The sequence below is a fragment of the Petrotoga sp. 9PWA.NaAc.5.4 genome (genome assembly GCF_002895485.1).
Classification (GTDB): domain Bacteria; phylum Thermotogota; class Thermotogae; order Petrotogales; family Petrotogaceae; genus AZRK01.
On the sequence record NZ_AZRK01000045.1, the window covers coordinates 1 to 43241 of the forward strand.

Sequence of the window (43241 nt, forward strand, 5' to 3'; positions counted from 1 at the left end):
CCATCATTTTCTCCTTTTGTTGTAGGATTTGAGTTTATATCTAATTAAATTATACCATAATAGCGAAAGTTTTGACTGTAAAATAAAAATCCCTCTTGTTTCATCTTCTGGATAAGGAAACAAAAAGGAAATGATAAAAGTAAGATTTCTTTATTTATTCTCCAATAACAGGGAATCAGGCCGGACTTTTACATTTATAAATTTGAATGAAAATTTTTGCGGGCAAGAATTAATCGAATTTTATAATAATTTACTTGTCTCAACCATTATGCACTTTATTAAAGAATAATCGACATCTTTTAAACCTTCAAGATAATTTTCAATTTCTTCTGATTCTGCTCCTGGTTGAAACCAAAATTTTCTGAATCCTACTTCATATGCTTCTTTAAGGATTTTTATTCCAAGTTGGGGTGGAATAACAAAAACCATCAAATCAATTTTTTCTTTAGGAAGATCTTTTATTGATTTGTAAGTTTTTATTCCTTCAATTTCATCATGATTGGGGTTTACTAAATAGACTGTGTATCCTTTTTTTGTTAGATCTTTAAATATTTTATATCCAAATTTTTCTTTATTTGGCGAGGCACCAATTAATGCGATGTTTTTTATATTTTTTAAATCTATTATCATAATTTTTCACTCCTGTTATGGTAGCTTTTAAGCGCTTCTTCAAAGGTATGCCATGCTAAAGTAAAACATTTTGTTCTCATTGGAAAGTTTGATATATCAGAAAAAATTCCCACTCCATCGATTAATTCTTTATTAAAATCATTGCCTTGAGACATATTTATAACCTCTTCAAATATTTGCGTTGCCTCTTGCAATGTTTTTCCTTCTAATATTTCACACATCATTGCAGCCGAAGCTTGACTTATGATACAACCATGGCCAAGAAAAGAAATTTCTTCTATAACATCATCTTTTACTTTTACAAATAAAGTAATTTCATCGCCACAAGACATGTTCTTTCCTTCGGATTTACTCGCAGAAGATATTTCTTTTTTGTACTTACTATTTTTTGCGTAATCCAAAATTATATCTGAGTATAAATCTTCTAATCCTATTTTAACCACTCCCAAACTTTTTTTAATCCTAATATAAGTTTGTCAATGTCTTCTTTTTCATTATATATGTAAAAACTTATTCTGCAGGTCGATTTTACTCCCAACTCTTCCATTATCGGCTGAGCACAATGATGCCCGCTTCTTATGGCTATTCCGTATAAATCATTCAAGAGCTGGGATACATCATGTGGATGAATTCCTTTCACATTGAAAGATACGATGGAACATTGGCTTTCGTTTTTTGGACCGTAAATTTCCAAAAAATTCAATAACTTTAATTGTTCTATTGCATAATCAGTCAATATTTTATCGTGTTCTTTAATATTCTGCATTCCTATATCTTCTAATATTTCTATTGCTTTAGCTAAACCTACCGCACCATCAACGTTAGGTGTTCCAGCTTCAAATTTATAGGGTAAGATATTAAAAGATGTATCTTTTGTAGTAACTTTATCTATCATTTCACCGCCAAATAAAAAAGGGTTTATCTTATTTAAATACTCTTTTTTACCAAATAAAACCCCAACTCCTGTGGGGCCAAGCATTTTATGGCCTGAAAATACCAAAAAATCTGCGTCCATTTTTTTTACGTTTGTTGGAAGATGTGGAACAGATTGAGCTCCATCAACGACAATTATTATATCTTTTCTGATTTGTCTAACTTTACTTATTAATTCTTCTATCGGAATTACTTGTCCTGTAACATTTGAAACCGCGGTTATACTTATTACCCTTGTTTTATGAGAAATATATGTTAAATAATCGTCAAAATTAAAAATCCCATTTTTTGCTTGGTAGTATTTTACTCTTATATTAAAAATTTTGCCTATCTGCTGCCATGGAACAAAGTTAGCATGATGTTCCAAAGTTGTTATAAGGATTTCTTCTTCAGGTTGAATAATCTTAGATGTAGCCAGTGAATACGCAATTAAGTTTATTGATTCGGTCGCACCTTTTGTAAAAATTATTTCTTCATTTTCTGCGTCTATAAAATTTGCAACTCTCTCTCTTGCATCTTCGTACATCTTGGTAGCCTCAGCAGCTAAAGTATGAGAAGATCTATGAACATTAGCATGATGATTTAAACTATACTCACATACAGCGTCCATAACTTCTTTAGATCTTAAAGTAGTCGCTGCATTATCAAGGTAAATTAAATCATGTCCATTTATCTTTCTTTTTAAGGCAGGAAATAACTCTTTATATTCTTTGGAAGACAGCATCTTTTACCTCCTGACTTATGTCTTCCACAAAAGTTTTCACTGTTTCTATAGCCGGCTCGAATATACCGTAAGCTATGAGTCTTTTTGCTTCTTCTAAAGAAAATCCACGTGTCATAAGATAATATAATTTTTCTTTTTCTATAGTTCCTACACTTGCAGCATGGGCAGCGTTTACTTCGTTTTCATCTACTATTAGGCTCGGGATGGCCTCCGCTTTAGCTTTTTCTGAAAGAGTAAGCGTATATTCTGATTCCGACGCACTCGCTTCCTTTGCCCCTCTTTTCAAATCGAGGAATCCTCTAAATATGGCTTTTGATTCGTCTTTTATAACTCCTTTCCCGTTTATAATACCTACTGTTTCAGGAGCATAGAACCTCAATAAATAAAGCATATCTATTACATTTTTACGGCTTCCAAGAAAATAAGGGTAAAGTGAAGCATTAGCTCCTTTTTCTGATAATCTAAAAACTATATGAGGTGCTGAAATTTTACCTCCAACCTGTATATCTGTGACTTTTACATGAGCATTTTCTTTTACTTCTAACAAAATATTGTCAATATTGATATCGTTATCACCATTTAGATTAATGTTTATCAATTCAAAAGAAGCATTTTCATGGATAATAATCCTATTAGAGGTAGTCTTAAACCCTTCTTCAAAGTTCTTAGATCTTACAATTCTTATAACAGTTGCTCGAGAGTTCGGCTTTATATTGTAAACAGAGGTTTCATATATAGGAAATTTCCAATCATAATTAATTATAACGGGATCTAAACTTTCTCCTTCCTCAGTTTTTAAATAAAATCCTGTATTAGAAAAGGCTTCCGCCATTAAAAGAAATTTCCTGTGGGCACCCTCAAAATCATATTTTGCAAGTATTTCTATGCCTTCTTCATCGATTCCGTTTATTCCTTTTATTTTTCCTTTAACACTCACAGGAACAACAGAAACATATTTTAAAGGCTCATACCCATTTAGATTTGATCTTTTCCATTTAGGAAAGCCCCAATTTTTATATGCTTCATATCTATAACTCTTATATGTTTTTAATAAATCGCTTGATATATGCTCCAATGAAGATTGAAATTCAAATTCTCCATAATCTCTTTTAGGTTTTATTTGAGGCACTTGCCATTCAACTGCTTTTAAGTTGTTATGTCTCATATCTATTGCTTTTTCAAATATTGTATCCAATGATATTCACTCCTCACCCTATTGATGATTCTATTTCCAAATTCAAAAGTCTGTTTAATTCTATAGCGTATTCAAGAGGCAATTCTTTTGCGAATGGTTCCACAAAACCTCTAACAATCATAGCCTTGGCTTCTGCTTCACTAAGCCCTCTACTCATTAAGTAATATATTTGTTCTTCTTTTATTCTTCCAATACGTGCTTCGTGCCCAACATCTGCATCATCTGTATATACCTCAATGAGAGGAACTGTATCACTTTTTGAAATGTTATCAAGCATAAGAGCTTGACAAGCAACAGAAGCTTTAGCGCCTTTAGCATTTTCACCTATTTTCAACCAACCTCTATAAAAAGCCCAACCTCCACCTATGCTTATACTCCTTGCATCAACGTTAGCGCTTGTATAGGGTGCAAACATGAATACTTTTGATCCAGAGTCCATATGTTGATTTGGACCAGCATAAGTAATAGCTTTAGTTTCGGTCTTGGCACCTTTTCCTTTAAGTATAGAAGAAGGATAAATCATTGTTTTATGACTTCCAAGCGATCCTGAAACCCATTCCATAATTCCATCTTCTTCTACTATAGCTCTTTTTGTATTTAAATTGTATGTATTTTTGCTCCAATTTTGTATTGTAGCATATTTCACCCTTGCACCTTTTTTAACGTATATTTCAACCATTCCTGCATGCAAGTTAGTTACTTCATAATAAGGAGCCGAACATCCCTCAATAAAAACTACCTCGCTACCTTCATCAGCAATGATTATAGTATGTTCCATCTGGCCCATTCCTGCATTGTTCATTCTGAAGTACGCTTGAAGAGGTAACGGCACTTTAACACCTTTTGGAACATATAAAAAGGTCCCACCGCTCCACACAGCACCATGTAAAGCCGCATATTTATGGTTAGTAGGAGCAACTGCTTTCATAAAATATTCTTTTACCAAGTCAGGATACTTTTTTACAGCACTCTCCATATCCAAAAAAATAATGCCCAAATTTTCTAACTCTTTTTTAATATTCTGATAAACGACTTCAGAATCATATTGAGCTCCTACTCCAGCTAAAGCCTTTTTCTCAGCTTCAGGTATTCCAAGTCTATCAAATGTCTCTCTTATTTCAGAAGGCAACTCTTCCCAATACGAAGACCTTTTTGCATTCGGACGTATATATGCTACTATCTTACTTACATCCAAATCTGTTACATCAACACCAAACCTTGGATCTCTCCATGTATCAAAGATATGAAGAGAATTCAGCCTAAGATCTCTCATCCATTTTGGCTCTTGCTTTTGTTCCGATATTTCTTGAACAACCTTTTCGTTTAAACCCGGAATTGTCTTATAAGCATACTTTTCCGGATTTCTGAAATCGAACTTGCTTTGATCTATCAATAAATCTTCCAAATTTATCTCTTTGTCTTTAGCCATAATTTCACTCCTCAGATTCGGAAATTGTTATACCTAATTCTTTTTCCACTATTGAATAACCATTATTCTCAATTTCTTGCGCCAAATCTTCATTCCCAGTCATTACTATTCTTCCATCAATATAAACATGAACAAAATCTGGAACTATATAATTCAGAATTCTTTGATAATGAGTGATCAACAATATACTCATATCATCAGTTTTAAATTTGTTTATATTTTCAGCAACGATTCTCAAAGCATCTATATCTAAGCCCGAATCTATTTCATCTAATATACATAGTTTAGGATGTAAAAGTCCCATTTGCAGTATTTCACTTTTTTTCTTTTCACCACCAGAAAATCCTACATTTATATATCTTTCTAAAAAATCAGTGTTAAGATCAAGCCCTTTGGCAAGTTCTGAAATCTTTTTATTTAAATTCAAAACCGTAACTTTATCATCTGGATTAACATTTCTAAAAGAGCTTATCAAAAACTGCCTCATTTTAATTCCTTCAACTTCTTCAGGTATTTGAAAAGAAAGAAAAATTCCTAATTTTGCTCTCTCATCAGGTGATAACCCTAAAATAGATTGGCCTTCAAATAATATATCTCCAGATGTAACTTTATACCTTGGATTTCCCATAATAACATGAGATAACGTCGATTTACCCGAACCATTTGGCCCCATAATAGCATGAATTTCGCCTTTATTAATAACTAAGTTTACCCCTTTTAATATATCAATGTCTTCCTCCGCTACTTTCGCTTTTAAATCTCTAATTTCTAACAAAGCTGACATCCCTTTTCCTCCTCAAAAATTTTATTATATTCACTTTAGAAATTCCAAAATCCTTATTATATGTATATTTTAGCGTTGATTTTTTTACAAAATACCTCCCCGCTTCTAATCCTTACTAATTCCTAATTTCTTTACCTTTTTCGGTACTTGTAGTCAAGGAAGGGGAGAGGGCTCCGCCCTGGACCCAGTTTAAATTCAAATGCTTATTTTCTGAAAATTATCATTTCTAAACTTCTTAAGTTTTATGTTTTTATACAGTTTTTCTTTAATTACTGTTTTGATTAAATTCTACCATATTTGTCAACTTTAAGTCAACAATAAAATCACTTAAAATGTATATCTTAAACGCCACTTAATGTACATAAAATTATTTAAACAGTGATGTAACTTTTATAGAAATAAGAATTTTTTAAAGTTTTATTTCAAAAGATATTTTTTTGAAAGATTATAATACTCTTTTGCAGAATTTTTAAGTTTTTCTATTTCTTCTTCAGTTAAGTTCCTAACTATCCTGCCAGGTACTCCTATAACCAAACTATACGGTGGTATAATTTTATTTTCAGTTATCAAAGTTCCAGCACCTATTAAACAACTTTCACCAATTTTTGCACCATTAAGAATTATTGCACCCATACCAATAAGACAATTATCAGCAATTTCACATCCATGAATTATGGCGTTGTGCCCTACGGTTACACGATTCCCGATAATTACAGGAAAATTAGAATCAATATGTACAACACTATTATCTTGAATATTGGTATATTCACCAATATTTATAGGGCCAATATCACCTCTTAAAGTCGTATTAAACCATATACTTGAGCCTTTCCCTATTTTTACATTTCCTATAATTTGGCAATCAGGAGCCAAGAAAACATCTTCTGAAATTTCAGGGGTTATATCATTGAATTTGTGAATCATCTATTCGATCTCTCCTCTTTAATTATATATACTCATTAGAAATTCTAAACTTCACATTTTATAAATATTTCAGCGTTTAACTTTTTACAAAATACCTCCCCGCTTCTAATCCTTACTAATTCCTAATTTCTTTACCTTTTTCGGTACTTGTAGCCAAGGAAGGGGGAGAGGGCTCCGCCCTGGACCCATTTTAAATTCAAATGCTTATTTTTAAAAAATTCTCTTTTCTAAAATCTATAAATTATATATACTCATTAGAAATTCTAAAACTCAGATTCTATATTAGAAAATTTACATTTTTAAAGTTCCTAACTAACATTCACTAATTATGCATCTCTTTAACTTCTTTGGTATTTATAGCCAAGAATATGCCACAACTTGTCAGACTTTCAACCTAACACAACTTTGGCAAGGACAATGGGACTTCGCTCTGGGCTCATTTTAAATTCAAAAACTTATTTATGGTATAATATTATAACATAAAAAAAACCGGATCCATTTCGGATCCGGCAAGAAGGTTTGGGTTTATCTCAGGGGGATAGGGGGATCTTTCTCATTTTCATTAATATTATAAAACAAAATATGTTAATCTTCAACATGGTTAAGTTACCTTTATATTTAATATAGTTAAAAATATGTATTCCTATGTTAATTTGACAAAATTTATCATTATAAAATTTTTGGAAATTATGCCTTTTTACAGCTGAAATAAGCTTTTTATTTTGAAATTAAGTGTCAAAAATACAGTATTTTAGTTTTAAAAATTACTTTTATAGTATTTTCTCTTTCTGTTTTCAAATTTATATATTTGTTATTAAAAATTAATATTGATAAACATAGTATTCACTAAAAATAAGCTTTTGAATTTAAAACGGGTCTAGGGCGGAGCCCTCTCCCCCCTTCCTTGGCTACAAGTACCAAAAAAGTTAAAAAATTCATAGCTTGTAACGATTAGATAGACACTTTAAAAACGGAGATTTTTCTGAAAATAAGCTTTTGAATTTAAAACAGGTCCAGGGCGAAGCCCTCTCCCCCTTCCTTGGCTACAAGTACCAAAAAAGTTAAAAAATTCATAGCTTGTGAGGATTAGATAGACACTTTAAAAACGGAGATTTTTCTGAAAATAAGCTTTTGAATTTAAAACGGGTCCAGGGCGGAGCCCTTTCCCCCCTTCCTTGGCTACAAGTACCAAAAAAGTTAAAAAATTCATAGCTTGTGAGGATTAGATAGACACTTTAAAAACGGAGATTTTTCTGAAAATAAGCTTTTGAATTTAAAACGGGTCCAGGGCGGAGCCCCCCTCTACTTCGGTTGAAGCATCAACCAAATTAAAAAAATAAACAGTTACTAATTATTAGAATTATAGCGCTTTATAAAAAATTTAAACTTAGAATTTCTAAAATAACTAAAAATAATGTAAGGAGGATCAAGAATGCATAAAATATATGATTTTCACACACATACAATTTTAAGTGACGGAGAACTAATATGCAGCGAGCAAATAAGACATGCACAAATTCATGGATATTCAGCAATTGCTATAACAGATCATGTTGATGAATCAAATATTGATTTTGTTATAGATAACTTGAATAAGTTTATAGAAAAAGAAGGTTCTTATTTTACTGATATAAAAATACTCGCTGGTGTTGAAATCACACATGTTCCACCTTCAATAATAGACAGTTTAGCAAAATATGCTAAAGAAAAAGGGATTCAAATTGTAGTTGTACATGGAGAAACTATTGTAGAACCTGTTATAGAAAAAACAAATTATTATGCGGTAAGGTCAAAGTATGTGGATATATTGGCTCATCCAGGATTAATTTCTGAAGAAGACGTCCAAGAAGCTGCAAAAAATAGTATTTTTTTAGAGCTCAGTGCAAGAAGAGGACACAGTTTATCTAATGGACATGTTTGCAAATTAGCCAAAAAATTTGGGGCTAAATTGTTAGTAAACAGCGATGGACATGGACCAAATGATTTTTTAGATTATGAGTTTGCCTTTAAAATAGCTGTTTCTGCTGGATTAGATAGTCAAGAAGCGATTAGTGTTTTGAAAGACTATCCTTTAGAAATTATTCGGAAATTATAAAATTAAATTATAATTTACAAAAATTTATTATAAGGCTTAAAACATTTTGAACATTTTTAGATATATTGTGTCTAAATAAATGGTTGCTTTTATGCCAAGATTTTAAAATCTACTTTCAAACAAAACATAAAAATAGTTTTTCCCAAATTGTGAAGGGAGGGGAAAAGATGGCTAAGACTAAAATATCTCAAAAAGAGGAAAAAGAGATTATTAAGAGCATAGAAACTATGAATTTTGATGATTTAAAAGAAGAAGGAAATGCGGTAAAGGTTAAAATGAAAAAGGATAATAATGATATTCCTTCAGTAGATAAAATCATAGAATTACTCAAAAATAAAGCTAAAAAGAATGAAAATAGATTGTCTTATTCTGATATAGACGAGGCTATCCCTGCTGAAATATCTGATGAAATAGATAGTGACTTTATTGAAAAAATATACGAAACATTAGAGGCAGAGGGAATAGAAATTATGGATGAAATTGAAGATGATGATATGGAAACAGATATGAAAGATACTCTTGTTGAAAATGAAGAAGAAGATGAAGAAATAGAAGAATTATTTGGAGATACTGAATTAAAAATGTATGATAATATTTCCTTAGGTGATCCAATAAAAATTTATTTAAAAGAAATAAGTAAAGTAGATCTTTTAAGCCCATCTCGTGAAAGACAGCTTGCTATGAGAGCTCAAAAAGGCGACCAAAAAGCGAGAGACGAGCTTATCAAAGCAAATTTAAGGTTGGTTATAAGTATAGCCAAAAGATACACCGGAAGAGGCTTAAGCTTTTTAGATTTAATCCAAGAAGGAAATATCGGGTTAATAAAAGCTGTTAATAAATTTGATTGGAAAAAAGGATTCAAGTTTTCTACTTATGCGACTTGGTGGATAAGACAAGCTATTACAAGGGCTATAGCTGATCAGGCAAGAACCATAAGAATACCTGTGCACTTAGTGGAAACTATTAATAGAATGAATAAAGTTATAAGAGAATATTTACAAGAAAATGGAGATTATCCTTCTGCCAAAGAACTTGCCAATATAATGAAAAAACCAGAAGATAAAATCAATGAAATTTTGATGAGCGCAAAAGAAGTTTTATCTTTAAATTCTCCAATTTCGAACGGTACTGGAGAAGATGAAGAATCTGAAGCAGGGGATTTTGTAAGTACAGACGATACTACTCCCGAAGAAGAAGCACAAAGGATGATTTTGAGAGAAAAAATAGAAGAAGTCCTCGATACTTTAAGTCCAAAAGAAGCGTTGGTGCTAAAAATGAGATATGGATTTTTAGACGGTAAACAAAAAACATTGGAAGAAGTGGGACAATTTTTCAATGTTACAAGGGAAAGAATAAGACAAATTGAAACTAAAGCCTTAAGGAAGTTAAGACACCCAAACAGAGTAGCACAACTTAAAGATATTGTCGAAAACTAATAAAAAAACCGCCTTTAAATAAGGCGGTTTTTTTATTGATTACTAATTTTTACCCATTTTTTCTACTATTTTCTTAGTATCTTTAGCAATCATCAACTCTTCATCGGTTTTTATTACTAAGACCTTTACATGCGAATCGGAAGTTGATATAATTCTATCTTCTTTATTTAAAATGTTATTTTTTTCTTCGTCTAATTTTAATTCAAATATATCGAGATAGTCACACACATCTTTTCTTATCTCTGGATTGTTTTCTCCTACTCCTGCTGTAAATATCAATACATCAAACCTTTTTAGTATAGTTGCATAACTTCCTATGTATTTAGCTAACCTATATACATATACATCATATGCCAATTTAGCTTTTTTATTTCCTTCCCTTATCGCTTTTTTTATGTCTCTCATATCGTTACTTATTCCACTCAAACCTGTTAGTCCACTTTTTTTGTTCAATATATCATCAACTTCATCTATAGTATATCCTTTTCTTAAAAGAAACAAAGGAATACTTGGATCTATATCTCCACTTCTTGTTCCCATTATTAAACCTTCTAATGGTGTAAATCCCATGGAAGTGTCTATAACTTTACCTTTATCTACTGCTGCTAATGAAGCTCCGTTTCCTAAATGGGCACTTATTATTTTTAAACTTTCTATATCTTTTCCTAATATTTCAGCAGCTTTTTGACTGACATATCTATGACTTGTTCCATGAAATCCATATTTTCTAATTTTATATTTTTCGTATAATTCATAAGCTAAACCATACATGTAAGCTTTTGGTTCCATCGTATGATGAAAAGAAGTATCAAAAACCGCAACTTGTGGAACGCCAGGTAAAAGTTTTTTTGCCGCTCTTATTCCTGTTAAATTGGGTGGATTATGCAAAGGAGCGAGGTCAGAGTTTTCTTCTATAGCTTCTATAACTTCATCATTTATTAGAACCGACGAGAAAAATTTTTCTCCTCCATGTACAACTCTATGACCTATAGCATCTATTTCACTTAACTCTTTCAAACATCCGTATTCTGGATCTATCAACAATTTCATTACTTCTTTTAACGCTTCTTCATGATCTTTTATCTTTTTATCATTTTCACAAATTTTTTCTTTATTTTTATGTTTTATATCAGATTGGTCTTCACCTATTCTTTCTACTATCCCTTTTACCAAACATTCTTCAGTTTTCATATCCAGTACTTGATATTTTAAAGAGGAACTGCCTGAATTTATTACCAATATTTTCATGTGACGTCCTCCAATATTTTATAATTCCCTATTTGTAAGGGAAGTTGCTACATAATCTAAACCAAATTTATCTATCTTAAGTAGGCATCTAATTATTATATTAGGCCTTTTCTGCAGAACCTAAAAGCTCCATTCTATCTATAACAACTTTTTTAACATACTCTTTCGCTGTTTTCATGTATTTTCTCGGATCAAATTCTTTCGAATCATTATGAAGAAATTCTCTTAACCCTGCTATAAAAGCCATTCTAAGATCTGTATCTGTATTTACTTTATTTATTCCAAGTTTAACTGTTTCTTTTAATATATCTGAAGGGACACCTTTAGACCCACCAAAATCAGCACCATATTTTTCTGCTATATCGACCATTTCTTGAACAACACTTGAAGCACCATGAAGGACTAATGGAATGCCTGTCAATTCTTTAACTTTCTTTAATCTTTCAAAATCTAATTTCGCTTCTCCTTTAAATTTGAAAGCACCATGAGAAGTCCCAATAGCAGGAGCAAGAAAATCCACAGAAGTTTCTTCAACAAATTTTTTAGCTTCATCAGGATTTACTAATACATTCTCAGCCGAAAAAACGTTATCCTCTATACCTGCTAATTTTCCAAGTTCTGCTTCAACAGAAACCCCTACTGCATGAGCTATTCTTACTATATCTTTTGTTATTCTCACATTTTCTTCAAATGGTTTATCAGATGCATCAATCATTACCGACGAATACCCAGCTTTTATAGCAGCCATTATATACTTAAAATCTTTACCATGATCAAGATGTAAAGAAATTGGTATATTTAAAGTATCGGCAAATTCTCTAACCATTTTTACAAAAATCCTTGCTCCTCTTAAAGGATCTCCTAATCCAGCATATTTCATAGCTCCTTCACTTGTTTCAATTATGATAGGAGACCTTTTTTCTATACCTGCTTCAACTATAGCCTGAAGAAACTCTAAATTGTTAATGTTGAAAGCAGCTATTGCATAATACTCTTTATTAGCTTTTTCCAAAATATCTTTTGTGTTAACATAAGGCATAGCTTTTTTCCTCCTTTTAATTTATATTTTACTATCTTTAGAAATTCCAAAATTCATATTTTATAAATATTTTGACGTTTAGTTTTTTTCAAAAAATACCTTCACTACTCTAATTTTGACCAACTGACTATTTCTTTAACTTTTTCGTTACGTGTAGCTAAGGAGAGAGGAGAGGGCTCCGCCCTGGACCCGTTTTAAATTCAAAAGTTCATTTTCAGAAAAATCTCCATTTCTAAAGTGTCTATCTAATCCTTACAAGATATAAATTTTTAACTCTTTTGGTACTTATAGCCAGAGAGGAGAGGGCTCCGCCCTGGACCCGTTTTAAATTCAAAAGTTTATTTCTCTATAACTCTTGTTTATCTTTTAACTTACTATCACTAATTGCTTTTTCAATAAGTTTTATGAGTTGCTCAGCTTCTCCATCCACCTTTTTCTCTTTCAAGATCTGTTCAGGTGTAAGAGGTTGCCTATAAAAGGCTTCGTTAGCATTATCGTTTGTTCTTATGTAAGCTCCTGCTACAGAAACACCCGCATAAAATCCCTTCGAAACTGAATAAGAATATATAGATGCCTTAAGCTTATAATCAACATCTGCAGAGAGTTGCCTTCCTAAGGGACCGGCTGAAACTCCTACAGAACCTCCTAAAGTAAAATTATTGCCCATAAATCCGTTTATACCCTCTTCGTTCATTACTACCAACACAAGAGAAGCTGATTGAACTCCTGCTTGAGCACCCCAACTTAAACCATAAATATTTACAAAAGCAGGACCATACCATTCTCCACTTTCTGGATCTTTTCTGAGAACGATACCTTCTCCGTATTGGCCTCCCACAACGAAACCTAATTTATAAAATGTTGGGAATATGACAAGTCCCTCGGCTTGTTCTACTAATTGTAAAAAAGCTCCACTATCTGGTTTACTCAACAATTCTTCAATTGCTATTCGAGCTCCTCTTACTGTATCTGATATCGCAGCAAAAACATTAAAAGACAACAATAAAATTAATGACATAAAAAATAAGGTTTTCCATTTTTTCATTTTTTCATACCTCCTATGAATTTATATTTTACTGTCCTTAGAAATTCCAAAATTCATATTTTATAGATAATTTAGTGTTTACCTTTTTCGATACGCATATTGAAGGAGAGGGGGGGCTCCGCCCTGGACCCGTTTTAAATTCAAAAACTTATTTTCTAAAATCTTTATTTATAAAATGCTTATGCAATTCTAATTTTGACAAGTTAACTATTTTTTTAAATTCTTTACTATACATATCGAAGAAGAGGGAGGGGGCTCCGCCCTGGACCCGTTTTAAATTCAAAAGATTATTTTCTAAAATCTTTATTTATAAAATGCTTATGCAATTCTAATTTTGACAAGTTAACTATTTTTTTAAATTCTTTACTATACATATCGAAGAAGAGGAAGGAGGGCTCCGCCCTGGACCCGTTTTAAATTCAAAACCTTATTTTTTGAAAATTTTCATTTCTAAAGTTTCTACTTCTTTTTTAGTCATTCTAAGTTCTAATTCTCACTAATTCTTAATTTCTTTAGTTTTTCGCTACGTGTAGCAAGAAAGAGAAGGGCTCCGCCCTGGACCCATTTTAAATTCAAAAGCTTATTTTCAGAAAAATCTACGTTTCTAAAGTCTTTAATTTTTATTTTTTGCCGAATCTTTGTCAAAATTAACCAAATAATTGATTATTCTTTCGCTTGCTCTTCCATCACCATAAGGATTTTCTTTATTTATCATTTGTTTATATATAGGGCCTTCTAACAATTTCATATTTCTATATACAAATTCGGTATCTGTTCCAACTAACTTTGCTATACCGGCTTCTATAGATTCTAACCTTTCCGTGGTGTTTCTTAATACTAAAACGGGCTTATTAAATGTAGCTGCTTCCTCTTGAATTCCGCCTGAATCAGTCATAATATATAAACATTTACTCATAAGAGCTAAAAATTCAGTATATTCTAAAGGATTTAAAACCATTGCATTTTCTATATTTTCCAATTCACTGTGTACTAAATCTTTGACTTTTGGATTAGGATGTACAGGATAAACTAAATATACATGAGAATTTTCTTTTAAATACATTTTAACGGCTTTTAAAACTTTTCTTATAGGCTCTCCCCAATTTTCTCTTCTATGCATGGTGAAAAGAATATAAGTTTTATCTTTTAATTCATATTTTTGTAAAACACTTTCCATTTCATTTTTCTTAGTATTTTTTACCCATAATAAGGCATCTATAACTGTATTCCCAGTAACAATTACTCTATTTTCATCAATTCCTTCTTTTAAAAGGTTTTTTTTCGCATTTTGGGTTGGAGCAAAATGAACAGTTGCAAGGACACTTATAAGCCTTCTATTTATTTCCTCTGGAAAAGGATCGTACATATTATTTGTTCTTAACCCTGCTTCTATATGAGCTACAGGAACTTTATAGTAAAAACTTACCAACGCTCCTATAAAAGCAGAAGTTGTATCTCCTTGGACTATCACAAAATCAAATTTATCTTTCTTAAAAATTTCATCAATTTTTTGAATTAATCTCTGGGTTAAATCTGAAAGTGATTGATTGGGGATCATTACATTTAAATCGTAATCAGAAGTCATCTCAAATATTCTCAGCATCTGATCAAGCATTTCCCTGTGTTGAGCAGTTGTTATAACAACTACTTCTACTCCAACTTCTTTTAACCTTTTATAAATAGGTGCTATTTTTATAGCTTCTGGTCGAGTACCAAATATCAACCCAATCTTCAAATTTTATCCCAGCTTTCTTTGCCCTTTTGGTTATATATATTATATCACGCAAAAATGAGAATTTATAAACAAACTTTTTTATTTTTATAGTAACTTTCTTGACAAAGCATTATAGGTAGTGTATAATAAATCTGAAAGTTAAAGATTTTATGGTATATATGCCGGGGTGGTGGAATTGGTAGACACGTATGGTTGAGGGCCATATGAGTTTTAAACTCGTGCGGGTTCAAGTCCCGCCCCCGGCACCATAATAGAGTTAAAATAATTAAAGGATCGTTTTAAGCGATCCTTTTGTTTTTAGTAATAACAAAGAAAAATGAAGATCTTTGAAAAATAAGGTTTTGAATTTAAATTGGGTCCAGGGCGGAGCCCTCCCCTTCTCCTTAGCTACACGTAGCAAAAAAGTTAAAGAAATAGCCAGTTGGTTAAAATTAGAGTAGTGAAGGTATTTTTTTGAAAAAACTAAACGTCAAAATATTTATAGAATCTGAGTTTTATAATTTCTAAAGGTAATAATAAAATAACTCAGAAGGAGGCTTAAAATAACATAGAAAAAACTAATAAAAAAAGAATTCCTTTCTTTATTGAATTATTTTTAATTTTTAGCCTCTTACTTTCACTCTCCTATCTTAATAAGACTTTAGTTATAATAGTCTTTATTTTAATAATAATTACTTTAAAATTGCTTGAAAAAGATAATTTAAAGATTTTACTTTTATCTCTAATGCTTATTCCCGCAATGTTTTATACTCCAATAATTCCTGAAGGTGAAGTTGGTGTTTTAGGTAAAGTTATAGACAAAAGAGGTAACAGCTATACAGTTTTTTCAAAAAAATTGTACTATGATTCACAATGGTATAACTATAAAAATTATTATAAATTTTATTACAATGAATTCAGTACTGTACCTATTACAACTGGTAAAAATGTTTATGTATATGGACAAGCGGATAAAAAAGGTTTGAAGCCTATTTATATTGCGCCTTCTAATAATTTTTCTATAATGAAAGTTAAAGATAATGCAATAAATAAGATACAAAAGAATATCGAAAATGAAGAAGCAAGAGATATCTTAATAAGTTCTTTTATGGGAAATATAAAAGATAATGAAGTTTTTAAAAAAACCGGAACTCTACATTTATTCGCAGTTTCTGGAATGCATGTTTATATACTTTATGGAATAGTAAGTTTTTTTGTTAACTTTTTAATTTTAAAAAGAAACGCTCGCTTAATAATTAATTCTGTTATCATCTCTTTTTACTTGATATTTACAGGTTTCACTCCTAGTTCTGTTCGAGCAGTTTTATTATTGGTAACCTTAAATATTTTTCGATTTTTCGATATTCCTGTAAGTTCTTTTAATATTTTAGGACTTGTAGGTTATATAAATCTACTATTTCTACCAAATAATATTCTAAACGTAAGCTTTCAAATGAGTTACGCTGCAGCTTTCATGATATTATTCACTTTAGAAAGAATAGATAATTCGTTTATTAAAACTCTAATAATGCCTGTTGCTGCTTATATTGGCATTTTTCCTATTGCACTGATAAATTTTGGAGAGATATCTTTGACTGGACTCTTGATAACCCCTCTTCTTACACCAGCAGTAACTTTATTAATATTATGTGCTTTATTTTCAATAATATTGCCTTTTAATTTTATAACGCTTTTTTCAACAAATTTTGCTATAGCAACTAAAAACTTTGTGAATGTGTTTACCTTTTGGGAACCTATTAAATTTGGTTCTATTTTTATCCCTTTAGTTGCCTGGAGTTTTTTGTTTTTATTGTATGTTTTCATTTTAGAAACCAAAACAAAAAGGTCTCCGCATAAACAGAGACCTTATATCAAAAATTAAAAATATTAAATTTCCGGATCTTCATCTAACAATTCATTAAGTTCAGATGTATCAGAGACTTCAATTTTTACAATCCAACCTTTCCCTTCTGCATCCTCATTAATTAACTCTGGTTTATCTTCTAACTCATTGTTAATTTCAACAATTTTCCCGCTTACTGGTACATATACATCTTCTGCAGATTTTACAGACTCTATAGAGCAAAGTACTTCTCCTTTTTTGACTTCTTTACCAATCTCTGGTAGGTCTACGTAGGTAATATCTCCTAACTCTTCTGCAGCTTTTTTAGAAATTCCAACTTTGGCAATATTTCCCTCTAAAATTACGTATTCATGCGTTTGCGCATATTTTTTCATGAAAGTTCCCTCCTATTCAAAATTAATAATACTCACTTTAGAAATTCCAAAACCTAAGTTTTACCAATATTTTAGTTTTAAATTTTTTCAAAAATACCTCCATAGCTCTAATCTTCATTAATTCTTAATTCTTTACCTTTTTCGGTACTTGTAGCCAAGGAAGGGAGAGAGGACTCCGCCCTGAACCCATTTTAAATTCAAATGCTTATTTTCTGAAAATTTTCATTTCTAAAGTACCTAAAAATTAATAACTCTGACCAGCTTTAAATCCAAAACCTTATTTTCAGCATAAAATTTCTAATTTAAATATATAAATATTATATCATAAATTTCTAATTTAAAATTTATAAATTTTTTATTTGGAAACTTGAAAGGAAACAGAAAAAATGATATAATTTTTTTGTTTAATAACAATTACTTATATACAATAAAAATAAAAAGGGGAGTAACTCGTTCTGTACTATCGTCATAACGGCAATAGCCCGGTAGTACAGCAAGATAACTTGAGAGTGAGACCTTTATTCATAGGTATATGGATAAAGGTCTTTTTTGTATGTTCTGATCCTAAAAATTTTACTAACACCACCCTCCCCTGTCTTGGTACAAGTACCGAAAATGGTAAAGAAATTAAGAATTAGTAAGTATTAGATAAGGACTTTAGAAATGAGAATTTTCAGAAAATAAGCATTTGAATTTATAGTGGGTCCAGGGCAGAGCCCTTCCCCCTCTCTTTCACTACATGTAGCGAAGAAGTTAAAGAAATTCACAGTTAGTAAAGATTAGATAAGGACTTTAGAAATGAGAATTTTCAGAAATAAGCATTTGAATTTATAGTGAGTCCAGGGCGGAGCCCTTCCCCCTCTCTTTCACTACACGTAGCTAAAAAGTTAAAGAAATTAAGAATTAGTGAGAATTATGTAGAGACTTTGGAAAATATAATTTTTCAGAAAATAAGCTTTTGAATTTATAGTGGGTCCAGGGCGGAGCCCTTCCCCCTCTCTCTCACTACACGTAGCTAAAAAGTTAAAGAAATTAAGAATTAGTGAGAATTATGTAGAGACTTTGGAAAATATAATTTTTCAGAAAATAAGCATTTGAATTTATAGTGAGTCCAGGGCAGAGCCCTTCCCCCTCTCTTTCACTACACGTGGCGAAGAAGTTAAAGAAATTCATAGTTAGTAAGTATTAGGATTATGGAAATATCTTTGAAAAAAAAATTTAAAACTAAAAGATTGGCAAAACTTAAGTTTTGGAATTTCTAAAGATAGTAATAAATTTTATTAATCAAGGGAGGAAAAATATGCCTAAATTTTACGACAAAGAAGTAGACGAAGTTTTACAGGAACTACAAACTTCTACTAAAGGCTTGACATCACAAGAAGCTGCAGAAAGAATCAAAAAATACGGTTATAACGAACTTGAGGAAAAAAAGGGTAAATCGCTCTTTCAAATGTTTATAGATGAATTTAAAGATTTTATGATAGTAGTTTTATTAATAGCGGCGCTTATCTCGTTATTTGTTGGTGAAACTACAGATGCTGTAATAATTATAGCAATTGTTGTACTTAATGCCTTATTAGGTGTAATTCAAGAAAACAAAGCCAACCAAGCTTTACAGGCACTTAAAAAACTTTCCACTCCTCATGCCAAGGTATTAAGAGATGGGAAGATACAAGTTTTACCTACAAAAGAACTTGTGCCAGGAGACATTGTTATTTTAGAAGCTGGTGATTTTGTGCCTGCGGACGGGCGTCTTATAGAATCTGCCAACCTTAAGATTAATGAATCTTCTTTAACAGGAGAATCTGTGCCTGTGGATAAAAAAAATACTCGATTAGATTCTGACGGTGTATCATTGGGAGATAGGATAAATATGGTATTTAGTGGAACAACCGTTGTATATGGTCGAGGAAAAATGGTTGTCACTAATACTGGTATGAATACAGAAATAGGGAAAATAGCTTCCATGATGGGAGAAGAAGAAGTAAAAATTCCTTTACAAGAAAGACTGGCTCGATTAGGAAAAACTTTAGCTATAGCTGCTCTTGCAATTTGTGGAGTAATTTTTGTTATTGGGATATTTAGAGGAACCCCTCTTATGGATATGTTTTTGACAGCCGTAAGTTTAGCTGTAGCAGCAATTCCTGAAGGCCTTCCTGCCATAGTCACAGTTACTCTTGCACTTGGTGTTCAAAGAATGGTTAAAAGAAATGCTATAATAAAGAAACTTCCTGCCGTAGAAACTTTGGGTAGCGCAAATGTTATTTGTACTGATAAAACAGGAACATTGACATTAAATAAGATGACCGTTACAAATGTATATATAGATAAAAAGGTAAATGAATTTAAAGAAAGCGATAACAAAAGATTATTAAAACTGATTGAATATTCAGCGTTATGTTCCGATGCTGAAATAGATGATGAAGGAAGAGAAATAGGTGATCCTACAGAAGTAGCTCTCGTTATCGCATTGAAAAAATTAGGAAAAATGAAAAATGAATTACAGGAAAAATATCCACGAATCGACGAAATTCCTTTTGAATCAGAAAGAAAATTGATGACAACTGTCCACAAATATGATGATAAATTTCTTTCTATAACTAAAGGTGCCTTAGAAAGTCTATTACCAAAATGTGAATACATAGATGATAATGGAAATATTAGAAAAATTACACAAAATGACATAGAAGAAATTAATAAAGCAAACGAGCAACTGGCACGAAATGGAATGAGAGTTTTAAGTTTAGGTTATAGAATCCTCCCTGATAAGGATTATGATAAAGAAAATTTGGAAACTAATTTAACTTTTTTAGGTTTAATTGGAATGATAGATCCTCCACGCCCTGAAGCAAAAGAAGCTATTAGAAAATGTGATTTAGCTGGTATAACTACTGTTATGATAACTGGAGATCATAAACTTACAGCAGAGGCTATTGCAAGAGAATTGGGATTACTTCATGAAGGAGAGCTTGTTGTTACTGGAAAAGAATTAGATGAAATGGATTTCGAAGAATTAGTTAAAAAAGTAAAGAAAATTAGGGTATATGCAAGAGTCTCTCCAGAACATAAAGTGAAAATAGTTAAAGCATGGCAAAAAAATGGTGCAATTGTTGGCATGACGGGGGATGGAGTAAATGATGCTCCGGCTCTTTCTCAAGCCGACATTGGAGTAGCTATGGGTATAACTGGTACAGAAGTTGCTAAAGAAGCATCAGATATGGTATTAACTGATGATAATTTTGCAACAATAGTTTCAGCAGTTGAAGAAGGTAGAACTATATATTCTAACATTCGAAAGTCTATTAGATACCTTTTATCGTGTAATGTCGGTGAAATATTTACAGTCTTTATCGCAACTTTATTTGGATTAGGGCAACCCCTCCTTCCTATCCACCTTTTGTGGATTAACCTTGTGACGGATAGTTTACCAGCTTTGGGACTTGGGATGGAACCACCGTCCCCAAATGTTATGAAGGAAAAACCAAGAAGCAGAAATGAAAACATTTTTGCACAAGGATTAGGCATTCAAGTTATTATTGAAGGTGCTTTTATGAGTATTTTATCTATAACAGCTTTTATGCTTGGAAACAGATATAGTTTAGAAATAGCCGAAACTATGACGTTTATGACACTTGTATTTTCACAGCTTTTACATTCTTTAAATTCAAGGTCACACGTAGAATCTATATTTAGAATGAAATTCTTTAGCAACAGATTTCTTCTTATGGCAATAGGTATAGGAGCCCTTTTACAGCTAATTTTAGAAATTCCTTTCTTGCGCGCCGTGTTTGAAATAGTGCCCTTAAACTCCACTCAATGGTTGTATGTTATGGGACTATCTTTATTTTTTGTAGTCTTTGTCGAAGTAGAAAAAATCTTTTTTAGAAGATTTAATAAGCAAGCTCAATAATAAATAAATTTTAAATCAAAAATTAAGTCCTAACATAAGTTAGGACTTAATTTAATTTTTTACTATCAATATCCCGCTCTTTTAACTGCTCTTATTACTCCGATGGTAATTAGAACAGCAACTATTATTTCTGGAATGCCGTTTGTTAGACCTATAGCTAATATTACTCCACCTACAGCACTCCTTTCTATACCCATAGCAAAAGCAACTCTATCTGCATACAACAAATACATCATACCTAAAACACCTGCGGTGTTCGTCAATGTACCTAAAGCAGCACTCACACCTACAGAAATAGTGTCGCTTAATTTTGAAATTTTATCCTTTTTATTATTCCGAGAAAAAAATGTCAACACAAGTTTATAGGAGTAATAAGAAACAAGCCCAATCAATATTCTTGGTAAAACTGAAACTAAAGGATTTACAAATGCAAAAGATAAGATGTTTGGCCTTAATAAAGCTTGAATAATACTTGAAATCCCAAAAATCAAACCTATTACTACTCCAGCGATAGGTCCTTCTAAAATTGCTCCAATAATTACAGGAATATGCATAGTTGTAGCATTAGCTGGAGGTATAGGAATAAATCCTAAAGGCGTGAACCCCAAAACAAAAGAGATAGCTGACAATAAAGAAATTGTGACTAATCTTTTAGTTTTCGTATGCATTTCTTCCTCCATTTTTAAAAGATTTTTCGTTATTATTTTCATTATTATTCAACGAATTGATTATATCACAATTTTTTTCACGATTAGTAAAAATTTGCTTGATCCATCATTTTAAGTATTTATCGAACCATTGAGTAATTTCTTTTAGTCTTATTATTCTATGTTTTGGTTTACCGCTTCTGCTTAATTCATGATTTTCGTCTCTAAACATAACAAGTCTAGATTCAACTCCGTTATATTTAAGAGAAGTGAACATCTGTAAGCCTTCTGCTAACCAACATCTGTAATCTTCTTCAGAGTGAATAAACAAGGTTGGTGTTTTAACTCTATCAGCATATTTCATTGGTGAATGGAACCAAAGTTTTTCGTAATCACTCCAAGGAGTAGCAGCTTGTTGATCTTCAACAAAATAATAACCTATATCTGTAGTTCCAAATTTAGAAATCCAATTGGCTATGCTTCTTTGAGAAACTGCAGCTTTAAATCTATTTGTATGACCAATTATCCAATTAGTCATGTATCCACCGTATGAACCTCCTGTCACACCTATTCTCTCTTTATCGATATAGCTGTTATCTTGTAACACTTTATCAACAAAATCCATAATATCTTCATAATCTATTGTTCCATACTTTCCTCTAATATCAGCGAATTCGTTTCCTCTTCCATCACTTCCTCTGGGGTTACAAAAGATTACTACATATCCCTCATTTGCCCAATACTGCATCTCATGAAAGAACACTTCTCCTGAATAGACAGTTTTAGGACCACCATGAATATCTAAAATAGCCGGATATTTTTTTCTATTATCAAAATCGATAGGCTTCATTATCCAACCTTCTATTTCAACATCATTTTTTACAACCATTATTCTTTCAGTTTTAGAAATAGTTTTTTCTTTGATTACCCATTCGTTAAATTCTGTGATTTGATGTTCTTGCCCATTTGTTAATTCATACAATTCTTGCAACTTTAAATTTCTCATACCAACAAAAATAATTTTGTCACTATATACATCAAATCCATCGACTGAACCTTCTTCTGTTGTTAACTTTTCTTTATTTCCACTTTCATTTATTCTGTTGATAAATGAATTTCCATACTCGGTAGTTTCAAAGTAAAAATAATCTCCATCAACCTTGAACTCACTATTGGAACCGTATCTACAATCAGAGCCCACAGAACTCCATGTGCTATAATCGAAATCTGTTTGAATTTGTTTAACTTCTTTTGTTTCATCATTCATTAAATAAAATTTAGGATTTTCATTTATTCCATATTTTTTCATATCTGATCCTAAAAATATAATTTTATCTCTGAAAAAATCAGCGTAATCATAGCTAAAAGGATCTTGATGAGTCAGTTTTTCTAATTTTTCTTTTTCTAAATCATACAAGAATAGATCGGATTTTATTTCCATTTTATCTTTGAATGTATTTGAAATGAAAAGGATTTTGTTTTTATTCTTATTAATTTTAAACATATTAACATCAGTTAATTCATCAGTTATTGGAGATAGTTTATTATCTTTTGTTGAAAATATATACAACCTATTTCTTTTTTTGTTTGTAAAACCACTACCATTTGACCAAAAAGGTATCTCATCAAGAATTTCGTAATCCTTTTCCTCTTTTAGTTCTTCAAGTTTTTTCTCTTTTTCTTCTTTAGTTAAATTTTCAAGATCCCTGTATTTTGGATCATAGATAGCCGTTAAAACAAACTTTTCTTCAGATATAGGTTCTACCTTATTGACAAATAAAGGTACTTCAAAAAATTTTTCTGCTTCACCACCATTAATATTTATTTTATAATATATGGTGAAAGGTTCTCCTTTCTCTTTTCTTTTCTTATCCTTTTCATCCCTAATAGTTGAAAATACTATATTATCCTCATCCAACCACACAAAAGAACTTTCTTGATTAAAAGTAGTCAATTTGTTCATCTTTTTGTTTTGAAGATCGTATAACCAAATATTTGAGAGATATTCGTTTTCATCTACATCCATTTGATGAACAACAAAAGCTAATTTTTTACCATCCGGTGAAAATTTTGTACTCGATAAGAACTTATACTTTGTAAAATCGTCCAGTACCAATTTTTCCATATTGATCCTCCTCTTTGCAGTTAGTTTGTTAAGCTAATTTATCTTAATTATACACCAAATTTATTCCTTTTTAAAAAACTATTTGAAATTAAGAATTTTTAAGTTTTCACTTGTTAATAAAATCTAATAATCTCTAATTCCTTATAATATTCAAATTTTTAACTTTATTTTTTTATAAGTTAGTGATAAGATATATAAGTGCAAATAGTGTTTTGAAAATAGGAGGGATATAATGCAACTTTCTCAGAGAGTTTTGAATTCACAATTTTCACCAATCAGGAAATTAGTACCATACGCTGAAGCAGCAAAGAAGTCTGGGAAAAAAGTATACCACTTGAATATTGGACAGCCAGATGTTGAAACGCCAAAAGCCTTCTTTGAAGGTATTAAAAAGTATTCAACAAATATAGTGTATTATAGCCATTCAGCAGGTTTATATGAATTGAGAGAAGCCTTCTCCAAGTATTACAAATCTTGGAATATTAACTTTGATGCTGAAGATCTGATAATTACGACAGGAGGAAGTGAAGCCGTAATCTTTTCTTTGGCAACTGTCGCTGTTCCTGGAGATGAGGTAATGGTTATTGAACCTTTTTATGCAAATTATAAAGGATTTGCCGAAATGTTAAATGTTAAATTAAGACCCGTAAAATCAAGTCCCAAAAACGGATATGCTGTTCCAGAAAGAGAAGCATTCGAAAAGGCTTACAATGAAAAAGTCAAAGCTATTATATTTTCTAATCCTTCTAATCCAACAGGAGCTGTTTATACTTACGATGAATTGAAAAGAATAGTTGATTTTGCTAAAGAAAAGGATATTTTTGTTATGTCAGATGAAGTTTATAAAGAATTTACATTTGATGGCAAAAAACACATTTCTATAATGAATTTTGAAGACCAAGAAAGATTCATTTTGTTGGACAGTATTTCAAAAAGATACAGTGCTTGTGGCGCGAGAATCGGTGTATTAGCAACTAAAAACAAAAAAATTTTAGAACAAGTTATGAAATTCGCACAATCAAGGTTAAGCCCTCCCTTGATGGCACAATTTGGAACTTTAGGTTTACTTAAAGATTTAGAAGAAGATTATTTTGAGAAAATGGTTTTAGAGTACCAGCAAAGAAGAGACGCTGCTTTTGATGAATTAAGTAAAATAGAAGGAGCAGTTTTCCAAAAACCTCATGGTTCTTTTTATATCTCTGTTGAATTACCTGTTGATAGTTCTGAAGAATTTGTAAAATGGATGCTCACAGATTTTGATATAGACGGTGAAACTGTTATGGTATCTCCTTTGAATGGTTTTTACGCTACTCCCGGAGCTGGAAAAAGCGAAATAAGAATCGCATATGTTTTAAATAACCAAGAATTAAGAAAAGCTTGCAGCATTTTAAAAGAAGGAGTTTATGCATATAACCAAAAAAGAAAGTAAAGGTATGCATTTAGCATACCTTTACTTTTTTGCATTTTGATCGTTTTTCGGATTGTTCTGGTTTTTAACGGACTTTGGCTCGTTTTGATTTTGAGTAGCTTCCTGACTGATATTCTTTTGTGGAACTTTTACAGTTTTTGGCTCTTTTTCTTTGGTATAATATATAGCAAGGGCTAATCCTACAATATTTGCGATAAAAATTGCACTTAGAATCATTGAAGAATATAGAAAAATTGAAAGAAAAGCCAACGCTGATAAAAATGTGAATGAAAAGAACATTCCATACTTTTTTTTCATGAGTAATCTAATATAGAAAAAAATGAGAAATACCACTAAAGCCACAAATAAGATTACAAGCAAAAATGCAATTAAATCAGAAAATTCATAATATTCAAACAGTCTTTGATTTATATCTTCCAAATAAAAAAGGTATAAAGATATTGCTGCTACTACTATACTGGCTATAATAACCACACTTCTTAAAAAATCCTTTAAGTTTTCCATAGTTATACCCCCTTAGTTTGTGAATTTTCTTGTTCCTCTTGTGATTCTTCTACTTTTTGTAATCCATTTTCTAATTGATTGGAGCTCTTAGATTCTCTTATTTTTTTTATCAATGTTTCCACAAATAAAATAATTAATAATAATATTAGAGAAACTAAAAAGCCATTTATTGTTCTTAAAATACTTAAATATAAAGGCGTATGTATATGTAAAAAAGTGTTAAGTATAGATACAGGCAAAATTGCTCTAAATGTATTCCAAATGAAAGACCTTCCTGGTAACGATGGTGTATAATAAAAGAAGTAAGATATTATCTCTTTAGTCCTTGGTCTTGCAATTAGAACCCTTTCAAAATAATCTCTTACCTTCCTTTCAAAATTTGTGACAAAAGCCCAATTTGAACTCCTTACTATGTATATTATACCTGCTATTATAACTAACAACAATAGTACAATATCTGTTTTTCTAAATCTTATACTTTTAATTTTCTTGAAAGCATTTTTGATATCGCCTTTCTTAAATGTAATTCCTGTAAAGTCTATAAATGCTTTCAATAAAACCAAAGCCGGCAAAACGACAAGTAAAATTTTTACTCCCCTAACATTATTAAGCTTAAATATCAATAAGTTATTATATCCACTCATAAATACAAGAATTCCAAATAACAAAGAATAGCTTATAATTTTTAAAAGATTATTTTTGGAAACCCTAAAAAATATAATTATAGAAAATAATGTAGCTGCTATTGTAAAAGACCAATTATTTAAAAAAATAAAGCACAGAATATATATAATAGCAAACAATGGTACGTACGAAAATAAATTCAAAAATATTAATCCTACCCCAATGCCTGAAAAAATAAACGTCGGCTCAGAATAATTGATTGAATTAATGTTAACGGGAGTACCTAAATCTTTTTGGATCAAATTAATTAAATTTAACGTTCTGGAATGCTCCGGAAATATAAAATACCGTATTTTTCTTTCTTTTAAAGCTCTATGAAACCTTTGAACTATCATTTCATCATCAAACTTATCTATTTCAGCCGCTTTTATATAATGAGCATACCTCATGTTGTTTAATATATCTTTGTCCAATCGATCTTTAATTTCTGTAAAATATTTATCGAAGTCGGAAAATTCCACAATGAGCACATATTTATATCTTAAAGTTAAATCTTTTAAAAAAATTATATCTTCCTCAAAACCTTGAGACTGAAAATCTTTTAGTATAGCATGATTCTCATAAGTATAATAAAAATACCCATTATTCTCAATTATATGTAACTGACTTTCTATAGGAAGTATCGAATAAGTACTTGAATTTGCAATATCAACATATAGGGAATAAAAAAAGAAAACTATCGAAAAAATTATAGAAATTAAAACAACGTACTTTCTTATTTTTCTCATTAAATTATCCCCCTATTCTTTTAAGACGATTTTTCTAACCTCTCTAAAACTGATTGTAGATCCTCACTAAGCGGGGCACTAAATTCAAAATATTGGCCTTTAAAATTAAAAGAAAGTTTACTCGCATGAAGAAAAAATCTTCTCAAATTATATTTTTTTCTTAAAATTCTGTTCTGCCCTTTGTTGCCATAAGTATCGTCTCCAGCAATTGGGTAACCAAGATTGGCAAATTGTATTCTTATTTGATGTTTCCTTCCTGTATGCAATTCTATCTCTACGAGCGTGTAAATCCCTTCCGGTGTTTTATACTTTTTTATTACTTTGTATTCCAAATAAGCCTCTTTTCCATAAACTGGCGTAGATAAGAATCCTTCTTTTTTCTTCAAGTCTCCAACTAATAAAGATAAATAAAATTTCTTTGACTCTCTACCTTTTATAAGCTCTGTTAACTCCCTGGCAGTTTGTTTATTTTTAGCTATTATCATAACACCAGAAGTTAGTTTATCTAATCTATGCACTAAATGAGGTTCAAATTGACCATCTGAATAATACATAACACCTTCAATTATGGTTGCCATTTCTTCTTGGGCTCCAGGATGCACTGACACCTTAGCTGGTTTATTTATTACCAAAAATTCATTGTCTTCATATATTATGTCAAAATCAACATGTCTTGCTTTCAAAGACGGTTCCGCAGGCCTTTTTATATCTTCTAACTTTTCATCGTTTAAAATTATCTTGACTCGATCTCCAATATTTAGAGAGTAATTGTTATGCTTTATCCTTTTTCCATTAACTCTTACAAAACCTCTTCTTATAAGGCTATAAATAGCTCCCAATTTTATGTCTGGATAATTTTTTCGTATAAAGGTATCTAACCTTGAATAATAATTTTTTTCATTTACAACGGTTTCTTTTTCCAATTAAATTTAATCCTCCCAAAAATTAGAATTTTATTCCCTTTAGAAATTCTAAAACTTAAGTTTTATTAATATTTTTGTTAACTACTATTCCTTTAACTTCTTCGCTGCTTGCAACGAAAAAAAAGGGAGGGCTCCGTCCTGCACCTATTTTAAATTCAAATACCTATTTTCTAAAAAAATTATCATTTCTAAAGTCCTTAATTATAATTACATCCACTTTCTTTGTTTTTATTATAACACTTTTTATATAGAAAATTATAAAGTAAAATTCCCCTTCACAGAAGGGGAATTAAAACCTGCCACATCTCTCAAGAGTTTAATTAAAAATAAAATTTTATTATAATTTAAAATTGAGGTAAAATATTGATAAAGGATGATTCGAATTATGGATATAAAAAAAGCAACTATTAGTGATAATAAGAATTTTGTCGAACTTTTTCTAATCTCTGCCCCATTTTTTCCGTTGATTTTTGGTCAAAATACAAAGAAAACGCTAAATAATTTATTTGTAACTAAAAGCAATCTTTTTAGTTACCAACATGTTTGTTTCGCAAAGAAAGAGGAAGAAACCCTTGGAATGATATTATGCTATAATTGGGAAACAAAAAATAGAGAAAATCTAAGGACTGGGCATCTTATGTTTAAAAACTTAGGAATTATTTTTTTCAAAAGTATAATTCCACTGGTTAAACTAAATAAAGTTATCGGGAAGATAAGTAAGGAAGATTTTTATATCAGCAACATAGCGATTTATGATTTATTTAGAGGGTTAGGTACGGGCAAGCAATTAATTTTTAAAGCGGAAGAAACTGCAAGAAAATCTGGAAGCAAAAACGTTATTTTAGATGTTGAAAAGGAAAACATAAAAGCTATTAATTTTTATAACAACATAGGATTTAGAAAAATAACTGAATCAACTATAAAAACTCGGAATTGTATTCTGAGTTTTTATAGGATGAAAAAACAATTAATTTAGGTATTTTAGAAATGAGAATTTTCAGAAAACAAGCATTTGAATTTAAAACGGGTCCAGGGCGGAGCCCTTCACCTCTCTTTCGCTACACGTAGCGAGAAGGTTAAAGGAATAGAGAATAGCTCAAAATTAGAATTGTGGAGGTATTTTATAAAAAGTTAAACGCTAAACTATTGATAAAATATGAATTTTATAATTTCTAAAGTGAGTAAATTTTAAAAAAGAGGAGGAAGCGTAGATGTATGATAGCGTAATAATCGGATCAGGACCTGGAGGTTATGTTTCAGCAATAAGATTATCACAATTAGGCAAAAAAGTCGCGGTTATTGAAAAAGAAGATTTAGGCGGAACGTGTACTAATAAAGGATGTATCCCTACCAAAGCTTTATTAACTTCTGCCCATTTATATGAGAAAATCAATACAGAAGCTAAAAAATTTGGAGTAAAGGTTGAAAATATTGATTATGATTTAAAAGAAATAATCAAACACATGAACAAAGTAGTTTTGCAGTCCAGAAAAGGTATAGAATATTTATTTAAGAAAAATAACGTAGATTTAATCAAAGGTGTTGCTGAGATTATCGATAAAAATCACATTAAAGTCTTAAATCAAACAATAGAAACAAAGTATATTATTTTAGCTCATGGATCTCAACCTGTAATTTTTACTCCTTTTGATAAAATAGAAGGTATCTGGACAAGCGACGACGTTTTTAAAATGACAGAACTTCCAGATTCAATTTTAATAGTCGGGGGAGGAGTTATCGGAATAGAAATAGCTACTCTTTTTTCTAATCTTGGCAAAAAAGTTTACATAGTTGAGTTGTTGGATCATATTCTACCAAATGAAGATCCAGATGTTGCAGAAGTTGCCAAAAAATCTTTAATGAAAAAAGGTGTAGAAATATTTGAAAAGTACAAAGTAACTAATGTAACAAAAAACAAAGAATCCTACATATCTAAAGTAGAAAAAGATGATGAAAGTAAAGAAATAGAAAGCTCAAAAGTATTGATTGCAGTCGGTAGAAGACCTCTCATCCCTAAGGATATCAAAGAATTGGGTGTTACTATTGAAAAAGGAGTAAAAACCGATCTATCAATGAAAACAAATATAGAAAATGTGTACGCTATTGGAGACATAAGAGCACATATAATGTTGGCACATGTTGCAATGTACGAGGGGATAGTAGCTGCTCATAATATTGCAGGTGAGAGTAAAAAAATGGATTATAGCGCAGTTCCTAACGTTATATTTTCAAACCCAGAAATAGCAACAGTTGGGTTGAAAGAAAAAGATGTTGATTTAGAAAAAGTAATTATATCAAAATTCCCAGTATCTGCCAACGCCAGAGCCAGAACAATGGAAGAAAGAGAAGGATTTGTAAAAATAATCGCTGACAAAGAAACCAAAAAAGTTTTAGGTGCATCAATTGTTTCACCCAACGCTACCGATATGATTATGGAAGGTGTCTTGGCAATAAAATACGGAATGACCGCATCTCAATTAGTAGATTCTATTCATCCACATCCAACTTTAACAGAAAGCATTTTAGGAGCTGAAGAAGGTATAGAAGGACTGACAATACATATTTAAAAAATCCCGCTTTTAGCGGGATTTTAGATTTAATATATTTGATTTTTCACCTAAAATTTTTTCAATCTTTATATGAAATAATTACGAAGAATTAAGCATAAAATTTTTCTGTGAGTGTTTTAGCTATTTTTTCCAGTTTATTGTGTTCGTACGCTAATTGAAGAATAGTATATCTATTTCGAATTTCTCTTGCATGAATTATGCTTTCTCTAAAAAGTTCTTTTGAAATACCTAATTCTTTTGGATCATATGTAGAGCCAACTTTTTTATGAAGCGAAATAAGATATTCAGGGTCTACAGGAGAAATTTCTTTTGGTATGTTATTTTTCATAAGTCTATATATCATCGATACAATCACTGTTCCTACACCAACTAAATTTCCGTGTAACGGATGAGGTTTGTTTTTTGAAATAGCTTCTATTTCCCAAAAGTGTGCGATATGATGTTCGGCACCTGATGCGGGTCTTGAATTCCCCACAAAACTTATCGCTATACCTGAAATTATAAGGGCTTCGGTTAAATGTTTGATAACTTCTTCGCTTCTTCGACTTATTTTTTCCGCATTTTCGACACACATATTCCTTGCTTTTTCAACAAGTTTTACCGTTGTTTCACAGTAATATTCGTTATTAACATACTTTGAAAGTTCCCAATCAGTTAAAGAAGTGTATTTACCTAAAATATCTCCAAATCCTGCGTGTATCATATCTAAAGGAGCTTTTCTTAAAATTTCAGTATCAGCTATGATAGATTTTGGATAGGTAGCTTCAAAAGTTTTCTTAAATTTTTCAACAATTAAAGGAGATACAGTAGAAGCATAACCATCCATTGAAGGAGCAGTAGCAAAAATTATATACGGTACATTTGTTTTATAACTCAAAAACCTGCAAAGATCGTTTATAGTTCCAGAACCAACCGCAATTATTAGAGATGCATTTTTAGGAATTTCTATCAATAGTCTTCCAACACTTTCTTCATTTGGGATTAAAGGGTTTGAACCTTGAAATATATATTCGGTTATATTATAGTTTTCTTCTCTTAAGACTTTTAACAAATTTTCTCCACAAGCCTTGTAAGTGTTGTTATCAGCTACAAAAAACAAATTCTCTTTGTTGATCATCTCAAAAATTTTAGTTTTATTTTTTGTTACTTCTTTTTGCACAACAATATTTTCTATATTTACTTTATGATTTTTGCCACATTCACATAAAAAATTTAAATTTGCCATTTTTTCTATTTCTAAGTTTAAAAGATCTAACATATATTTTCTCCTTAATTTCTTTTTAACAAACTGTTTCTTTCAATAAATTCGGCTTTTTCAACTACTTTTTCAGCTTTACCGTTGTTATTATCTTCTATCATTTTTAACAACATTTGTGCAGCTTTTTCTCCAAACTGCTGTTTGGGATGTCTAAAAGTAGATAATTCTAAAGCTTGCGCAAAATCCGCATCATCGAATCCTATTAGAGAAATATCTTTAGGTATCTCCAATCTTAATTTTTTTGATGCGATCACTACTTGCATTGCTACAAGATCGTTAGAACAAAAGATAGCTGTAGGAATGTTATCTTTTGGTAAACTGAGAAGTGAAAGTATTAAATTTAAAACGGTATCTGAAGTCTCTTGACTATGAAAAGGTATTTCATACAGGATCAATTTTTTATTTTCTTTGACTTTGTCTATAAATCCTTCCGCTCTTTCTACAGCGGCCTTATGAACAGCCTTATATATGACTGCTAACCTTTTATGGCCAAGTTCTATATACTTTTCTGCTGCAAAAGCTCCACATTCGTAATCATTTAAAACAAGAGTTCCAGCATGTGGAATGTCAAGATCACTGTTAATTATTATTGTTGGTATATCTTTGCTTATTTCCTTTAAAAGGTTTGTGTTTGCTTGTTTTGTAGCACTTACAACCGGATCTACTATTAATCCTTTTACTCCTTGATCTACCCACCTTTCCAGTATTTCTTTTTCCAAAATGGGATCATTTTTAGCGTTCCCAATAAATGACTTATACCTCGTATTTTTTAGTTTTTCTTCTGTTCCCATAACAATGAATGGAAATATATAATCAGTTAGAGACTGTGTCAGTATGCCAATATTCTCTTTGTCCTTTTTTACAGATTTAACGTATGTACCGCTTCCCCTTCTGGTTAGCAAATATCCTTCTTTTTCTAATTCAAATAATGCCTTTCTAACAGTTTGTCTACTGACAGAAAAATATTCGGCAAGTTGATTTTCTGAAAGTAATTTATCTCCTTTTTTTAAATCTCCGCTTTTCATTTGGTCTAAGATATATTCTTTTATAATAGACTGCTTAGTCTTCTTCAATTTTTATGCCTCCATGCTTAATTCATTTTTACAATATAACCATTTTTTTCGAATTTCTCTTTAATTTCAAGCAATCTCTCATTAGTTGGAGATTCGCTGTTCTTTATTTTATACTCTTTATCTAATCTGTAATACTTCTCACTTACATCATGAAAAGGCATTAAATCAATCTCTTTGATACCTTTCAATGAAGAAATGAAATCTAAAATACCTTCTACGTTTCTGTTTGTATCGGTAATATTTGGAATAACTGGAAATCTGATTATTATATCTTCAGCTTTTCTTTTATTAGCTAAAAATCTTAAATTATCTAATATTACCATGTTAGAAACTCCTGTGTACTTTATATGTTCGTTTTCATCAATAAGTTTTAGATCGTATAAAAAAAGATCAACATATTCTATAACAGATGCAAAAACTTTTTTTGATGCAAACCCCGAGGTATCTAAAGTTGTATGAATGCCCTTATTTTTAAATTCTTTTAAAAGTTCTAATAAGAAGGGGTACTGATATAGAGGTTCTCCCCCAGAAAAAGTAACTCCTCCTTCAGAATTGTCAAAAAATAATATGTCTTTTTCTACTTCTGATGTTACTTCATTAACTGTCTTCATTTCTCCTACCATTTTTAAAGCAGTTGTAGGGCAAGAAGAAGAGCAATTTCCACAAAGCGTACATAACTCTCTTTTTATTTTTGGACTTTCATCAAATTCTATCACATTTTCTGGACACACTTCATAACAGGTGCCACAATGCATGCATTGGTATTCAAAATACATTAATTCTTCGTGGTATTCAATTCCTTCAGGATTATGACACCACCAACAGTTCAACGGGCATCCTTTAAAAAAGATAGTCGTTCTTATCCCCGGCCCATCATGTATAGCATACCTTTTTATATCAAATATTAATCCTGGTTTTTCACTGATATTAGATTTCTTCATATTCTGTCCTTGCTATAATTTCTTCTTGTAGTCCTTTTGGAAGATTTACAAAATAATCACTGTATCCTGCTACTCTAACCATCAAATCTTGAAAATCTTTTGGCCTTTTTTGAGCTTCTCTTAACAATTCTGTACTTACGACGTTAAACTGCACGTGATGACCACCCATTAGAAAAAAGGTTTTTATTACCTGCGCTAACTTTTTAATATTATCTTTACTGTTCATTAAGCCCGGACTTAGCCTTTGATTAAGTAGTGCACCACCTGTCTTGTCCCAATCACATTTTGACACAGACCTAAAAACAGCTGCAATACCTTTTTTATCACTCCCTTGAACTGGTGAAACACCTTCAGAAACTGGTTCCCCAGCTTTTCTTCCATCAGGAGTTGCTTCTGTTACCTTCCCAAAATAAACATGTACTGTAGTTGGTAAAAAATAAGCCCTTTTTGAAGCTTTTCTTATTGGAGAAGGTGGATAACTTTCAATCATATCAACTATTTTTTCAACCAAAGATTTTGCTATAAAATCTGCATAATCATTGTCTTCACCATATTTTGGAGTTTTGTTCAAAATTACTTGTCTTAAATATTCAAAATCTCCTTCAAAATTCGAATTTAAAGCTTTAAGAAGCTCATTCATTATAGTATTTTTTTGATCAAATACATGGTATTTCAAAGATGTCAGGCTATAAGTAATAGTTCCAAGCCCTACTATTTGAATATACTGAGTATTATACTTTGCACCACCACTGTTATAATCTTTGGCTTTTTCAACACAATCCTCTATCCATAAAGATAAAAAAGGAACAGGAAAGTGCTTGGCAAATATACTTTCTATAATATCGTTCCCTTTCATTTTAATATCCAAAAAATATTTAATTTGATTCATATAAGCGTCCCATAACTCTTCAAAACTTTTAAATGCGCGAGGATCGCCAGTACTTAATCCAATCTTTTTTCCAGATTTTGGATCAACACCATTGTTCAATGTAATTTCTAAGATTTTAGGTAAGTTGAAATATCCAGTCAAAATATAAGATTCTTTTCCAAAAGAACCACTTTCAACGCAACCACTTACTCCAGCGGTTCTGGCATCTTCTAAAGATTTCCCTTGCCTTAGCATTTTAAGCAAAACTCCATCGAAATTGAAAAAAGGAGGTTCTCCAAATCCTGGTCCCACAACTTCTAACGCTTTAATAATAAAATGCTCAGGATTTTTAACGCTTACTTGTACAGCTGTATTGGGTTGCAAAGTTCTCATTTCACTTAATACTTCTAATATCAAATAAGAAACTTCATTTACTCCATTAGAACCATCTTTTTTTAATCCCCCGACATTTATTTTTGTGAAATCGTTGTAGGTAAAACTTTCTTCGGCAGTGACTCTAACTTTCGGAACGGCAGGTTGGTTATTGAATTTTATCCAAAATGCTTCTAATAGTTCTTTAGCTTGTTCACTACTCAGTGATCCCTCAGCAATTTCTTTCTCATAAAAAGGATATAAATGTTGATCTAATCTCCCAGGGTTGAAAGAGTCCCATGGATTGGTTTCATATACCACACCTACATGTATGAACCAATAATGTTGTAAAGCTTCCCAATAACTGGTTGGAGCATGTGCAGGAACATGCTCACATATTTGAGACATCTTTTCTAACTCAACTTTTCTCTCAACATCTTTTTCTTCTTTAGCTAAATCTTTCAACTTTTTCGAATATCTTTTGGCATATATCAAAATAGCATCTGCAGAAATATCCATCGCTTTTAATTCTTCTAATTTATCGTAATATAACGAATCCGTAGGAGATAACTCTTTTATTTTATTTTTTATCTTTTCTTTAATATCTAATATGCCAGTTTTGAATATCCTTTCTCCACCAGCAGTGTGCCCAGGTGCTCTTTGTTCCATAAATTCTGTCCATATACCGGCATTATATGCTTCTATCCATTCTTTTGGCAGATTTTCAAAAATTATCTCTCTTGTCGTTTTGCTCTTCCAAAAAGGAATAATATCTTTTTCATATATTTTTTTAGTTTCTTCATCTACCTTGTATGGCATATTTTCTCTTTTATCTAAAGTTTCAAGATCCTCTAAATCGTGGGTACATATTTCGGGATAAGTAGGTACTTGTTGAGGTCCTGTCCCACGAAGTCCAACTATCAACTGACCCTCTTCGACAGGAAGACTTACCCTTTCCATCAAATATTTAAAAGCCATTGCTTTTTTTACTGGTTCAGATTTTCCATCCGCAAAACCACTTTTATAGAATTCGGTAATTAATCTCGCTCGTTCATTTGAGATTTTTACTTCGGTACCAATACTTTCTTCACGCAATTTTGCGATACGATGATTCAATGATTTTAGAGAAGAACGTCTTTTAGAGAGTTCTTCTTCGACTTTTGTTTGTGACAATTTCTATCCCACCCCCAAACGAAAAGAACCATTATATACTTTTCGTATTTTCTTTTAACCATTCTTTCTCTTCAACCTCTAAATAAGGAGATAACTTGTCGAATACTTGCTTATGATATTCATTTAACCATTTTTTCTCTTTTATAGTTAGCAAGGTTACATATATACCTTTTAAATCTATTGGACAAAAAGATAAAGGTTGAAATCTCATAAATTTTCCAGAATCAGTAGTTATATCTTCTTCTACTACCGTTACATTTTCAATTCTAACCCCATGTTTACCTTCTTTGTATACTCCAGGTTCTATAGTTAATATCATACCTTCTTCTAATACAACTTCATTGTATTTATTGGAAATACTTTGCGGACCTTCATGAACATTTAATAGAAAACCAACACCATGTCCAGTTCCGCATTTGTAATCTAAACCTTCTTGCCATAGTGGATATCTTGCTAAAACATCAAGATTTGTTCCCGTTGCACCATAAAGAAATTTAGAATTTATTAAATTTATATGCGCCTTCAAAGTAAGTGTAAAATCACGTTTTTCTTCGTCTGTTATGGGTCCTAAGATGATAGTTCTTGTTATGTCAGTCGTTCCATCAAGATATTGGCCTCCAGAATCAACTAAAAACATTTTTTCATTTTTTAATTCATAATTAGACTTTCCCTCTTCGGGTTTGTAATGCATCATAGCAGCGTTTTCTTTGTAAGCAGCAATCGTATCAAAACTTGGTTCAATAAATTCTTCTTGTTGACGTCTAAAATCTTCTAATTGTTTTGAAGCAGATACTTCAGTAATTTTAGTTTTACCAATGTTTTTATCAAGCCAATATATGAATTTCACCAAAGCTACTCCATCTTTGATATAAGCATTTTTTTGATTTTTTATTTCCACTTCATTTTTTATAGATTTTAAATAAGTAGTTATATTAGTGCCTTTTATTATTTTGCAACGTCCTGGTATATTTTTATAAAGCCATCTATTTATCTTTGAAGGATCTAAAAATACTTTGCTTCCTGATGGAATATTTTCTATTTCTTCTACTATCTTATCGTATTCTTTAATTTCAACACCGTTTTCTTTCAAATGACTTTTCACTTTTTCATTTATTTTATTTTTATTTACAAATATAAATGCATTATCTTCAGAAATTAAAGCATAAGAAATAATTACTGGATTTTTTGGAATATCTCTCCCTCTTATATTATACAACCATGCTATATCATCGAGACTTCCAATTAAAAAATGTGTGGATCCTTTGTTAGTCATCTCTTTCCTAACTTCCTCTAATTTCTCTTTAGTAGTTTTACCAGCATATTTTACATCGTGAACAAAAGCTTCGCTTTGTGGGAGTGCTGGCCTATCCACCCATATTTTACCTATCAGGTCATAATCGTCAATTATTTTTATCTTCTTTTTAAAAACTTCTTTTTCTAAACTTTCGTATTCTTTTTGAGAAAAAGTTTTCCCATCAAATCCAATAGTATCTCCTTCATTTAACAAATCTTTCAACCATTGAGAATACGTTGGGAAACCAGGAATACCGATTTTGCACAGTTTTATACCACTTCCTTCAAGCTCTTTTTCTGCTTGAATAAAGTATCTCCCGTCTGTCCAAAGAATAGCTTCCTTTTGAGTAATTACCACCGTTCCTGCGGAACCTGTAAACCCTGAGATCCATACCCTTGTTTTATAATAATCAGCAATATATTCCGACTGGTGTGGATCAGATGTTGGAACTACGTAAGCTGTAATCCCCATTCTTTGCATTAACTCCCTCAGCCTATTAATCCTTTCTTTAACTTCCATAAAGTATTCTCCTTTGATCTTGTTGAATTTTTACAATTATATCAAATTATTAATCTAAATTTTTTATTTTTTTAACCACACAACCATAGGACCTTTACTTCTATTTGCCCAGGCAAAATATGGAATAAGATTAATTTTAATTTGTTCTTTGTCTGTTTTAATACTTCCTATTTTTGTGTATAATTTTTCTTCCCAATCTTTTAATTCTTCAAAGCATCCCTTTGCTTTTAATTTTATTATCTTTTTATTTTCTATTTCTGCGTTTTCTTCTTCTACTTCTCCGTTTATATCGATTATATAGTTCCAAACATCTCCTTCTTTGTTATCTGTTTTTTCTGCACAGTACACTAAAGGTCCTCTTTTTATAGCTACTTTCCCAATATTTTCCCTCACAAAAGGGTGACTTTCTATATATTTCATAGTCATTGGAAAACCTAATTCAACTTTATGACCACCCTTCCAATTTTTTTGGATTCTCAAAAAACCTTTTTCCATATTTTTGGGGACTTTCTCTCCATCCACTTCTATTTCAAAATTATCTACCCATGAAGGTATTCTTAGAAATATATTGAAAGTATTATCTTCTTCTGTTGAAATATTTATTTCTATCTTTCCTGTCCACGGATAATCTGTTTCTTGTGTTAGTTTTACTTTACTATTTTTATATTCTAAATTAGCTTCACTACCTTCGTACAGATTAATGTAAATTCCATCCTTAGATGTTGCATACATGTATCCAGGAAAAGAAGTTAATGTTCTTGCTATGTTTGGTGGGCAACAAGCACAGTCATACCATGATTTTCTTCTGTGTTTTCCTCTGTCTTCAAGTGGATTAACGTAGAAATAATTTTTACCATCGATTGATAATCCTGAGAGCAACCCATTGTATAATATTAGTTCCATTAAATCAACGTATTTTGCTTCACCTGTTGCTAAAAACATTCTGTAATTCCACATGAATGAAGCTATTGCTGCACATGTTTCTGTGTACGCTCTTTTGTTTGGAAGTTCATATTCTTCTCCAAAAGCTTCACCTTCATATCTTGAGCCTATTCCTCCTGTTACATACATTTTTTTAGTGATTAAATTATTCCAAAGTCTTTCTAAAGTAGAGAATATTTCTTCATCACCTGTTTCTAAATATATATCAGTTGCTCCATTACAAAGATACAACATTCTCACTGCATGCCCAGTCATTTCTTCCAATTCTTTGAAAGGTTTGTGATCTATATAATATTCAGGATTAAAGAATTTGTAGGTACTTGCATATCCATTTCCCCTTTCTTCTAAGAAATATTTAGCAAGGTTTAAATATTTTTGATTTTTTGTTTCACGGTATAGCTCAACTAACGCCATTTCAATTTCCGGATGCCCTGGAGCCCCTCTTTTTTTATTTGGGCCAAAGGTATTCGCAATTAAATCAGCAAATTTAATTGCCACATCTAAAAGTGTGTCTTCTCCAGTTACCCTTTTATGAGCAACAGCTGCTTGTATTAAATGACCTGCACAGTATAATTCATGTTTTGTTGCTAAATCACTCCATCTTTCTTTCTTTCTCTCAAAAGTAAAGTAGGTATTTAAATATCCATTTTCGTCTTGTGCTTCTTTGATTTCTTGAATAGTTCTATCTACTTTTTCTTTTAACTCTCTATCACCTGTAAATAATAATGCATAAGAAGCTGCTTCAAGCCATTTATACACATCAGAATCACTAAACACCATTCCCTTAAAAGAACCTTCTTTTTTACCAGAAGCTATTAAAAAATTATCTATCGTTCCAACTTTTTCCAACATTTCATACTGCGAAAAGATTGTAACTCTTAACATCTTTTCTAAATATTCACCCATGAAACCATTTATTTTCACTGAGTCAATAGAAAATGGCGTTATTTTGTTTTTAGACGAATCTAAAAAGTTTATTATCTTTGCACTCTTCATTTTAATTACTCTCCTTAAAAATAATATTAAAAGGGGCAAAGCCCCTTTTATTTAATAAAGAATATTTTTTATTTTGCTAACCTTATAACGTTCCAAGAAAGTGAAGATAGTTCCGCTTTTACATTTTCTCCTTTATTTCTTGCATTACCATCAGTATGAGGTTTAACATTTTCAGGATTTTCTTCTGTATTTACAGCTTTTAGATCGCTATTTTCTAAAACAATATGTTCAATTACAGAATAATCTTCAAACCCTTTTAATTCACATTCAAACTCCATTTTTTCTTGTGCCCTGTTCACTGCAAAAATTGTTAATTCTCCTTTTTCTTCATTAACAATAGGAATTATATCTATATATGGAACATTTTTAAAGTTTTTTGTATCGTATGTATCAGTTAATATAACGGGTTTTAACGCTGTTCCTCGTCCAAAGTTTGAAGCATGCATGAAAGGATAAAAAATCGTTTGCCTCCAAGCTCCTCCACCTTTTCTTGTCATAATTGGAGCTATAACATTTACTAACTGAGCCAAACAAGCTATTTTTACTCTGTCTGCATGTTTTAAAAGAGTAATAAGCATTAAACCAACTAATAGTGCATCTTCAAAAGTATAAATATCTTCTAATAAGGGTGGAGCAATTTGCCAAGGTTCAACTCTTTTATCTACCTCTCTTGAATGAAACCAAACATTCCATTCATCGAAAGATATATTAATAGTTTTTTTGGTTTTTTTACGACCTTTAATATAATCACAAGTAGCTATAACCGATTTTATGTATGAATCCATATCTATTGATTTTGCTAAGAAATTTTCAATGTTATTATCGTAATTATCGTAGTAGGCATGAAGAGAAATATAATCTACATAATCATAAGTATGATCAAGCACTGTAGCTTCCCATTCACCGAAGGTAGGTATATGCCAACCAGAACTTCCACATGCAACCAAACTAATATCTGGATCCACTAACTTCATAACCTTTGCCGTTTCTTCTGCTAATCGTGCATATTCTTCAGCAGTTTTATGACCTATTTGCCATGGACCATCCATTTCATTTCCTAAACACCAAATCTTCACTTTATGAGGTTCTTTATATCCATGCTTTTTCCTTAATTCTCCATAATATCCTCCACCAGGATGGTTACAATATTCAACAAAGTTACGAGCTTCATCTATACCTCTTGTACCAAAGTTTAAACTCATCATTGGTTCAGTATTTACCTTTTTGCACCATTCAATAAACTCATTTGTACCGAATTCATTTGGTTCTATGGATTGCCAGGCTAATTCAAGCTTTTTTGGTCTATCTTCTTTTGGGCCTACTCCATCTTCCCAATTGTATCCAGATACAAAATTTCCACCAGGATATCTTACTATAGATACATTGAGTTCTCTAATTAAATCAATTACATCTTTTCTAAATCCTTTTTCATCAGCTTTAGGATGACCAGGTTCATATATACCAGTATAAACAGCTCTGCCTAGATGTTCAATAAAGGAACCAAATATTCTATCATCCACCTTGTCAATTTTATAATTTTTATCTATATAAATATGTGATTTTTTCATCTAAAAACCTCCCTAAATAAAGTTGCATATCCACTTTAGAAATTCCAAAATCCTTATTATATGTATATTTTAGCATTGATTTTTTTACAAAATACCTCCCCACTTCTAATCCTTACTAATTCCTAATTTCTTTACCTTTTTCGGTACTTGTACCGAAGGAAGGGGGAGAGGGCTCCGCCCTGGACCCATTTTAAATTCAAATGCTTATTTTCTGAAGATTATCATTTCTAAAGTCCCTATAAAATTGCATCCATTTTAGTCTATAATAGAAATTTACTAATCCCACTATTGCAAATTCTTCTTATCTTTTCAAAAAAATGAGACTTTCTAAGTCAAAAATTCAACATTCAAGAATAATTAATAACTAAAATATTTGGGGTTCGTCATACCTCCCTCACCATCAAAATCTCCAAAAATATCTTTTAACCATTCTATGCTATCATCCACCCAGTTAGGTACCCTATTACAGAAAGATATATTAGGTGCCGTAACTGCTGATTTACATGATGAAAAACCATGTGGCCCATATCCATAAATATGGCTTTCAAATGCAACTCCTGCTTTATCAAGTGCATCCATAAACTTAAGAGAATTTGTGATAGGAACTATATCGTCTGTACGTGTTGCAAAGATGAAACATGGACATGTATTCTTGTCAACTTTATCCCATGTTGACGGTGCTGATAGTAAGCACTCATGTACCGTATCTTCAGTTGTAATTGCATATCCCAATAAAGCTGCATTAGGCCTATTCTTTGCCATGGTAGCCGCAGCAGAAGCAAGATGACCGCCAGCAGAAAATCCCAAAACTGTAATTTTATCTTCATAAATATTCCACTCATCCGCTTTCGATCTTATTAGTCTCATAGCTTGTTCATAATCATTCAATGGATTTGGCCATAACGCATCTTTTTTCACTGAATAGCGAAGTACAAAAGCTTGATATCCTACCCTTAAATATTCAAATGCAATTATTTCTGATTCTCTTTCGGAACACATTTGATACCCTCCACCAGGAATTATAAGTATCGCTGGTCGTTTTTTAATAAAACTGAATTCGCCTTCCACTGGTTGAGTTAATGATGTTAGGGTAACATTTCTTTCCTTATTTAACACAAAAACTTCCACATTCACGTTTTGTTCCCCCTCTTTTGATAATTTCTCCTTATATTGCTCTGCTCATTAGGTTTTCCTGAAATACTCCCTAAAAAAGCAATAATTAACTAGGTTATTAGAACTGCCATTTAATCTTTTCCCTTTTATTTCATCACTCATACAACCAG

32 protein-coding genes and 1 tRNA gene are annotated in these 43241 nt (G+C 31.2%); 8 read left to right on the top strand and 25 right to left on the bottom strand.

The window, feature by feature from the left end:
- Window positions 1–240: 240 nt before the first annotated feature.
- The 7 genes from X924_RS09735 to X924_RS09765 form a co-directional block, all read right to left on the bottom strand.
- Window positions 241–624 carry a CoA-binding protein gene (locus tag X924_RS09735; protein ID WP_121958757.1) on the bottom strand — a complete coding sequence of 128 codons (384 nt, stop codon included), beginning with the start codon at window positions 622–624 and terminating at the stop codon, window positions 241–243.
- A gap of 2 nt (window positions 625–626) precedes the next feature.
- Entirely contained in the window at window positions 627–1073 is a 447-nt protein-coding gene (gene sufU / locus X924_RS09740) for a Fe-S cluster assembly sulfur transfer protein SufU (protein ID WP_233186638.1), read from the bottom strand.
- Entirely contained in the window at window positions 1061–2287 is a 1227-nt protein-coding gene (locus X924_RS09745) for a SufS family cysteine desulfurase (protein WP_121958728.1), read from the bottom strand. Before X924_RS09745 ends, sufU begins: the two co-directional genes overlap by 13 nt.
- Entirely contained in the window at window positions 2265–3482 is a 1218-nt protein-coding gene (locus X924_RS09750; protein ID WP_121958729.1) for a SufD family Fe-S cluster assembly protein, read from the bottom strand. The genes X924_RS09745 and X924_RS09750 overlap by 23 nt, the downstream gene beginning before the upstream one ends.
- Window positions 3483–3495: 13 nt before the next feature.
- Window positions 3496–4911 (bottom strand): Fe-S cluster assembly protein SufB, encoded by a 1416-nt coding sequence (sufB, locus tag X924_RS09755; RefSeq protein WP_121958730.1) that lies wholly within the window; start codon window positions 4909–4911, stop codon window positions 3496–3498.
- A gap of 4 nt (window positions 4912–4915) precedes the next feature.
- Entirely contained in the window at window positions 4916–5695 is a 780-nt protein-coding gene (sufC, locus tag X924_RS09760) for a Fe-S cluster assembly ATPase SufC (RefSeq protein ID WP_121958731.1), read from the bottom strand.
- Between the two features lie 417 nt (window positions 5696–6112).
- Entirely contained in the window at window positions 6113–6619 is a 507-nt protein-coding gene (locus tag X924_RS09765; RefSeq protein ID WP_121958732.1) for a gamma carbonic anhydrase family protein, read from the bottom strand.
- Window positions 6620–8051: 1432 nt separating this feature from the next.
- Here X924_RS09765 and X924_RS09770 point away from each other — a divergent pair.
- Window positions 8052–8714: a histidinol phosphate phosphatase domain-containing protein gene (locus X924_RS09770; RefSeq protein WP_121958733.1), complete on the top strand. Its 663-nt coding sequence runs from the start codon at window positions 8052–8054 to the stop codon at window positions 8712–8714.
- A 167-nt stretch (window positions 8715–8881) separates the two neighbouring features.
- Window positions 8882–10150, top strand: a complete 1269-nt coding sequence (rpoD, locus tag X924_RS09775; RefSeq protein WP_121958734.1) for an RNA polymerase sigma factor RpoD — start codon at window positions 8882–8884, stop codon at window positions 10148–10150.
- A gap of 42 nt (window positions 10151–10192) precedes the next feature.
- Here the strand turns inward: rpoD and X924_RS09780 are convergent, their stop codons facing one another.
- The 4 genes from X924_RS09780 to wecB form a co-directional block, all read right to left on the bottom strand.
- On the bottom strand, window positions 10193–11398 hold the full coding sequence (locus X924_RS09780; protein ID WP_121958735.1) for an acetate/propionate family kinase: 1206 nt from the start codon (window positions 11396–11398) through the stop codon (window positions 10193–10195).
- 100 nt (window positions 11399–11498) lie between these two features.
- The gene (gene fba / locus X924_RS09785; RefSeq protein WP_121958736.1) at window positions 11499–12437 is read right to left on the bottom strand and encodes a class II fructose-1,6-bisphosphate aldolase; all 939 of its coding nucleotides are present in this window, start codon (window positions 12435–12437) and stop codon (window positions 11499–11501) included.
- A 346-nt stretch (window positions 12438–12783) separates the two neighbouring features.
- Window positions 12784–13482, bottom strand: a complete 699-nt coding sequence (locus X924_RS09790; protein ID WP_121958737.1) for a lipid-binding SYLF domain-containing protein — start codon at window positions 13480–13482, stop codon at window positions 12784–12786.
- Window positions 13483–14095: 613 nt separating this feature from the next.
- Entirely contained in the window at window positions 14096–15217 is a 1122-nt protein-coding gene (wecB, locus tag X924_RS09795; protein WP_121958738.1) for a non-hydrolyzing UDP-N-acetylglucosamine 2-epimerase, read from the bottom strand.
- 160 nt (window positions 15218–15377) lie between these two features.
- On the opposite strand from wecB, the gene X924_RS09800 reads away from it, so the two are divergent.
- Window positions 15378–15465, top strand: a tRNA-Leu gene (locus tag X924_RS09800).
- A 434-nt stretch (window positions 15466–15899) separates the two neighbouring features.
- Window positions 15900–17078, top strand: coding sequence for a ComEC/Rec2 family competence protein (locus X924_RS09805; protein WP_121958739.1), 1179 nt, complete (start codon window positions 15900–15902; stop codon window positions 17076–17078).
- A 5-nt stretch (window positions 17079–17083) separates the two neighbouring features.
- Here X924_RS09805 and gcvH read toward each other — a convergent pair whose 3' ends face one another.
- On the bottom strand, window positions 17084–17434 hold the full coding sequence (gcvH, locus tag X924_RS09810; RefSeq protein WP_121958740.1) for a glycine cleavage system protein GcvH: 351 nt from the start codon (window positions 17432–17434) through the stop codon (window positions 17084–17086).
- Window positions 17435–18734: 1300 nt separating this feature from the next.
- Between gcvH and X924_RS09815 the strand changes: the two genes are divergently transcribed.
- Window positions 18735–21344: a calcium-translocating P-type ATPase, PMCA-type gene (locus X924_RS09815; RefSeq protein ID WP_121958741.1), complete on the top strand. Its 2610-nt coding sequence runs from the start codon at window positions 18735–18737 to the stop codon at window positions 21342–21344.
- A gap of 65 nt (window positions 21345–21409) precedes the next feature.
- Here the strand turns inward: X924_RS09815 and X924_RS09820 are convergent, their stop codons facing one another.
- Both X924_RS09820 and X924_RS09825 read right to left on the bottom strand, forming a co-directional pair.
- A complete protein-coding gene (locus X924_RS09820; protein WP_121958742.1) occupies window positions 21410–22012 on the bottom strand; it encodes an ECF transporter S component in 603 nt (200 codons plus the stop codon).
- Window positions 22013–22118: 106 nt separating this feature from the next.
- A complete protein-coding gene (locus X924_RS09825; protein ID WP_121958743.1) occupies window positions 22119–24116 on the bottom strand; it encodes a S9 family peptidase in 1998 nt (665 codons plus the stop codon).
- Window positions 24117–24348: 232 nt separating this feature from the next.
- On the opposite strand from X924_RS09825, the gene X924_RS09830 reads away from it, so the two are divergent.
- Window positions 24349–25545 carry a pyridoxal phosphate-dependent aminotransferase gene (locus tag X924_RS09830; RefSeq protein ID WP_121958744.1) on the top strand — a complete coding sequence of 399 codons (1197 nt, stop codon included), beginning with the start codon at window positions 24349–24351 and terminating at the stop codon, window positions 25543–25545.
- 21 nt (window positions 25546–25566) lie between these two features.
- Here X924_RS09830 and X924_RS09835 read toward each other — a convergent pair whose 3' ends face one another.
- The 3 genes from X924_RS09835 to X924_RS09845 are packed head-to-tail and all read right to left on the bottom strand — an operon-like array spanning window position 25567 to window position 28384.
- On the bottom strand, window positions 25567–26049 hold the full coding sequence (locus X924_RS09835) for a hypothetical protein (protein WP_121958745.1): 483 nt from the start codon (window positions 26047–26049) through the stop codon (window positions 25567–25569).
- A 2-nt stretch (window positions 26050–26051) separates the two neighbouring features.
- The gene (locus X924_RS09840; protein ID WP_121958746.1) at window positions 26052–27461 is read right to left on the bottom strand and encodes a DUF5693 family protein; all 1410 of its coding nucleotides are present in this window, start codon (window positions 27459–27461) and stop codon (window positions 26052–26054) included.
- Between the two features lie 20 nt (window positions 27462–27481).
- Window positions 27482–28384 (bottom strand): RluA family pseudouridine synthase, encoded by a 903-nt coding sequence (locus X924_RS09845; protein WP_121958747.1) that lies wholly within the window; start codon window positions 28382–28384, stop codon window positions 27482–27484.
- 385 nt (window positions 28385–28769) lie between these two features.
- Between X924_RS09845 and X924_RS09850 the strand changes: the two genes are divergently transcribed.
- Together X924_RS09850 and lpdA are read left to right on the top strand one after the other, a co-directional pair.
- Window positions 28770–29360: an N-acetyltransferase gene (locus tag X924_RS09850; RefSeq protein ID WP_158245372.1), complete on the top strand. Its 591-nt coding sequence runs from the start codon at window positions 28770–28772 to the stop codon at window positions 29358–29360.
- Between the two features lie 235 nt (window positions 29361–29595).
- Window positions 29596–30951, top strand: a complete 1356-nt coding sequence (gene lpdA / locus X924_RS09855) for a dihydrolipoyl dehydrogenase (RefSeq protein WP_121958749.1) — start codon at window positions 29596–29598, stop codon at window positions 30949–30951.
- 91 nt (window positions 30952–31042) lie between these two features.
- Here the strand turns inward: lpdA and X924_RS09860 are convergent, their stop codons facing one another.
- The 8 genes from X924_RS09860 to X924_RS09895 all read right to left on the bottom strand — a co-directional run bounded on the left by X924_RS09860 (window position 31043) and on the right by X924_RS09895 (window position 43092).
- Entirely contained in the window at window positions 31043–32212 is a 1170-nt protein-coding gene (locus tag X924_RS09860; protein WP_121958750.1) for a sn-glycerol-1-phosphate dehydrogenase, read from the bottom strand.
- Window positions 32213–32223: 11 nt separating this feature from the next.
- Complete coding sequence (locus X924_RS09865) at window positions 32224–33285, bottom strand: substrate-binding domain-containing protein (RefSeq protein ID WP_121958751.1); 1062 nt, start codon at window positions 33283–33285, stop codon at window positions 32224–32226.
- 17 nt (window positions 33286–33302) lie between these two features.
- On the bottom strand, window positions 33303–34226 hold the full coding sequence (locus X924_RS09870; protein WP_233186637.1) for a glycyl-radical enzyme activating protein: 924 nt from the start codon (window positions 34224–34226) through the stop codon (window positions 33303–33305).
- Entirely contained in the window at window positions 34213–36639 is a 2427-nt protein-coding gene (gene hypD / locus X924_RS09875; RefSeq protein ID WP_121958752.1) for a trans-4-hydroxy-L-proline dehydratase, read from the bottom strand. Before hypD ends, X924_RS09870 begins: the two co-directional genes overlap by 14 nt.
- A 31-nt stretch (window positions 36640–36670) precedes the next feature.
- Window positions 36671–38452 (bottom strand): aminopeptidase P family protein, encoded by a 1782-nt coding sequence (locus X924_RS09880; RefSeq protein WP_121958753.1) that lies wholly within the window; start codon window positions 38450–38452, stop codon window positions 36671–36673.
- Between the two features lie 63 nt (window positions 38453–38515).
- Complete coding sequence (locus X924_RS09885) at window positions 38516–40390, bottom strand: glycoside hydrolase family 127 protein (protein WP_121958754.1); 1875 nt, start codon at window positions 40388–40390, stop codon at window positions 38516–38518.
- A 68-nt stretch (window positions 40391–40458) separates the two neighbouring features.
- Window positions 40459–41958, bottom strand: coding sequence for an alpha-N-arabinofuranosidase (locus tag X924_RS09890; RefSeq protein WP_121958755.1), 1500 nt, complete (start codon window positions 41956–41958; stop codon window positions 40459–40461).
- Window positions 41959–42315: 357 nt separating this feature from the next.
- The gene (locus X924_RS09895; RefSeq protein WP_121958756.1) at window positions 42316–43092 is read right to left on the bottom strand and encodes an alpha/beta hydrolase; all 777 of its coding nucleotides are present in this window, start codon (window positions 43090–43092) and stop codon (window positions 42316–42318) included.
- Between the last annotated feature and the right edge of the window lie 149 nt (window positions 43093–43241).

Excerpts from the sequence above, each read along its gene's own strand:
- X924_RS09745 (WP_121958728.1), bottom strand. The coding sequence starts at position 2,287 with ATGCTGTCTTCCAAAGAATATAAAGAGTTATTTCCTGCCTTAAAAAGA.
- sufB (WP_121958730.1), bottom strand. The coding sequence starts at position 4,911 with ATGGCTAAAGACAAAGAGATAAATTTGGAAGATTTATTGATAGATCAA.
- sufC (WP_121958731.1), bottom strand. The coding sequence starts at position 5,695 with ATGTCAGCTTTGTTAGAAATTAGAGATTTAAAAGCGAAAGTAGCGGAG.
- X924_RS09765 (WP_121958732.1), bottom strand. The coding sequence starts at position 6,619 with ATGATTCACAAATTCAATGATATAACCCCTGAAATTTCAGAAGATGTT.
- X924_RS09770 (WP_121958733.1), top strand. The coding sequence starts at position 8,052 with ATGCATAAAATATATGATTTTCACACACATACAATTTTAAGTGACGGA.
- rpoD (WP_121958734.1), top strand. The coding sequence starts at position 8,882 with ATGGCTAAGACTAAAATATCTCAAAAAGAGGAAAAAGAGATTATTAAG.
- X924_RS09780 (WP_121958735.1), bottom strand. The coding sequence starts at position 11,398 with ATGAAAATATTGGTAATAAATTCAGGCAGTTCCTCTTTAAAATATCAA.
- fba (WP_121958736.1), bottom strand. The coding sequence starts at position 12,437 with ATGCCTTATGTTAACACAAAAGATATTTTGGAAAAAGCTAATAAAGAG.
- X924_RS09790 (WP_121958737.1), bottom strand. The coding sequence starts at position 13,482 with ATGAAAAAATGGAAAACCTTATTTTTTATGTCATTAATTTTATTGTTG.
- gcvH (WP_121958740.1), bottom strand. The coding sequence starts at position 17,434 with ATGAAAAAATATGCGCAAACGCATGAATACGTAATTTTAGAGGGAAAT.
- X924_RS09815 (WP_121958741.1), top strand. The coding sequence starts at position 18,735 with ATGCCTAAATTTTACGACAAAGAAGTAGACGAAGTTTTACAGGAACTA.
- X924_RS09820 (WP_121958742.1), bottom strand. The coding sequence starts at position 22,012 with ATGCATACGAAAACTAAAAGATTAGTCACAATTTCTTTATTGTCAGCT.
- X924_RS09825 (WP_121958743.1), bottom strand. The coding sequence starts at position 24,116 with ATGGAAAAATTGGTACTGGACGATTTTACAAAGTATAAGTTCTTATCG.
- X924_RS09830 (WP_121958744.1), top strand. The coding sequence starts at position 24,349 with ATGCAACTTTCTCAGAGAGTTTTGAATTCACAATTTTCACCAATCAGG.
- X924_RS09835 (WP_121958745.1), bottom strand. The coding sequence starts at position 26,049 with ATGGAAAACTTAAAGGATTTTTTAAGAAGTGTGGTTATTATAGCCAGT.
- X924_RS09840 (WP_121958746.1), bottom strand. The coding sequence starts at position 27,461 with ATGAGAAAAATAAGAAAGTACGTTGTTTTAATTTCTATAATTTTTTCG.
- X924_RS09850 (WP_158245372.1), top strand. The coding sequence starts at position 28,770 with ATGGATATAAAAAAAGCAACTATTAGTGATAATAAGAATTTTGTCGAA.
- lpdA (WP_121958749.1), top strand. The coding sequence starts at position 29,596 with ATGTATGATAGCGTAATAATCGGATCAGGACCTGGAGGTTATGTTTCA.
- X924_RS09860 (WP_121958750.1), bottom strand. The coding sequence starts at position 32,212 with ATGTTAGATCTTTTAAACTTAGAAATAGAAAAAATGGCAAATTTAAAT.
- X924_RS09870 (WP_233186637.1), bottom strand. The coding sequence starts at position 34,226 with ATGAAGAAATCTAATATCAGTGAAAAACCAGGATTAATATTTGATATA.
- X924_RS09880 (WP_121958753.1), bottom strand. The coding sequence starts at position 38,452 with ATGGAAGTTAAAGAAAGGATTAATAGGCTGAGGGAGTTAATGCAAAGA.
- X924_RS09885 (WP_121958754.1), bottom strand. The coding sequence starts at position 40,390 with ATGAAGAGTGCAAAGATAATAAACTTTTTAGATTCGTCTAAAAACAAA.
- X924_RS09890 (WP_121958755.1), bottom strand. The coding sequence starts at position 41,958 with ATGAAAAAATCACATATTTATATAGATAAAAATTATAAAATTGACAAG.